Annotated in this window: 57 protein-coding genes (2 of these 57 running past the window's edge); 33 read left to right on the top strand and 24 right to left on the bottom strand. The window is 34.6% G+C overall.

All coding sequences use genetic code 11. The features are described 5' to 3' along the window. Nucleotides 1-554: the 5' portion of a tRNA dihydrouridine synthase DusB gene (gene dusB / locus K8344_RS01060; protein WP_237606418.1), read on the bottom strand. The gene continues 439 nt to the left of window position 1, outside the view; the window shows 554 of its 993 coding nt (coding positions 1-554); it begins with the start codon at nucleotides 552-554; the stop codon falls past the left edge of the window. 332 nt (nucleotides 555-886) lie between these two features. Here dusB and lepA point away from each other — a divergent pair, with 332 nt between their 5' ends. Beyond that, on the top strand, nucleotides 887-2,683 hold the full coding sequence (gene lepA / locus K8344_RS01055) for a translation elongation factor 4 (protein WP_165144745.1): 1,797 nt from the start codon (nucleotides 887-889) through the stop codon (nucleotides 2,681-2,683). A gap of 326 nt (nucleotides 2,684-3,009) precedes the next feature. Here the strand turns inward: lepA and K8344_RS01050 are convergent, their stop codons facing one another. Both K8344_RS01050 and K8344_RS01045 read right to left on the bottom strand, forming a co-directional pair. Continuing rightward, entirely contained in the window at nucleotides 3,010-3,645 is a 636-nt protein-coding gene (locus tag K8344_RS01050) for a hypothetical protein (protein WP_237606415.1), read from the bottom strand. 92 nt (nucleotides 3,646-3,737) lie between these two features. After that, on the bottom strand, nucleotides 3,738-4,928 hold the full coding sequence (locus K8344_RS01045; RefSeq protein ID WP_237606414.1) for a hypothetical protein: 1,191 nt from the start codon (nucleotides 4,926-4,928) through the stop codon (nucleotides 3,738-3,740). 104 nt (nucleotides 4,929-5,032) lie between these two features. Here K8344_RS01045 and K8344_RS01040 point away from each other — a divergent pair, with 104 nt between their 5' ends. After that, nucleotides 5,033-5,374 (top strand): helix-turn-helix domain-containing protein, encoded by a 342-nt coding sequence (locus K8344_RS01040; RefSeq protein ID WP_262913365.1) that lies wholly within the window; start codon nucleotides 5,033-5,035, stop codon nucleotides 5,372-5,374. Nucleotides 5,375-5,402: 28 nt separating this feature from the next. On the opposite strand, the gene K8344_RS01035 is transcribed toward K8344_RS01040, so the two are convergent. Both K8344_RS01035 and K8344_RS01030 read right to left on the bottom strand, forming a co-directional pair. Then, the gene (locus K8344_RS01035) at nucleotides 5,403-5,630 is read right to left on the bottom strand and encodes a hypothetical protein (protein WP_237606411.1); all 228 of its coding nucleotides are present in this window, start codon (nucleotides 5,628-5,630) and stop codon (nucleotides 5,403-5,405) included. A gap of 36 nt (nucleotides 5,631-5,666) precedes the next feature. Next, nucleotides 5,667-7,535 (bottom strand): cation:proton antiporter, encoded by a 1,869-nt coding sequence (locus tag K8344_RS01030; protein WP_237606410.1) that lies wholly within the window; start codon nucleotides 7,533-7,535, stop codon nucleotides 5,667-5,669. 139 nt (nucleotides 7,536-7,674) lie between these two features. Here K8344_RS01030 and K8344_RS01025 point away from each other — a divergent pair, with 139 nt between their 5' ends. Genes K8344_RS01025 through K8344_RS01015 form a run of 3 tightly spaced genes read left to right on the top strand, consistent with a single transcriptional unit; the run spans nucleotide 7,675 to nucleotide 12,121 of the window. Further along, nucleotides 7,675-8,535 carry an MBL fold metallo-hydrolase gene (locus tag K8344_RS01025; protein ID WP_237606409.1) on the top strand — a complete coding sequence of 287 codons (861 nt, stop codon included), beginning with the start codon at nucleotides 7,675-7,677 and terminating at the stop codon, nucleotides 8,533-8,535. Between the two features lie 23 nt (nucleotides 8,536-8,558). Beyond that, nucleotides 8,559-10,226, top strand: coding sequence for a S8 family peptidase (locus tag K8344_RS01020; RefSeq protein WP_237606408.1), 1,668 nt, complete (start codon nucleotides 8,559-8,561; stop codon nucleotides 10,224-10,226). Then, entirely contained in the window at nucleotides 10,226-12,121 is a 1,896-nt protein-coding gene (locus K8344_RS01015; protein ID WP_237606407.1) for a M1 family metallopeptidase, read from the top strand. The genes K8344_RS01020 and K8344_RS01015 overlap by 1 nt, the downstream gene beginning before the upstream one ends. Here the strand turns inward: K8344_RS01015 and K8344_RS01010 are convergent. Next, the gene (locus tag K8344_RS01010) at nucleotides 12,118-13,260 is read right to left on the bottom strand and encodes a methionine aminotransferase (protein WP_237606406.1); all 1,143 of its coding nucleotides are present in this window, start codon (nucleotides 13,258-13,260) and stop codon (nucleotides 12,118-12,120) included. The genes K8344_RS01015 and K8344_RS01010 overlap by 4 nt on opposite strands. A gap of 146 nt (nucleotides 13,261-13,406) precedes the next feature. Beyond that, on the bottom strand, nucleotides 13,407-14,723 hold the full coding sequence (gene ahcY, locus K8344_RS01005; protein ID WP_237606405.1) for an adenosylhomocysteinase: 1,317 nt from the start codon (nucleotides 14,721-14,723) through the stop codon (nucleotides 13,407-13,409). Nucleotides 14,724-14,816: 93 nt separating this feature from the next. Between ahcY and K8344_RS01000 the strand changes: the two genes are divergently transcribed. From K8344_RS01000 to K8344_RS00960, 9 genes are all read left to right on the top strand, one after another. After that, nucleotides 14,817-15,452, top strand: a complete 636-nt coding sequence (locus tag K8344_RS01000; RefSeq protein WP_237606404.1) for a 4'-phosphopantetheinyl transferase family protein — start codon at nucleotides 14,817-14,819, stop codon at nucleotides 15,450-15,452. Between the two features lie 3 nt (nucleotides 15,453-15,455). Further along, nucleotides 15,456-16,169, top strand: coding sequence for a phosphoglycerol geranylgeranyltransferase (locus K8344_RS00995; RefSeq protein ID WP_237606403.1), 714 nt, complete (start codon nucleotides 15,456-15,458; stop codon nucleotides 16,167-16,169). Nucleotides 16,170-16,309: 140 nt separating this feature from the next. Then, complete coding sequence (locus K8344_RS00990; RefSeq protein ID WP_237606401.1) at nucleotides 16,310-16,570, top strand: thiamine-binding protein; 261 nt, start codon at nucleotides 16,310-16,312, stop codon at nucleotides 16,568-16,570. Then, the gene (pnuC, locus tag K8344_RS00985) at nucleotides 16,554-17,192 is read left to right on the top strand and encodes a nicotinamide riboside transporter PnuC (RefSeq protein ID WP_237606399.1); all 639 of its coding nucleotides are present in this window, start codon (nucleotides 16,554-16,556) and stop codon (nucleotides 17,190-17,192) included. The genes K8344_RS00990 and pnuC overlap by 17 nt, the downstream gene beginning before the upstream one ends. Next, complete coding sequence (locus tag K8344_RS00980) at nucleotides 17,189-17,719, top strand: AAA family ATPase (RefSeq protein ID WP_237606397.1); 531 nt, start codon at nucleotides 17,189-17,191, stop codon at nucleotides 17,717-17,719. The genes pnuC and K8344_RS00980 overlap by 4 nt, the downstream gene beginning before the upstream one ends. Before the next feature lie 93 nt (nucleotides 17,720-17,812). Then, entirely contained in the window at nucleotides 17,813-19,339 is a 1,527-nt protein-coding gene (locus K8344_RS00975; protein ID WP_237606395.1) for a DUF4301 family protein, read from the top strand. Nucleotides 19,340-19,341: 2 nt separating this feature from the next. Next, on the top strand, nucleotides 19,342-19,740 hold the full coding sequence (gene arfB / locus K8344_RS00970; protein ID WP_420908344.1) for an alternative ribosome rescue aminoacyl-tRNA hydrolase ArfB: 399 nt from the start codon (nucleotides 19,342-19,344) through the stop codon (nucleotides 19,738-19,740). 204 nt (nucleotides 19,741-19,944) lie between these two features. Further along, nucleotides 19,945-20,325, top strand: coding sequence for a hypothetical protein (locus tag K8344_RS00965; RefSeq protein ID WP_237606393.1), 381 nt, complete (start codon nucleotides 19,945-19,947; stop codon nucleotides 20,323-20,325). A 125-nt stretch (nucleotides 20,326-20,450) separates the two neighbouring features. Beyond that, nucleotides 20,451-21,809: a sigma-54-dependent transcriptional regulator gene (locus K8344_RS00960; protein WP_237606392.1), complete on the top strand. Its 1,359-nt coding sequence runs from the start codon at nucleotides 20,451-20,453 to the stop codon at nucleotides 21,807-21,809. Nucleotides 21,810-21,811: 2 nt separating this feature from the next. Here the strand turns inward: K8344_RS00960 and K8344_RS00955 are convergent, their stop codons facing one another. Next, complete coding sequence (locus tag K8344_RS00955; RefSeq protein ID WP_237606391.1) at nucleotides 21,812-24,313, bottom strand: hybrid sensor histidine kinase/response regulator; 2,502 nt, start codon at nucleotides 24,311-24,313, stop codon at nucleotides 21,812-21,814. A 502-nt stretch (nucleotides 24,314-24,815) separates the two neighbouring features. Between K8344_RS00955 and K8344_RS00950 the strand changes: the two genes are divergently transcribed. Beyond that, nucleotides 24,816-27,203, top strand: coding sequence for a TonB-dependent receptor (locus tag K8344_RS00950; RefSeq protein ID WP_237606390.1), 2,388 nt, complete (start codon nucleotides 24,816-24,818; stop codon nucleotides 27,201-27,203). Between the two features lie 77 nt (nucleotides 27,204-27,280). Here K8344_RS00950 and K8344_RS00945 read toward each other — a convergent pair whose 3' ends face one another. Continuing rightward, on the bottom strand, nucleotides 27,281-27,715 hold the full coding sequence (locus K8344_RS00945; protein ID WP_237606389.1) for a hypothetical protein: 435 nt from the start codon (nucleotides 27,713-27,715) through the stop codon (nucleotides 27,281-27,283). 189 nt (nucleotides 27,716-27,904) lie between these two features. Between K8344_RS00945 and greA the strand changes: the two genes are divergently transcribed. Both greA and K8344_RS00935 read left to right on the top strand, forming a co-directional pair. Continuing rightward, nucleotides 27,905-28,381 carry a transcription elongation factor GreA gene (gene greA / locus K8344_RS00940; protein ID WP_139853914.1) on the top strand — a complete coding sequence of 159 codons (477 nt, stop codon included), beginning with the start codon at nucleotides 27,905-27,907 and terminating at the stop codon, nucleotides 28,379-28,381. 2 nt (nucleotides 28,382-28,383) lie between these two features. After that, a complete protein-coding gene (locus K8344_RS00935) occupies nucleotides 28,384-28,779 on the top strand; it encodes an HIT family protein (protein ID WP_237606388.1) in 396 nt (131 codons plus the stop codon). Here the strand turns inward: K8344_RS00935 and K8344_RS00930 are convergent. Then, nucleotides 28,774-29,121: a hypothetical protein gene (locus tag K8344_RS00930; RefSeq protein ID WP_237606387.1), complete on the bottom strand. Its 348-nt coding sequence runs from the start codon at nucleotides 29,119-29,121 to the stop codon at nucleotides 28,774-28,776. The two genes, K8344_RS00935 and K8344_RS00930, sit on opposite strands and share 6 nt — an antisense overlap. A 2-nt stretch (nucleotides 29,122-29,123) precedes the next feature. Then, nucleotides 29,124-30,275, bottom strand: a complete 1,152-nt coding sequence (locus tag K8344_RS00925) for a sensor histidine kinase (protein WP_237606386.1) — start codon at nucleotides 30,273-30,275, stop codon at nucleotides 29,124-29,126. Nucleotides 30,276-30,372: 97 nt separating this feature from the next. Here K8344_RS00925 and K8344_RS00920 point away from each other — a divergent pair, with 97 nt between their 5' ends. From K8344_RS00920 to K8344_RS00905, 4 genes are all read left to right on the top strand, one after another. Continuing rightward, nucleotides 30,373-31,251 (top strand): flavin reductase family protein, encoded by an 879-nt coding sequence (locus K8344_RS00920; RefSeq protein WP_237606385.1) that lies wholly within the window; start codon nucleotides 30,373-30,375, stop codon nucleotides 31,249-31,251. A 71-nt stretch (nucleotides 31,252-31,322) separates the two neighbouring features. Continuing rightward, the gene (locus tag K8344_RS00915; RefSeq protein WP_237606384.1) at nucleotides 31,323-31,703 is read left to right on the top strand and encodes a DUF3127 domain-containing protein; all 381 of its coding nucleotides are present in this window, start codon (nucleotides 31,323-31,325) and stop codon (nucleotides 31,701-31,703) included. Nucleotides 31,704-31,798: 95 nt separating this feature from the next. Further along, the gene (gene aat / locus K8344_RS00910) at nucleotides 31,799-32,443 is read left to right on the top strand and encodes a leucyl/phenylalanyl-tRNA--protein transferase (protein ID WP_237606383.1); all 645 of its coding nucleotides are present in this window, start codon (nucleotides 31,799-31,801) and stop codon (nucleotides 32,441-32,443) included. A gap of 217 nt (nucleotides 32,444-32,660) precedes the next feature. Continuing rightward, nucleotides 32,661-32,918, top strand: a complete 258-nt coding sequence (locus K8344_RS00905; RefSeq protein ID WP_237606382.1) for a hypothetical protein — start codon at nucleotides 32,661-32,663, stop codon at nucleotides 32,916-32,918. 4 nt (nucleotides 32,919-32,922) lie between these two features. On the opposite strand, the gene K8344_RS00900 is transcribed toward K8344_RS00905, so the two are convergent. From K8344_RS00900 to K8344_RS00875, 6 genes are all read right to left on the bottom strand, one after another. Next, nucleotides 32,923-33,492, bottom strand: a complete 570-nt coding sequence (locus tag K8344_RS00900; protein ID WP_237606381.1) for a DNA-3-methyladenine glycosylase I — start codon at nucleotides 33,490-33,492, stop codon at nucleotides 32,923-32,925. A gap of 53 nt (nucleotides 33,493-33,545) precedes the next feature. Further along, a complete protein-coding gene (locus K8344_RS00895) occupies nucleotides 33,546-34,274 on the bottom strand; it encodes a hypothetical protein (protein ID WP_237606380.1) in 729 nt (242 codons plus the stop codon). Nucleotides 34,275-34,345: 71 nt separating this feature from the next. Beyond that, a complete protein-coding gene (gene truB / locus K8344_RS00890) occupies nucleotides 34,346-35,035 on the bottom strand; it encodes a tRNA pseudouridine(55) synthase TruB (RefSeq protein ID WP_237606378.1) in 690 nt (229 codons plus the stop codon). Then, a complete protein-coding gene (locus tag K8344_RS00885; protein ID WP_237606377.1) occupies nucleotides 35,036-35,830 on the bottom strand; it encodes an undecaprenyl-diphosphate phosphatase in 795 nt (264 codons plus the stop codon). Beyond that, nucleotides 35,830-36,093, bottom strand: coding sequence for a DUF3098 domain-containing protein (locus tag K8344_RS00880; RefSeq protein ID WP_237606375.1), 264 nt, complete (start codon nucleotides 36,091-36,093; stop codon nucleotides 35,830-35,832). The genes K8344_RS00885 and K8344_RS00880 overlap by 1 nt, the downstream gene beginning before the upstream one ends. 61 nt (nucleotides 36,094-36,154) lie before the next feature. After that, a complete protein-coding gene (locus tag K8344_RS00875; RefSeq protein WP_237606854.1) occupies nucleotides 36,155-37,033 on the bottom strand; it encodes a cell division protein FtsX in 879 nt (292 codons plus the stop codon). 153 nt (nucleotides 37,034-37,186) lie between these two features. On the opposite strand from K8344_RS00875, the gene leuS reads away from it, so the two are divergent. Together leuS and K8344_RS00865 are read left to right on the top strand one after the other, a co-directional pair. Further along, nucleotides 37,187-40,066, top strand: coding sequence for a leucine--tRNA ligase (leuS, locus tag K8344_RS00870; RefSeq protein ID WP_237606374.1), 2,880 nt, complete (start codon nucleotides 37,187-37,189; stop codon nucleotides 40,064-40,066). 129 nt (nucleotides 40,067-40,195) lie between these two features. Next, nucleotides 40,196-40,885 (top strand): zinc metallopeptidase, encoded by a 690-nt coding sequence (locus K8344_RS00865; RefSeq protein WP_237606373.1) that lies wholly within the window; start codon nucleotides 40,196-40,198, stop codon nucleotides 40,883-40,885. Nucleotides 40,886-40,959: 74 nt separating this feature from the next. On the opposite strand, the gene K8344_RS00860 is transcribed toward K8344_RS00865, so the two are convergent. Beyond that, a complete protein-coding gene (locus tag K8344_RS00860) occupies nucleotides 40,960-42,333 on the bottom strand; it encodes a saccharopine dehydrogenase family protein (RefSeq protein WP_237606372.1) in 1,374 nt (457 codons plus the stop codon). Nucleotides 42,334-42,403: 70 nt separating this feature from the next. Between K8344_RS00860 and K8344_RS00855 the strand changes: the two genes are divergently transcribed. Beyond that, on the top strand, nucleotides 42,404-42,802 hold the full coding sequence (locus tag K8344_RS00855) for a DUF423 domain-containing protein (RefSeq protein WP_237606371.1): 399 nt from the start codon (nucleotides 42,404-42,406) through the stop codon (nucleotides 42,800-42,802). Nucleotides 42,803-42,872: 70 nt separating this feature from the next. Continuing rightward, nucleotides 42,873-44,474, top strand: a complete 1,602-nt coding sequence (gene pckA / locus K8344_RS00850; protein ID WP_237606370.1) for a phosphoenolpyruvate carboxykinase (ATP) — start codon at nucleotides 42,873-42,875, stop codon at nucleotides 44,472-44,474. A gap of 73 nt (nucleotides 44,475-44,547) precedes the next feature. Here pckA and K8344_RS00845 read toward each other — a convergent pair whose 3' ends face one another. Together K8344_RS00845 and K8344_RS00840 are read right to left on the bottom strand one after the other, a co-directional pair. Beyond that, entirely contained in the window at nucleotides 44,548-45,297 is a 750-nt protein-coding gene (locus K8344_RS00845) for a uroporphyrinogen-III synthase (RefSeq protein ID WP_139853896.1), read from the bottom strand. A 36-nt stretch (nucleotides 45,298-45,333) separates the two neighbouring features. Beyond that, a complete protein-coding gene (locus tag K8344_RS00840; protein ID WP_237606369.1) occupies nucleotides 45,334-45,987 on the bottom strand; it encodes a DUF4271 domain-containing protein in 654 nt (217 codons plus the stop codon). Between the two features lie 115 nt (nucleotides 45,988-46,102). On the opposite strand from K8344_RS00840, the gene K8344_RS00835 reads away from it, so the two are divergent. From K8344_RS00835 to K8344_RS00825, 3 genes are read left to right on the top strand one after another with little or no spacing between them, the layout of a single operon-like run. Next, nucleotides 46,103-46,852, top strand: coding sequence for a polyprenol monophosphomannose synthase (locus tag K8344_RS00835; protein ID WP_237606368.1), 750 nt, complete (start codon nucleotides 46,103-46,105; stop codon nucleotides 46,850-46,852). Beyond that, nucleotides 46,833-48,173 (top strand): dihydroorotase, encoded by a 1,341-nt coding sequence (locus tag K8344_RS00830; protein WP_237606366.1) that lies wholly within the window; start codon nucleotides 46,833-46,835, stop codon nucleotides 48,171-48,173. The genes K8344_RS00835 and K8344_RS00830 overlap by 20 nt, the downstream gene beginning before the upstream one ends. Next, a complete protein-coding gene (locus K8344_RS00825; RefSeq protein WP_237606365.1) occupies nucleotides 48,173-48,589 on the top strand; it encodes a DUF4296 domain-containing protein in 417 nt (138 codons plus the stop codon). Before K8344_RS00830 ends, K8344_RS00825 begins: the two co-directional genes overlap by 1 nt. Here the strand turns inward: K8344_RS00825 and K8344_RS00820 are convergent. Further along, a complete protein-coding gene (locus K8344_RS00820; protein ID WP_237606364.1) occupies nucleotides 48,581-49,591 on the bottom strand; it encodes an NAD-dependent epimerase/dehydratase family protein in 1,011 nt (336 codons plus the stop codon). The genes K8344_RS00825 and K8344_RS00820 overlap by 9 nt on opposite strands. A gap of 264 nt (nucleotides 49,592-49,855) precedes the next feature. Here K8344_RS00820 and tyrS point away from each other — a divergent pair, with 264 nt between their 5' ends. Continuing rightward, nucleotides 49,856-51,154, top strand: coding sequence for a tyrosine--tRNA ligase (gene tyrS, locus K8344_RS00815; RefSeq protein ID WP_237606363.1), 1,299 nt, complete (start codon nucleotides 49,856-49,858; stop codon nucleotides 51,152-51,154). Between the two features lie 179 nt (nucleotides 51,155-51,333). On the opposite strand, the gene K8344_RS00810 is transcribed toward tyrS, so the two are convergent. After that, nucleotides 51,334-52,308, bottom strand: a complete 975-nt coding sequence (locus K8344_RS00810) for a LuxE/PaaK family acyltransferase (RefSeq protein WP_237606362.1) — start codon at nucleotides 52,306-52,308, stop codon at nucleotides 51,334-51,336. Nucleotides 52,309-52,396: 88 nt separating this feature from the next. Then, nucleotides 52,397-53,374: a T9SS type A sorting domain-containing protein gene (locus K8344_RS00805; protein ID WP_237606361.1), complete on the bottom strand. Its 978-nt coding sequence runs from the start codon at nucleotides 53,372-53,374 to the stop codon at nucleotides 52,397-52,399. A 220-nt stretch (nucleotides 53,375-53,594) separates the two neighbouring features. Between K8344_RS00805 and K8344_RS00800 the strand changes: the two genes are divergently transcribed. Both K8344_RS00800 and K8344_RS00795 read left to right on the top strand, forming a co-directional pair. Next, nucleotides 53,595-54,275, top strand: coding sequence for a response regulator transcription factor (locus tag K8344_RS00800; protein ID WP_139853887.1), 681 nt, complete (start codon nucleotides 53,595-53,597; stop codon nucleotides 54,273-54,275). 64 nt (nucleotides 54,276-54,339) lie between these two features. Then, complete coding sequence (locus tag K8344_RS00795) at nucleotides 54,340-55,377, top strand: sensor histidine kinase (protein WP_237606360.1); 1,038 nt, start codon at nucleotides 54,340-54,342, stop codon at nucleotides 55,375-55,377. On the opposite strand, the gene K8344_RS00790 is transcribed toward K8344_RS00795, so the two are convergent. Continuing rightward, nucleotides 55,351-56,418 carry a glycosyltransferase gene (locus K8344_RS00790; protein ID WP_237606359.1) on the bottom strand — a complete coding sequence of 356 codons (1,068 nt, stop codon included), beginning with the start codon at nucleotides 56,416-56,418 and terminating at the stop codon, nucleotides 55,351-55,353. The two genes, K8344_RS00795 and K8344_RS00790, sit on opposite strands and share 27 nt — an antisense overlap. Nucleotides 56,419-56,599: 181 nt before the next feature. Here K8344_RS00790 and trmB point away from each other — a divergent pair, with 181 nt between their 5' ends. Both trmB and K8344_RS00780 read left to right on the top strand, forming a co-directional pair. Beyond that, nucleotides 56,600-57,274, top strand: coding sequence for a tRNA (guanosine(46)-N7)-methyltransferase TrmB (trmB, locus tag K8344_RS00785; RefSeq protein WP_165144605.1), 675 nt, complete (start codon nucleotides 56,600-56,602; stop codon nucleotides 57,272-57,274). Nucleotides 57,275-57,312: 38 nt separating this feature from the next. Beyond that, nucleotides 57,313-57,671, top strand: partial view of a LysE family translocator gene (locus K8344_RS00780; RefSeq protein WP_237606358.1) — the 5' portion only. The gene runs 268 nt beyond the window's last position; only the first 359 of its 627 coding nucleotides appear in the window; the start codon lies at nucleotides 57,313-57,315; its stop codon lies off the right edge, out of view.

Genomic DNA, 57,671 nt, shown 5'->3' with positions numbered 1-57,671 from the left:
CAATCGGCATTACCTTTATACATTTGGGCGCGAGTACGGCCGTGAATAGAAATTGCTTGACAGCCTACATCCTGTAAACGTTCAGCAACTTCCATAATTTTTATACTATCGTGATCCCAGCCTAATCGTGTTTTTACGGTTACAGGCAGTTTTGTGTGCTTTACCATGGCTTCGGTAAGGCTAACCATTAAATCTACGTCCTTTAAAATCCCTGCACCTGCGCCTTTACTTACTACTTTTTTTACGGGACAACCAAAGTTAATGTCGATAATGTCTGGACCGCTGGCTTCTACAATTTCTACACTGCGCAACATAGATTCTAGAACAGCTCCAAAAATCTGAATTCCAACGGGGCGTTCCTTTTCATAAATATCAAGCTTCATCACACTTTTTGCAGCATCCCGAATAAGTCCCTCCGAAGAGATAAATTCAGTAAAAACCACATCGGCGCCTTGTTCCTTACAAAGTGCACGGAAGGGCGGATCGCTTACGTCTTCCATTGGGGCTAGTAATAATGGAAAATCAGGCAGTTGTATGTTTCCTATTTTTGGCAATTTCTTTTTATTTGAGAATGCAAAAGTAGTAAATATCAGTATAATAAATCATTATTGCATTACTAAGACTTAAGGATGCTTCGCTAAAGGACGTAAGACATAAGATTTGACCTGTAAAATACTGGTGTATAGTGTTTTGTTGTTATTTATTTTTAGAATGCACTAATTTTATGTAATATTTTTTAGGTCTTATGTCTCACGCCTAAAAGTCTTATGCTGTTTTATTAAAAATAGTTCTACAAATGAAATTATTATTAACTACTGCATCATAACTAAAATAATCACTCTTTTAATCTATATTTGCAATTCGTAGCACGAAGAAGGATTAATTTATGAAGAACATTAGAAACTTTTGTATTATAGCGCATATTGACCACGGGAAAAGTACTTTGGCCGACCGACTATTGGACGCCACAGGTTCCGTTACTAGTCGTGAGAAACAAGCGCAACTATTAGATAGTATGGACTTGGAGCGCGAGCGTGGAATTACTATTAAAAGTCACGCGATACAGATGGACTATATGTACAAGGGTGAGCAATACGTATTAAACTTAATTGACACTCCTGGGCACGTTGATTTCTCGTACGAAGTTTCTCGATCTATTGCTGCCTGTGAAGGCGCATTACTAATTGTAGATGCAGCACAAAGTATTCAAGCGCAAACGATTTCTAATTTATACTTAGCGCTAGAAAATGATTTGGAGATTATTCCAGTATTAAACAAAGTAGATCTTCCTTCGGCTAATGTTGAGGAGGTTACCGATGATATTGTAGACCTTCTAGGGTGTAAGCCAGAAGAGGTGATTCCAGCTAGTGCAAAAACAGGGCTTGGTATTGAAGAAATACTGAGCGCTATTATCGAGCGAATTCCACCACCAACAGGAGTATTGGATGAGCCCTTACAAGCTTTGATATTCGATTCTGTTTACAATCCATTCCGTGGTGTTGAAACATACTTTAGAGTTTTAAATGGTGAAATAAAAAAAGGGCAGCACATAAAATTTATGGCCACCGGAAAAAGTTATTACGCCGATGAAGTTGGAACTTTAAAATTAAAGCAACTTCCAAAAGATTCGATTAAAGCTGGAGATGTTGGATATTTAATTACAGGAATCAAAGAGGCTAAAGAAGTAAAGGTAGGTGATACCATTACCGATTCAAAAAATCCTACAGTTAATATGATTGAAGGGTTCGAAGATGTAAAACCTATGGTTTTTGCTGGAATTTATCCTGTAGATACTGAGGATTATGAAGAGTTGAGAAACTCTATGGAAAAACTTCAGTTGAATGATGCTTCTTTAATATTTATTCCTGAAAGTTCTGCAGCCCTTGGATTTGGTTTCCGTTGTGGTTTCTTGGGAATGCTCCACTTAGAGATTATTCAAGAAAGATTGGAAAGAGAGTTTGACATGACGGTAATTACTACCGTGCCAAACGTATCATATCATGCATTTACTAATAAAGAGCCGGATACACCAATTTTGGTGAATAACCCTTCCGACTTACCGGAACCTTCAACTTTAAATAGAGTAGAGGAACCATTTATAAAGGCCACAATTATTACAAAGTCAGATTTTGTTGGTTCTGTAATGTCTCTTTGTATTGAAAAGAGAGGTGAAATTACAAATCAGACATATTTAACTACCGAACGTGTAGAGCTAACTTTTGATATGCCTTTGGCAGAGATTGTTTTCGACTTTTACGATCGATTAAAAACAGTTTCTAAAGGGTATGCTTCCTTCGATTATTCTCCAATAGGAATGCGTCAATCTCACTTAGTTAAGGTAGATGTGTTATTAAATGGAAACGTTGTAGATGCACTTTCTGCTTTGCTTCACCGAGATAATGCTTATGATATTGGAAAGAAAATTTGCGAAAAACTTCGCGAACTAATCCCAAGACAACAATTTGATATTCCTATTCAAGCTGCTATTGGAGCAAAAATTATTGCTCGTGAAACGGTGAAAGCACTTAGAAAGGATGTTACCGCAAAATGTTATGGGGGTGATATTTCTAGAAAGCGTAAACTTCTTGAAAAGCAGAAGAAAGGTAAAAAGCGTATGCGTCAAGTAGGGAATGTAGAGATTCCACAAGAAGCGTTTATGGCGGTACTTAAGTTGAATGATTAAACAGTGCTAGATGTCTGATGCTGGGTGACTGATGGCCCTAATTCAATTAAAATATAAAAAGCCACGAATACAAGAATTTATAAGTAATTCGTGTATTGGTGGCTTTTGTTTTAGACCCCAATTTTCCAAACCCCTTTTTCCATAAAACCTTCAATGGTTTGTTGGTTGGCCTTGTTGAGGAGGTTGAAGTGTGAAAATTTTGCTTCCTTATCGTAATCTGAAGATAATATAATTCACGAATAAAAGTTATAATCCGTGAATTGAATTAAAAATACAAAACTCGTTCACGCTCTTTGATGAAAAACTAATTTTATAATAAGTTAGTATCACATTTTACCGATAGTATATGCTAAGTTAAAGTAAGGAATAATAAAATCTTCACCTACGAGATACGGTGTGATCGATGTAGAATATATACCTAATAAAACTTCTACTTTATTTTTCTTAAAACCAAGCCCTGCATTGTAAGGAGAAAAATTAAAGTTTCCCTGACTAGATATTCCTATCGCCAAATTTCCATTATCATCGTATAAAGCTTCATTGGTCGTATAATTTGAATTTCTATTCATCATGGATTTACCTAATCTTATAAATATTTCTGACTCATCAAATATTTTGAAATAATAATTGATGAAAAAATGAAAATCATAAAACAGTTCATTTACTGATGCTTCTCCTCCAAGATCATCTTCACTCCCATCAAAAGATTCAAGATAAAATAATGTATAATGAAAAGAATGATTAAAATTAATGCTTAAATTCTTCCAAGGGAAAAACTCCACTCCATAAAAAATAGCAGCTCCACTGTTCTGACTATCTATGCTTGTTCGAAGAATATCTTCTTTTAATTTAATTCCATCATAAATGGGGGTTATACGATAATCACTACCTGCTTTGAAAAAAAGTTTGCCTTTCCTATCATCTGTAGTATAATTACTTTGTGCAAAGGTTATATTTGTCACAAAAAAAATTGAAAATAACAATAGGTATTTATACATGTTTTTACTTTATAAAACCCGTGTATTAATTTTTAACACACGGGTAATTTTATTAATTAATCTCCCAGATTATATCTAATCGTAGAATTATCTACTGAATAACCATCTATCTTCGAAACACCTTGACTGGCACTTTTGTTTTTTACTAAAACTTTATTATATTCAGAATCCCAACTTCTAAATTGAGCTGTTCTGGTAACTCCATTCGGAAAATCAATACCGACGGTACGTTTACTTGCAGGCCAATTATCTCTTTCAAAAATAACTAAAGCAAAATACATATCAACATTATTAGGGTTCGGATAAGCATCTATTACATGATTTATAGTTTGTTGGTTTTCATTTCTTATCCATTTTCTTTTAAATTCCTGAATATATCTTCCTTCTGGTTCATTCAAACAGTCCGAAGCACCAGTTATACTATAGCCACAAGGACCGTTATCATAAGGTAATCCCAAAGTTTTAAAACCGACTAAGGTTACATCTGATCTCTCTGGCCAAGGTTCTTTATTTTCTCTAACTGTCATATTTCGGATATAATGCCTGTCTAAGCCTTGACCTCCGCCGCCTCCGCCGCCTCCGGAATTACATCCCAGACCTCTTAATTCACCAATAGGATCTGTACCTGTGCACGGTCCAATATTCAGCACAATTATTTCAGACTCCTCTGCTATACTTGGAACTACTGGCTCATTAATCTCCTCTAATTCATTATTTGCGTTTTCTTGATATCCGACCATTATTTCTTTTTCATTTACTTCATCATAATCCTTTATGGCGTAAAGTTGCTTAGAATCATCATAGGGAGATCGATTTTCATCAGTATATTTCGATGTATTTGGAAAGAACACAGTAGGGTATGCGCTATCGTTATCTAAATTTTCGAATGCGGTTAGTGAAAAATTAAGATCAACATTATTCCATATGTTACCAGATTTTCTTAAAACCATTTCTTGTACGATATCACTAACTAGAAATCTCTTACTGTTATTATTTATTTTTAATTCAGTTGAAATTACTTCATAAAGATCAGATTTGTTTTTCATTAGCCAATTAGCTACTTTTTTTAGATGATAACGTTTGTATTCTAATTGTTCACTTAAAGAAGCTTCTTCTATGTAGGCTTTATCGTAATAATCAATATTGTTGACTATTTCAACTTCGGTAGCTAGCTCCTTATCAGAAATGCTGTCTTGCTTAGAGCAAGCAACTAAAGTTATTAAGAGTAAAAGGATAATTTTTTTCATAATATTTGTATTAAATTAGTTTAACAAATATTTCACAAAAAACCTATAAATGTAATTCACATTTTAATTACTTCAATTCTATTCGTACTTAAATAATTTATAATATGAATAACGTAATAGGCAATAAGATCAGAAAAATGAGAGAGAACCTAAGTATATCACAGGATGCAATGGCGTCCGAATTAGAAGTTACTCAATCAAATTATGGAAGATTAGAAAAAGATGATAATCGATTAAATGTGCCTAAGCTTAAAAAAATAGCCGAAGTTATAGTTATATCAGTTTCATTTCTATTTGATGAAAAAAATGCTAGAATCATTAACCAACAACATAATGAAACTGCATCTGCTTATAATGTTGAAACACATGTTCAAGCTGATAAAGAGCATATTAATTCTTTAAAAGAAGAAATTGATTTTTTAAGGACATTCCTTAAAAATGCCTAATTTTTTGAAATTTAGATAAATAATAAGTTTAATTTCCACAACTCGCTCCAGTGGCTTCTAGGTCTGTAATGTATCTAGCATAGCTAGTTCCAGTGTCTTGACCGTTAACGGAGGCATTTCCATTGGCTTCTTCACACACTTCAAAGTCTGAGGTTACGGATGAAGAACAAGTAGTACATGACTTTCCGTCATCTTTTTTACAAGAGAAAACTGAAAGACTGCAAATTAATACCGCAAAAAAGTAGACTCTTCGCATTTTTTTGTGTTTATCTAAAACGTAAGTATTGTAAAATTATTTCTCAGATTTCCCTTCGTTTTCTGAACGCGTAGCATTAACTACATCTTCAAAATCCATAGGTTTTCCTAAGTAAACTAAATTACTTCCTTCTTCAGTTTCTAATTCAGTAGGGGAAGTAATCAGGTCTAAAAACCCATCTGGACGTTTTAAGAATAGCGGGATTGCATTTTTATCTTCACCAACAATATTAAGTACTCTTAAGAACTGATTGTGATTTTCGACAGGAATTTCTTGTATAGACGGGAATTCTTGGGCAACTTGCGCAAAGCGAGAATAATCGTGAGTGTAAGAGAACAATTCTTTAATCGATAAGTTTTTGTTCTTCTTCATTTCGTCTGAGGTAATTAGCCTAAATGTTCCATTTTCACCAAAATATTTTTCAAAGCGGTTAATTGCTTGCTTGTTAATTTCGTCGCTCCCCGTCATGGCTAGTATATATCCTACATCATTTAACTCTATATTGTCTGTTAAATCATCGGTATAGATATTTGCAGTAAAGGCTTCTAGTCCTAATTCTTTAGCTCTATTAATATTTAGCTGGTTAGAATCTACTAACACTACATGTCGTTCGTTTTTATGTAAATAGGTAGCAATTAACCTAGAAGCTTTTGAAGCCCCTACAATTAAAATACCTTCAGATTTTTTAAGGTAAACTCCCATCCATCCAGCAACTAATCTGGCAGTAGTTGCGTTTAAAATTACTGTAATTAAAACCACAGCAAAAACTAATGGAGTGATGTATTCAGCACCCACAACACCTTTTGTAACAAGTTTAGTTCCAAATAATGAAGAAATACCTGCGGCAACAATTCCTCGAGGTCCCACCCAACTTATAAATAGTTTTTCATTTACCTTTAACGAGGATCTAGTTGTACTGGCAAAAACTGATAAAGGACGAAGTAGGAATATGATGATAGCCAATAATATTGCAGTTTTCCAATTGTAAACAAGGAGCAAATCTTCAATACTAATATTTGCGGCAAGTAGAATAAATAAAATCGATACTAACAAGACACTAAGTGATTCTTTAAAATACAGAAGTTCTTTAAGGCTAGGAAGGTCGCTGTTTCCTAAAAACATTCCCATTACTACCACGGCTAATAAACCAGATTCATGTGCAAACAAATCGCTGATTACGAATACTGCCATAACCATAGAGAGCGCAACTACATTAGAGAGATAATGAGGTACAAGTTTCTTTTTAATGGCAAAATAAAGCGCATATCCCGCGGTAATACCAAAAGACATCCCTATTAATACAATTTTTCCGAAGTCGAGTAATGCTTGTTTTGTATAGCCCGAATCGCCTTCTACGCTAATAAATTCATAAACAAGTACAGCTACAAGAGCACCAATAGGGTCAATTAAAATACCTTCCCAACGCAATACGGCAGCAACGTCTTTTTTCAGAGGAATATTTCTTAAAATAGGCGAAATAACCGTAGGGCCTGTAACAATAATTAATGCTGAAAATAGAAACGAAATTCTCCAGTCTAATCCGAAAACATAATGGGCTGCAACTCCTGCTCCAATAAAAGTAATCGCCGCACCAATACTAATAAGCTTACCGATTGCGGGCCCTACTTTAGAAATCTCATCGCGTTTGAGCGTTAATCCTCCTTCAAAAAGTATAATTCCTACCGCTAGTGATACAAAATAGAAGAGATTCTCCCCGGGGAAGAGTCCTTTTTCTCCATTCCAAATAGGCTGAAGCCATTGAGTTCCATCAGCCGAAATAAGTGTAGAAATTGGTCCTACCAAGAGGCCAATCATAATTAAAGGTAAAATGGCAGGTATTTTAAATTTCCAAGCTACCCACTGGGCCAATATTCCTAAAATTATAATTCCTGCAAGTTCTACCATAAAAAAACGGGGTTTTGGCAAATTAAAAAATTTTCTCTTCCACTGAAAAAGAATAATTTGTTAAAAATAGTATAATTATTTTTACTTGGACCTTAGGAGTGTAACGCTTTTGTTATTTTGCAACTCATTTCTTCAAATTATGCAACTATTTCCAATTGAAGCCGGTAATTTTAAATTAGATGGCGGTGCAATGTTCGGCGTTGTACCAAAAACCTTATGGACCAGGACGAATCCTGCGGACCAAAATAATATGATTGATATCGCTGCGCGTTGTCTTCTTATTGAAAATGGCGATCGATTAACGCTTATTGACACCGGAATGGGTGACAAACAGAGCGAAAAATTTTTCGGTTATTACTTTAGATGGGGCGACCACAATCTTGACAGCTCTTTAAAGAAACACGGGTTTCATCGGGATGATATTACCGATGTTTTTATGACGCATCTACACTTCGATCATTGTGGTGGTGGTGTTCAGTGGAATAAAGACCGAACAGGGTATGAAACTGCTTTTAAAAACGCGACATACTGGAGCAATAAAGACCATTGGAAATGGGCTACAGAGCCTAATAGACGTGAGCAAGCTTCATTTCTGAAGGAAAATATTCTGCCAATGCAAGAAAGCGGGCAGCTAAAATTTGTCGAGCAGCCAACGTCAGACTTTTCAGAAGCTAAAGAGCTTGACTTCGGAATTCTTTACGTTGATGGTCATACCGACAAACAAATGATTCCGCATATAAACTACAAAGGAAAAACGTTGGTTTTTATGGCAGATTTGCTTCCTACAGCTGGTCATTTGCCACTTCCGTTTGTAATGGGGTATGATACAAGACCGCTATTAACCCTTCCCGAAAAAGAAAAATTTCTGAGCAAAGCAGCAGAAAATAATTTCTATCTTTTTCTAGAACACGATGCGCATAACCCAATAATTACAGTAAAAAATACCGAAAAAGGAGTTCGACTTAACGAAACTTTTTCCCTAACAGAATTCTTTAACTAACACTTTAATTAAATTACTATAAAATGAATATTTTTAAGATCTCTTTACTTGCAGTTGGATTTTCAACTGTATTGGCTAGCTGCGGTGGTGCCTCAGCAATTATTGCAACTCCAATCGAAAACATAGATGCAAACCCCTTAAAAACAGCTCCACTAACCGATGCCGAATTAAAAAATTGGCCAATGATGGATCTTGTTGCAGATACGATTCCTGGAATGAGTGTAGATAAAGCATACAATGAATTAATTGGAAAAAGAAAAGGAAAAACTGTTATTGTAGGTGTTATTGACAGTGGTGTAGATATCGACCACGAAGACCTTAAAAACGTTCTTTGGACGAATCCTGGTGAAATACCTGGTAACGGAATTGACGATGATAACAATGGCTTTATAGATGATGTTTACGGATGGAACTTCCTAGGAGATATCACTGGTGAGAATATGGAGTTTGTTCGTATTATCAGAAAGCTTAAGCCTAAATATGAGGGGAAAACCGAATCTTCAATTAGTGCAGCGGATAGAGCAGAATTTGCTATCTATCAAAAAGCGTTAGCTGAGTATGAAAAGGAAAAAGGTGAAGTTGATATGAATAAAGCTCGTTACGGGCAAATGCTTTCTCAAATAAAACCAGTGCATCAAGCAATGGCGAAAAAGCTAGGGAAAGAAGATTACACTAAAGAAGATTTAGCTGCTATTAAAAATCCTACAGCTGAAGAGCAACAGCAAATAGGCATGCTAAACCAAATGTTGAGCTTTGGAGATTCTATTCCAGAACTTATCGAAAATATTGAAGGAGGGTTAAAGTACTTCAATTCTAGAGAGCAGAATCATTTTAATATGACCGAAGATTTCCGTGCGGTATTAGGTGACGATCCTTACGATATCACTGATAATATTTACGGTGATGGTAATGTTGCTGGGCCGGATGAATTAAGAGAAGAAGCTAAACACGGAACTCACGTAGCCGGAATTATCGCAGCACAGCGCGACAATGGAATTGGAATGAATGGTGTAGCTAATAACGTTCAAATCATGTCTGTTCGTGCAGTACCAGATGGTGATGAGTACGATAAAGATATTGCATTAGCTATTCGTTATGCAGTAGATAATGGAGCTAAAATCTTGAATACTAGCTTCGGAAAATACTACTCTCCAAATTCAGAGTGGGTTTACGATGCGATTAGGTACGCTGCTTCGAAAGATGTATTAATTGTGAATGCAGCAGGAAACGACGGGTTAGATTTAGATACTGTAAATGTTTATCCAAACGATCAATTAGACAATGGTCCAGAAATGGCAGATACTTTCTTAACCGTTGGTGCGCTTAACTATAAATACGGAAGTGAATTAGTAGCAAACTTCTCTAACTACGGAAAAAACAATGTGGATGTTTTTGCACCGGGTGTAAAAATTTATTCAACAACACCGTTAAGTACTTACGAATATTTACAAGGTACATCTATGGCAGCCCCTGAAGTTGCTGGTGTGGCAGCTGTAATTCGTTCGTACTACCCAGAGCTAACTGCAGTTCAAGTAAAGCAAATTTTAATGGATAGTGGATTAACTTCAACTGCAAATGTTATTTTAGGAGGTGAAAAATCGAACACTAAACCATTCTCAGAAATTTCAAAGTCTGGGAAAATGGTGAATTTGTATAACGCCTTAATTATGGCAGATAAAATGAGTAAATAATGAAAAATATTTTTAGCGTATTATTTATAACCGCTTTAATTTCTGGTCTTTCGGCAACCCTTTATACGGCCACTGCACAAAACAATAAGTGTTATTGGCAACAAAGAGTTGATTATAAAATGAACATCGATGTAGATGTCGAAAAATATCAATATAAAGGAACGCAGGAGTTAAAATACACAAACAACTCTCCTGATACTTTAAATAAGGTTTTTTATCACTTATATTTTAACGCATTTCAACCTGGAAGTGAAATGGATGTACGCTCTCGTACCATTGCCGATCCAGATAGAAGGGTAGGTGATAGAATTTCAAAATTGACATCGGAAGAGATCGGATATATTAAACCAACCTATTTCGCTCAAGATGGTGAAGCAGTTAAATACACTATCAAAGGAACTGTGATGGAAGTGATTTTGAACAAGCCTATTCTTCCAAATGAAACCACAGTATTTAATATGAAGTGGGACGCGCAAGTACCTTTACAGGTACGTCGTTCTGGTAGAACAAGTGCTGAAGGTGTTGCATTAACTATGACACAGTGGTACCCAAAGATAGCTGAATACGATTTTGAAGGCTGGCATCCACATCCATATATTGGACGCGAATTTTACAGTGTTTGGGGAGATTATGACGTAACTATTACAATTGATGAAAATTATACAATTGGAGGTACGGGATATTTACAAAATCCAGCCGAAGTTGGTCATGGATATACACTACCAGGTCAAAAGCCAATGCATCCTAAAAATGGAAAGTACACATGGCACTTTTTAGCGCCAGACGTTCACGATTTTGCTTGGGCGGCAGACGATAACTACATCCACGATACTTATGAAGGTCCAAATGGGGTTACACTTCACTTTCTTTATAAAGACAATCCTGAAATTGCAGAAAACTGGAAAAATCTTCAGAAAAAGACTGCAGAATTAATGGAGTTTTTCAATGAACATATAGGGCCTTATCCTTATGAGCAATATTCAGTTATTCAAGGAGGAGATGGCGGAATGGAATATGCCATGAGTACGATGATTACTGGAGAACGTGACTTTGGAAGTTTAGTAGGTGTTACGGCTCACGAACTTGCACATATTTGGTTTCAATTTGTGTTAGCAACAAACGAAAGTAAACACGAGTGGATGGATGAAGGATTTACAGTTTACATTTCCGACGAAGCCATGAATTATGTAATGGAAGAAAACAAAGCAAATCCACACGCAGGTTCATATAGAAGTTACTTTTTTAACGCAACTAGTGGTCAAGAACAACCACAAACTACTCACGCAGATAGATATGCTACAAACCGAGCTTATAGTATAAATGCATATAGTAAAGGTTCTGTTTTCTTAGCACAACTTGGCTATGTAATTGGTCCTGATAACCTTTCCAAAACGTTGAAGCGTTATTACACCGATTTCAAATTTAAGCATCCAACTCCAAACGATTTTATTCGTACTGCTGAAAAAGTTTCAGGATTTGAATTGGATTGGTATTTAACAGACTGGACCCAAACTACTAATACGATAGATTATGGGGTTAAAGCGGTTGAAGCTGAAGGTAAAAACACTCAGGTTACTTTAGAAAGAATTGGTTTAATGCCAATGCCTATAGATCTATATGTAACTTATGAAGATGGATCGCAAGAGTTATTTTACATTCCACTAAGAATGATGTGGGGAGAAAAACCAAACCCTTTTGCTGAGTTAAAGCGAACTGTTTTAGACGACTGGGCTTGGGCATATCCTACCTATACCTTCGAAATTAAGAATGGGAAAAAAGTTAAAAATATGATGATAGATGCCACCCAAAGAATGGCAGATATCAACCCAGAAAATAACTTTTGGGAGAAAACAAAAAACAAGAGCTTAATAGAAGTAAATAAGAAAAAGCCTTAAAACTCATTAAGGATTTTTGCGGCCTCCGCCAACGTATCATCGGTTTTTGCAAAGCAGATTCGGATTTGTTTAAAATCTTTTTCAGCCTTGTTAAAAACCGATGTTGGTATGGTCGCAATTCTATGTTGTTTAGTAAGTCTTTCTGCAAAGACAATATCACTCTCATTTGAAATTTCAGAAAAATCTAACATCTGAAAATAAGTTCCCTTGGAAGGAATAATTTTAAAACTAGATTCTTTCATTAAGTTGAGAAAGAAATCACGCTTTTGCTGGTAGAAATCCGAAAGTTTTAAATAGTGGCTATCGTCTTTTAAGTAAGTTGCAAATGCTTTTTGAAAAGGGTGATTAACGCTAAAAACTAGAAATTGATGTACTTTTTGAAATTCTTTCATTAGAGGTGCAGGTGCTACACAATATCCAATCTTCCATCCAGTATTGTGAAATGTCTTCCCAAATGAGGCGGTAACAAAACTGCGGTTTGCTAAATTTTCAAATTTTGAAGCACTTTGATGTATGTTTCCATCAAAAATAATGTGTTCGTATACCTCATCACTTAAAACGAATAAATCATTTACTTCAGCTAAATGCTGTAACTGAAGCATATCGTCCTCCGAAAAAAGCATCCCACTTGGGTTATGCGGACTGTTGATGACAATCATTTTAGTAGCTGAAGTAACTTTATCTGCAACTTCTTGCCAATCTACTTTATAATAAGGTGGTTTTAATTGAATTGGAACAACTTTCCCACCAAACAACGCTATTGTTGGTGCATAACAATCATAGGCAGGGGTGAATATTATAACTTCATCTCCTTTTGAAATCGTTGCCGCAATTACGGTAAATATTGCTTGAGTCGCCCCAGCAGTTATTGTGATTTCTGTTTCTGGATTATAGAAATGTTTGTGAAGTTTTTCAATCTTTTTTGAAATCTCCATTCTAAGTTCAAAATCTCCAGCCATTGGGGCGTATTGATTGAAACCCTCTTCCATAGCCTGATCTACAAGTGCACCTAAAGCGGGATCGGTTGGAAAGTTTGGAAATCCCTGCGAAAGATTAATGGCATCGTAATCTGCCGCCATTTTACTCATTACTGAGAAAATGGAGGTGGGGATATTTGGAAGTTTTGAGTTTCTAACCATATTGATCGAAATTTTATCCTTACTTGTATTTGTCTAAGTTACTATTTATTTCAACCAATAAAAAAACCCTCGCTCCCAATTATTGTCAGGACTGCAAGGGTTCTAATGTTAAAATTGTAAATTTAAAATCTACAATCGAAAATCAATTAATATCTGTAGTACTCAGGTTTGTAAGGTCCTTCAACAGTTACACCGATATACTCAGCTTGATCCTGGCGAAGCTCTGTAAGTTCAACTCCAATCTTTTCTAAGTGAAGTTTAGCAACTTTCTCATCTAAATGCTTTGGAAGCATATAAACCTCGTTCTTATAGTTTTCACCATTTTTCCAAAGTTCGATTTGAGCTAATGTTTGGTTTGTAAAACTGTTACTCATTACAAAACTTGGGTGACCAGTAGCACAACCTAAGTTTACTAAACGTCCTTCAGCTAAAAGAATAACATCTTTTCCATTGATAGTGTATTTATCAACTTGTGGTTTAATTTCAACGTGAGTGTCTCCATGGTTTTCCTTTAACCAAGCAACAGCAATCTCGTTGTCGAAGTGACCGATGTTACACACAATAGTTTTATCTTTCATCGCTTCAAAATGCTCGCCGCGAACGATACCTTTATTCCCTGTAGTTGTAATTACAATATCTGCATTGCCAACAACAGTTTCTAATCTTTTTACTTCAAAACCGTCCATTGCAGCTTGTAAAGCACAAATAGGGTCAATTTCAGTTACAGTAACGATACTCCCGGCACCTTTAAACGAAGCTGCAGTTCCTTTTCCAACATCACCATATCCACAAACCACTACGCGCTTTCCAGCAAGCATAACATCAGTTGCACGGCGAATTGCATCTACAGCACTTTCACGGCATCCGTATTTGTTATCGAACTTACTTTTTGTAACACTATCGTTAATATTAATAGCTGGCATTGGTAAAGTTCCATTTTTCACACGCTCGTAAAGACGGTGAACACCAGTTGTAGTTTCTTCAGAAATTCCTTTTATAGCATCAGCAAGTTCTGGATACTTATCCAATACCATATTAGTAAGGTCACCTCCATCATCGAGAATCATATTTAAAGGCTTGCGTTCTTCCCCGAAGAAAAGCGTTTGCTCGATACACCAATTAAATTCTTCCTCTGTCATTCCTTTCCATGCATAAACTGGAATTCCAGCAGCAGCTATTGCAGCGGCAGCGTGATCTTGAGTTGAGAAAATATTACAAGAGCTCCAAGTAACTTCGGCTCCCAGGGCAACTAATGTTTCAATAAGTACGGCAGTTTGGATGGTCATATGTAAACATCCAGCAATGCGAGCACCTTTTAACGGCTGTTCCTTTCCGTATTCTTCACGAAGAGACATAAGGCCCGGCATCTCAGCTTCTGCAAGCTCAATTTCTTTTCTTCCCCAGTCTGCCAGAGAAATATCTTTTACTTTATAGGCCGTATAAGGCACAGTTTTAGTTGACATATTTATTATATTTATACCCTTTAATGCGGATATCTGTTAATATTTAATTTTGATTTTTAGACCGCAAAAATACATAATATCCCTCAAAAGTCTATGCCACTTTACAAAACTATAACAGTTAATTCCAGTACTAAAGTCTTCATTTGGAAGATTGAAGAGTCTCTTGAGGCTCTTTCCGATGGAATCGAATTGACAGAGAATTGCGCCAATCGTGTAAATAATATGAAAAGCGAATTGCACCGCCGTGGTTTTATGAGTATTAGACACTTAATGGCTTTGGAAGGTTATACCGATTTTGATTTGTATTACGACGAAAATGGAAAACCCCATTTAAAAGATGATAAACACATCTCAATTACTCATTCATTCAATTTCGCTGCCATAATTATCAGCGATAATGAAGTGGGAATAGACATTGAAAAACAACGAAACAAAATTCTGAGAATCGCTCATAAATTTACACCAATTGAAGAGTATAGAACAATTGCAAATGAAGATGCAATGATGCGAAAGCTAACCATTGTTTGGTGTGCTAAAGAATCGCTTTATAAAAGTTATGCAGAAAGAGGAGTAAGCTTTTTGGAAAATATTTATGTTGATGAATTTACTTTAGATGAAAATCAAACAACTGCAAATGTAAATTACGAGGGTAAAGAGCAACGATATATTGTAGATTTCTTCGAGTTCGAAGGTTTTACTTGTGCTTATGCTCTTCAAGCTGAAGCGTAATACATGGGGAGTTTTTTCTACAAATATTTTCAGAAAAACATTATTGCAGGTAAAAAACAACTTGCAATTTTAATCGATCCAGACAAGTTTGATATTTCTGAAACTGAATCATTTCTTCATAAAATCCCTAACGATACTACACATCTTTTTGTTGGGGGTAGTACAGTTGAAAATGGGCAAACTGAAATAACAGTAAAAGCTATAAAAGCTAAAACTAAACTTCCAATATTTTTATTTCCAGGTGATTTTTCACAAATAACTAATGAAGCCGATGCCCTTTTATTTTTAAGCCTTCTTTCAGGAAGAAACGCAGAATATTTAATTGGGCAACAAGTAAAATCAATTTCAAAATTAAAAAGTTCGAACTTGGAGATTATTCCTACAGGGTATATTCTAATCGATGGAGGGAATAATTCGGCAGTATCAAGGGTAACGAATACTCAACCGCTATATCAGGAAAATATTGAGATGATTGTTGATACTGCCCTTGCAGGACAGTATATGGGCGCCAAATTCATCTACCTGGAAGCAGGTAGTGGAGCTAAGAATGTTGTAAATTCAAAGATTATTTCAGAAGTGAGAAAAAACATAGGTATCCCATTAATTGTTGGTGGCGGTATACGAAGTGAAACACAAAAACAAGATGCTTATAACGCCGGAGCCGACCTGGTTGTAATGGGAACAGCGTTTGAAGAAATTCCCAAACTCAAACACTAAATTTCCAAAAAGTTAAAAATCAAATTCTCTGTTTCTTTGTGATATAGTGGCGAAAATAATGATGAAACTCTAAATTGATACCGCCTGTGTAACTAGAAAGGAAATACTATTTATAATTGTAACTTTGGAAAAAAAGAATAATGAAAATCTCAGTTGAACTAACCTTAAGCCCGCTGCAAGACGATTACGAACCAGCGATAATTAATTTCATTAAAAATCTACGAAACTCTGGACTTACAGTTCTGGAAAACCCTTTAAGCACTCAAGTTTATGGAGAGTATGATGAGGTAATGAACTTACTTCAAAAAGAAATGAAAATTGCTTTGGAGGCCGTTGATAGAGGCTTGCTATACATAAAAATTGTAAAATCTGATCGCAACGAGTATGAGCCCCATTTTTGATTGGTTTTTTGCGCAGTATCATGAAGTTCCTACGCATTTAGTAGTACTTGAGATTATTGCCGTTATTTTTGGTTTTCTAAGTGTTTGGTACGCAAAGCAGGATAACATTTTAGTGTATCCTACAGGAATAATCAGTACTGCAATATTTGTTTATATACTTGCGGTTTACTCACTTTTAGGCGATATGATGATAAATGCCTATTACTTTGCCATGAGTATTTACGGTTGGTATATATGGACAAGAAAAGTAGATAATACTCACTATACACCAATTACCAAAGCCACTAAAAAAGAACATAAAACGTCATTATTTATATTTATTGCAACCATAATTTTCGTGTTTGCCGTTTATCAAATTTCAGATAATTGGAATAGTTGGACAGCATATGTTGACATAGGCACCACAGCAATTTTCTTTGTTGGAATGTGGCTAATGGCAAAAAAGAAACTTGAAAATTGGATTTATTGGATTATCGGAGACTTAATTTCTGTTCCGCTATATCTTTATAAAGGGTTAGTATTTAGCTCGTTTCAATACCTTTTGTTTACTGTAGTAGCAATTTATGGATACCGCGCTTGGCAGAAAAGTTTAAACAAACCTGAAAAAAGTCTTCTCAATTGATAAAAGTAGTTTTATTTGGTCCCGAATCTACGGGTAAAACCACCTTGGCAAAACAATTGGCTGCGCATTATAAAACGCATTGGGTGCCTGAATATATGCGGGTATATCTTGAGGAAAAATGGAAAAATAAAGGTGAACTAGTTACAAAAGAGGATTTAATTCCGATAGCCAAAGGGCAATTAAGTCTAGAAAATGAAATTGCCGAAAAAGCTGATAAATTGCTTTTTTTGGATACGAATTTGTTAGAATTAAAAGTGTATTCAGAATATTATTACGATGGATATTGTCCAGAGGAAATAACTTCTGAAGCAACCAAAAACAATTATAGTATCTACCTACTAACTTATATAGACATTCCTTGGGAAGCAGATGTTTTAAGAGATAGGCCCAATAATCGCGAGGAAATGTTCAGTATTTTCGAAGCTGAATTAAAAACGCAAGGTTTCCCTTATAAAGTATTAAGAGGAAATAAAGGAGAACGATTTAATAAAGCTGTTGAAATTATTGACAAATTATTGCAGAAATAGATACGCTTTGCAAAATTGTCATCGTGGTGGTAGAAATGTTACACGGCTAAGACAAAGTATACGAAGCGGAATAATTAAATTTGAAAGCATACCATGTTTACTGAAAAAAATATACAACAAATAAAAGCTCACGGCCTTTCAGAAGGTATTGTAAAGGAACAACTTCAAATATTTAAAAATGGAATTCCATTTGCCAATGTAGTAGAACCTGCTTCAGCAAATAAGGGTATAAAAGTTTTTTCGTATGAAGAACAGCAGCAATTTGTACAGTTATTTGAAGCAAATAAGGCTAAACTAGAATTAATGAAATTTGTTCCTGCCTCTGGAGCAGCGACAAGAATGTTTAAGTTTTTGCACCAATTTTTAGAAAACTTCAATCCAGAGGAGGATGATATTGAAACATTTATTCAAAAAGAAGAAAATAAAGACTTAAAAACATTTTTTGCTTCTACTGATAAATTCGCTTTTTCACACCTTGTAAAAGCTAATTTAAACGAAAAATATCCGGATTTTAAAGGTTTTAGCTTAGGGAAAAGATATTATTTGTTTGTTCGAGAAGTACTTGGAGAATCTGGATTAAACTTCAGTAATACACCTAAAGGGCTTGTTCCTTTTCATAAAGTTGGGAAAGATTTTATCACTGCTTTTGGCGAACAATTGTATGAGGCTGCCTACTATGCAACATCTAATAATGTTGCTAATTTACACTTTACGGTTTCAGAAGAGCACCAAGAGAAGTTTAAAGCTCGTTATAATGAAATTCAGGATTCAATAGAAGCAAAGACTGGAGTAAAATTTAATATTTCTTATTCTTTTCAAAAGAACGAAACCGATACAGTGGCTGTAACTCCCGAGAACGAATTGTTTTTAGATGAAAATGGAAATATTGTTTTTCGTCCTTCAGGGCACGGAGCGCTTCTAGAAAACTTGAACGATATTGATGCTGATATAATTTTCATCAAGAATATCGACAATGTAGTTTCTGAAAATTATGTTGAAACGATAGCTTTTCAAAAGAAAGTTTTAGCCGGAAAATTAATTTCACTTCAGCATAAAATTTATGATTATGTTGAAAAACTTCATTCTGAAACTATTTTAGATGAAACACTTAAGGAAATTTCGCAATTCATTTCTGATGAACTAAAAATTCCAAATATTTCAGCTAATAAAAAAACACTTTTAACAATTCTTGAACGTCCACTTCGTGTATGTGGTGTGGTTGAAAATACAGGTGCTCCAGGTGGGGGTCCTTTTCTTATAAAAGATAAACATGGAAACCAATCATATCAAATTGTAGAAATGTCTCAAATTGATATCAATAACCCACAACAAAAAGCTCTGGTGGATAAAGCAACACATTTTAATCCAGTCGATTTGGTTTGTGGGGTTCGAGACTATAAAGGCAAGAAGTTTGACTTGTTAAAATATTCAGACCCTGACACTTGTTTTATTTCATCTAAATCCCATCAAGGGAAGCCTATAAAAGCCTTGGAGCTTCCAGGTCTATGGAATGGGGCAATGGCAAATTGGAATACCGTTTTTGTTGAGGTACCACTTGTTACTTTTAATCCGGTGAAAACAGTAAACGATCTTTTAAACAAAGCCCACCAACCAAAGTGATAATAGACACGCTAATATCGGAACTTGTCTTTAAAGCTATTCGTAGTAGTGGTCCGGGAGGACAACACGTAAATAAAACAGCTTCAAAGGTTGAGGTTACTTTCGATTTAGAAAACTCTCAAGCGCTTTCGGAAACTGAAAAAGAACGACTTCGATTAAAACTCTCTTCAAAAATTACTACTGAAGGTTTAATCGTATTACAATGTGGTGAAACACGAAGCCAACATAAAAATAAAGCCATTGTAATAGAAAGGTTAATAGCCTTACTGAAAACAAATTTAAAGGTTGCAAAAAAACGTAAAAAAACGAAACCTTCTAAAAGTGCCATTGAGCGCCGTTTAAAAAGTAAAAAAGTAACCGCATTAAAAAAACAAAATCGAAAACCTCCCAAGATTGATTAGAGATTACACATTGAGTGTGTAATTTTTACACGGCTGTATCGCCTATTACACAATTTTCTTTTATTTAAATATTTCCTAATCACTTGTTTTGTTGGTGTTTGTGGGCTTTGCCTAGCGTGTCCTTTTTGTGGCATTAATTTTTCTATATACAAGTCAACAAACAAACTTAGTAAACGATATATATAATATTAAAAAACAAAAGCTATGAAAAGATTAATTTTAAGTACAGCGATAGTGTTAGGAGGTTTGACTGCAGTAACTGCGCAATCTGATAAAGAGGTAACTGCTAAGAATGAGCAAAAGACTGCAACTTTAACTCAGGTTGAAGAAAAAGTTGAAGCTACTCAAGAATTAAAACTTTCTGCGAACGCTGTTCAAGATTTCAAGGAAGTAAAAGCTTCTGAATTACCTGAAGCCGTACAAAATGCTGTAGCTAATGATTTTGACGGCGCAACTATATCTAAGGCTTATGTGAATGCCAAGGGAGATTATAAGATCGAACTTACTACTGCAGATGCCAAAAAGGCAACTGTATATGCAAACGCTAAAGGTGAGTGGATTAAAAATGAATTAACGAAGCAGTAAGCTGCAGGAATTTTAGATTCAATACTTCTTTAAAAAGACGCTCTTAAAAGAGTGTCTTTTTTTTATGATAATTTTAGAGATTACCCTCCTATATAGTCGCTATTTTTACCTTTTGAGATAATACGATGGCGCAGAAAATACATATAGTTGAAGACGACTTGGCATTTGGAAAAATGCTTGGTTCCTTTTTGGAGCGTAAGGGCTTTCAAATTTCAATTTCGTCAACAGGAGAAAGGGCTCGAAAAGCAATAACTGAAGGCGATTTTAACCTGCTTATTACTGATTTAAAACTTCCAGACGACTCTGGTTTAGACCTACTAGAATTTTCTCAAAAAACTTCTCCAAACACCAAAGTAATTCTAATGACCGGTTATGCTGAAGTTGACACTGCAGTAAAAGCAATTAAAAAAGGAGCAATAGATTACATTTCAAAGCCATTCCGGCCTGAAGAATTATTAATGATAATTGAAGAGGATGCTTTAAATTCAAAGGCAGAAAATACAGATAAATCTGATACTGCAAACGAGTTTAAAAAAGCAGAAACTCCTCAAGTAAAACCAAACTTTGTTGTTGGGATAAGTGATTCATCCAAAAAATTTAATGAATACATAAAACTTGTTGGCCCTACGGATATGTGTGTGTTAATTCAGGGAGAAAGTGGAACAGGAAAAGAGGTTGCCGCCAAAGCTATTCACGATTTTAGTTCAAGAAATAACAAAACCTTTGTAGCAGTAGATTGTGGAGCAATTCCTAATGAAATTGCTGCAAGCGAGTTTTTTGGTCATTTAAAAGGAAGTTTTACTGGCGCTGTTAACGATAAAAAAGGTCATTTTGAAGCCGCAGATGGCGGAACACTTTTCTTAGATGAAGTGGGAAACCTTTCTTATGAAAACCAGATTCAGTTATTGCGTGCTTTACAGGAAAGAAGAATAAAACCAGTTGGTAGTAACACAGAAATAGAAGTAGATGTTCGAATTCTTTCAGCTACTAATGAAGATCTATTAAAAGCTGTTCAAGAAGGGAAATTTAGAGAAGATTTATATCATAGATTAAACGAATTTTCAATTCATATTCCTTCATTACACGAGCGTAAGGAAGATTTATTTTTGTTTATTGAATACTTCTTGGCCGAAGCAAACGCATCTTTAGGGAAAGAGGTGCTCGGGCTGTCAAAAGAAGTAGAGGAGGCCTTTAAAGCCTATTCTTGGCCAGGTAATTTAAGAGAGTTGAAAAATGTAATTAAACGCTCGGTATTGTTAACCAATTCAAGTTTAATTCCGCTAGAGGTAATACCACGCGAGGTAATTTTTTCTGTAAATAAAAAGAGTGAAAAAGTTGATTTTTCAAAAGAAACCAACGAAAAGCAATTAATTCTTAATGCGTTAAAGGAAGCTGATTTCAATAAAACTAAGGCTGCAAAATTGCTTAATATTACTCGAAAAACACTTTACAATAAATTAGAATTGTATAATATCGAACTTTAATCTTATCGATTATTAAGTGCTTGTTGCAAAACATTAAATTTTTCCACTAGCTTATTAAAATCGCTCCTCATTTCTAACTGTAGTTCATTTGATATTTTGGCAGTTACTTCTGGGTATTCTTCCATTTTTTCTAATATAGCAACCACATCTTTCGCTTGAAGTTGCCTTGTCATCGTAAGCATTCTATGTGTAGTTTCTTTAACTTTTTCGACGTCCTTATCTTCAATTGCTTCATCAATAAGCTGCAAATCGGTTTTAGTTTGCTGATTGAAAATATTTAAAACTTCTTCTAAGGCTTCAGGTGTACTCAAAAATGAATTTAAAAGCGATAAATTAAAAATATCACCACTCTTTGAACTTTCGTTTGTGGGGTTACTTTCATTAGACCTTTCTGATGCTTCCCATTGGTTAGGAAATAAATGTTTTAGAATACTAATTAAGTCTTCTTTTGAAAAGGGTTTCGCAAGCATTTCAGCAAAACCTTCTTTTAAATAATATTCGCGATTTCGCTCTCTACTGCCTGTCATTGCTATGATTGGCTGATTATTGTAAGCTTTAATTTCTCCTTTCTTTAAATTTTTTAATAGCGTAAAACCATCGGTGGTTGGCATTTGAATATCGGTTAGAACAAAATTGGCGTTTGGATCCACACTATTTTCAGAATCGGCGTACTTGAGTTGTTCATAGCTACTAAACGTTTCTGAGTCTATCTTCAATTGCTCCAAAATCTCTTTCAAAAGTGCTCGCATTGTTTGATCATCGTCAATTATAATGGCTTTTAAGCCATTAAAACTGCTTATAACGTTTTTAGTTTTTGTAGGTAAAATTCTATTGCTATGCTGCAATGGAAGCGTTAAAATGAATGTACTTCCCTCGCCTAAAACACTTTTTACTTTTAAGGTTCCACCTAAAAGTTCAGTCAGCTTTTTAGAAATTGCTAATCCCAATCCATTTCCACCAAATTTATGAGCTATTTCGGTTTCAGCTTGGGTAAATTCATTAAATATAAGCTCTTGTTTTTCTTTTGAGATTCCAATTCCAGTATCAATGACTGAAATTTGGATATTGGAAATTTTCTTTTTCTTACTAACTCCAGTTCTCGTGTCTGACAGTTCATCAACTCGAATTTCAACACTTCCTTTTTCAGTAAATTTAAAGGCGTTACCTAATAGATTATTTACCACCTGCCTAATGCGAAGTGGATCACTCTTATAAAACTTATTCTTGATAGCTTCTGCAATTGAAATCTTAAGTGCTACCGGTTTTTCAATGTACTGTTGATGAACAGCATTTGCGGCATTTTCAATTATATTTTCTAATGAAAAAGCCACTTTCTCAAGTGGTAGTTTTCCAGCTTCTAACTTTGAGAAATCCAATAAATCATCAACTAATTGAGAGATAAATTGTGAGCTAGATGTAATTTGAGATAGGTAGAATTTTTGTTTTTCAGAAAGTGAGGAGTTTTCAATTAATTCAGAATAACCACTGATGGTATTTAATGGTGTTTTTAAATCGTGACTAACCGTAGAAATAAGTTGTTCACGACTTTTTAGTAAAGTTTCAGCATAATTTTTAGAAGCTTCTAAATTCTTTTTGTATCGATCGGCTTTAAAAAAGTCTGAAAGAATAAAATAAGAAAAAAGCAACACTACAATACCACCTAGTAGCCCAGCAAATTTCAATATGTCGCCAGTTCGTTTTATCGAAGCTTCGCGCTTTTGTTTTTCAATGAGGTTGTTTTTAGAAATTTCACGATCGAAACTGGCTATAATCTCCCTAAGCTGTTCTGAAATATTAAGGTCATTTCTGATGAGTTCATTTTCTTGTTGATTTAAAGAATTTCGAATTCGAGAATTTAATTTTTTAGCTTCAGCCACTATATAGCGAGAAGCTATAAGCATAGAATCTACAGTTTTAGATCTTACTTTGGCGGTGTCTCGAGTGGAATCTCTATTGAGGTAATCGGCATAATTCTGCCAAATACGACGTTCATTTCTGCTTAGTTGTGAAGGATCTTTAATTAATGATTCTACCGAATTTAATCCAACAGAGGCTTCGAGCTTTCTTACTTCACGCATAATATCATCCAGCGAAGTATCTTTTTGATTTGTAAGCCTAAGGATTCGAAGTTGTTCAATATTTCTGTTTTTCTCTTCAATTAGAGATTTTACACTGTCTAACTGTTTAATCTGAAAATCATTAACAGTAAGAGATTTTATTTCTTTAATCTTTTTAAATAGTGAGTCTGTTTTAACTACGTATTTTTCATAGTCTTCTTCACTTTCAGAAAGAAGCGCAAGTCTCGAAAATCCATCCGTTTCATAAACTAGATTGATTAGTGTTCCTGTTTCAATAAATTTTTTCTCACCCTTTTTTTCAATATTTTCGGCAGTGTAATTTTGAAATTCAGAATATAAAAAGAATCCAACAAGCACTGCTAAAGCAATCAAAACCAAGTAACTTAGTATGATTTTAAGGGTGAATTTATTTCTTGAATTAGCCATCGTGTAAATGTAATTACAATGCGATTGTATATGTATTAAGGAATTGATAAATTCAGCTGTAATAACTTAGCTAAAAATAAGGATGAAACTCCTATTTGTTATCAATAATTTGTTATTCAAACATTACAAAAGACATTCCAATTAAGTAAATGGGCAGTCTTTATTTATAGTTGAGAAGGACTATCTTAAAGGTTTTGAAATATTATGTTTATGTCTAAAAGTAATGTACTTTTGCCGAACATCTCAAAGGGGTGCAGATTTTTAGTTAAGAGTTATTAGAATTGAGTGGTAGGTTGAAAAACTTTAAACTCAAAATTTTTAACTCTATACTTGAAGAAGCTGAGATTATACCCAAAGAACCTGAGCAGGTAATGCTGCTAAGGGAAAATTATTAAGACCCCTGTGATATTGCGCGACGCAATATTTTCAGGGATTTTATTTAAAACCATTTAATAAACCAAGAATAACGCCCCTTTTATTCGTAAACTTTAAACTATTACGAATGAAAAAGTTATTGATTTTTTCAGTATTTGCCTTTTTTAGCTTCATCACATTTGCCCAGGAATATACTGTTTCTGGAATTGTAACTAATTCTGATGGAGAGCCCTTGGTTGGAGCTAATATAATTTTAAAAAGTAACAGGGGAACAATTACCAATTTTGATGGAAACTATAGTGTAACCATAAATCAAGGAGTTCAATCAATTGTTTTTAGTCACTTAGGCTATAATGCCGAAACTAGATCTATTGTTGTAAATGGTGATATGGAGTTGAATATTTCTCTTTCAAAAACCTCAGAGACCTTAGATGAAGTTTTAGTGCAAGCTATTCGCGTCGATGCCGATTCGCCAATTACCCACTCAAATCTTGAAAAAGAAGAACTGGAAAAAAGAAATCTAGGACAAGACATCCCTTATATGTTAAGTTATATGCCGTCTGTAGTTACAACTAGTGACGCTGGAGCAGGAGTGGGATATACTTACATCCGAGTTCGAGGTAGTGATGCTTCTCGTGTAAATGTTACGCTAAACGGAATTCCTTATAACGATTCTGAAAGCCAAGGTACTTTCTGGGTTAATTTACCAGATTTCACGTCTTCAGTACAAAGCTTACAACTTCAAAGGGGGGTTGGAACTTCTACAAATGGTTCTGGAGCTTTTGGTGCCAGTTTAAACTTACTTAGCGATGCAGTATCAAATGATGCATATGGCGAAATTTCTAATTCTTTTGGAAGTTATAATACACATAAACACAACGTTAAATTTAGTACTGGCTTACTTTCTAACCATTTTGAAGTATCGGGTAGATTGTCAACAATTAAATCTGATGGTTATATCGATAGAGCGAGCTCAGACTTAAAATCGTACTTTCTTCAGGGCGCATTTGTGGATGACAATACTTTAATTAAAGCCTTAACTTTTGGAGGGAAAAATATTACTTATCAGTCTTGGAATGGTCTAGAAGATCCTGAGAAACTTGAAAATGATAGAACCTTTAACACAGCAGGTATGTATACCGATGAAAATGGAAACATACAGTTTTATGATAATGAAATAGACGATTACGCTCAAGATCATTATCAGTTATTATGGAATCAGCGCTATGATAATAATTGGAGTACAAACTTATCTTTTAACTACACTAGAGGAAAAGGGTATTTTGAACAATATAAAGAAGATCAAAAGTTTAAAACTTATGGATTTGAACCTATATATATAGGTGGTGATACAATTAATAGAACCGACGTAATCCGTCGTCGTTGGCTAGATAATCACTATTATGCAGCCAATGCCACCGTTAACTACAAAAACAATAGTATAGATTTTACGGGTGGTGCTTTTTATAGCTATTATACTGGAGATCATTACGGTGAGGTAATTTGGGCGAGATATGCTAGCGCTTCCGAAATTAGAGATCGCTATTACGATAGTAATGGTGAGAAGAGTGAGTTTACTGTTTTCTCAAAAGCAACCTATAGATTAAACGAAAGATTAAGTGTTTTTGGAGACTTACAGGGAAGATTTCTAAATTACAATACTACAGGAATCACTTCAGATTTGGTTTTAATGGAGATTGATGAAGATTATGCTTTTTTTAATCCAAAAGCTGGTTTGACTTACAAATTAAACCCAACAAATCAATTTTACTTCTCTTACGGTAAAGCGCATCGTGAACCATCAAGAAACGATTACGAACAAGGAATTACTACGCCAGAAAAATTAGATGATTTTGAGTTAGGGTGGAGATTTGGTACTGCCAAAACAAAAGTTAATACAAACATTTACTATATGCACTATAAGGACCAATTGGTGCTTTCTGGTGAATTGAATGATGTAGGCGCTGCTTTAAGAACAAGTAGTGGAAAAAGTTATCGTTTAGGTCTTGAAGTAGATGCGCAAATTCAGCTTTTGAAAAATCTAAGAACTCTTCCTAATATTGCATTAAGTACAAACAAAAATGTAGATTTTGTCACTTCTCGTGATGGGGAGCTTGTTAATCTTGGAAAAACAAATATTTCATTTTCTCCATCCGTAGTAGCTGGAAATATGCTTGAATATTCACCAATAAAAAACCTACAATTAGGCTTGCTTTCAAAATTTGTAGGGGAGCAGTACATGGGAAATATCGATAGTGAAGCTTCAAAGTTGGATAGTTTCTTTATTAACGACCTTAATATTGTTTATATTTTAGACAACCTACCTTGGGTTAAAGAAATTGTTTTCTCTGGATTAGTGAATAACATTTTCAATGTAAAATATGTGTCTAACGGTTACTTCTACACTTGGGACGATGATTTTAGTAATCCAGGAACGGTTACTACAATTGAAGGTGCGGGTTATTATCCGCAGGCAACTACTAACTTTCTTTTAGGTGCTACAATAAAGTTCTAAATAAAAAAAGACTCCGCTAAATTAGCGGAGTCTTTTTTTATATAAATTCGGTGCGTTAATTGATTTTAATTGAAATGTTAGTTATTTATAATAACATTGTTTCCATTTCTTTCAGCGCTATATTGTTGCATAGGATATTTTAAATCAGGTTCTGAAATATGTCTCCCTGATGTAATATAGTATGAGTTTTCATCGTTAGGACAAGGACAAGATGCTGTAATACCATCTATATCCATACGCGAACAGTTGCTAGGAACATGGTTTGGATCGGTAAGGTCGAAAGCCAAATACAATTGTTCGCTAACACAATACACCACTATGCCTTTTATTCCTTGGTTAACAATTACATAATTTCCAGGAAAACGCAACGGGTTGTATTCTGGGAGATTTAAATTTAGATTTAAGCTTACTAACGGATCGGTTAAGTAAGGATTGCGTTCACGTTTATCGTCGCTTTTTGAACAAGAAGCAATTACTATCGTGATTATCAGTAAATAAAGTGTTTTTTTCATTAAAATGAATTAAATTTAAAGTTCGAAATTACAACAATTTACATAAGATGTAAATTTTTAGTATATTTGTTTGATATAATCCCATCATCGCATGGGATTTTTTCAGTTTATTAAGGTTAGTCCCGCACGTGTCGGGATTTTATTATATATATAGAATATGTATGTTTTACATACACAAACGATGAAGTTATGAGTAAAGTATCTTATTACACAGCCGAAGGGTTAAAAAAATTAAGAGATGAAATAGATCACTTACGTGATGTAGAGCGTCCAAGAGCTTCTAATGCTATTGCTGAAGCCCGTGATAAAGGTGATTTAAGTGAGAATGCCGAATATGATGCTGCCAAAGAGGCACAAGCTATGTTGGAGATGAAAATCTCTAAACTTGAAGCTGTCCTTGCTAATGCCCGTTTGATAGATGAATCTCAATTAGATACTAGTAAAATACTGGTGCACTCTACAGTTAAGTTAAAAAACCAAACCAATGGTATGGAAATGACTTATAAATTGGTAGCTCAAAGCGAAGCAGATTTAAAAGCTGGAAAAATTTCAGTAGATTCACCTATCGGAAAAGGTCTTTTAGGTAAGAAGCAAGGCGAAGTGGCTGAAATTCAAGTTCCTAATGGAATTCTTAAATTTGATATATTAGAAATTTCAAGAGATTAAATATGGCGTCAATTTTCACAAAAATCATTGAAGGAGAAATCCCAGCGTATAAAGTAGCAGAGGACGATAAGTTTATTGCTTTTTTGGATATAAACCCCAACTCCAAAGGGCATACCCTTTGTGTACCAAAAGAAGAAATTGACAAGATATTCGACATGGGCGAACATATGTATCTACAACTGATGCAATTTTCTCGTAAAGTTGCTCATGCTATAGAAAAATCTGTTTCTTGTAATCGCGTGGGCATGGCAGTTGTTGGCCTTGAAGTACCACATGTTCACGTACATCTTATCCCTTTAAATGAAATGGATGACATGCGTTTTACCAAAAAAATAGATATGAAGGATGAGGAGTTTAAAGCATTAGCAGCTAAAATTGCTGAAAATTTAAATTCATAAAGCGTTCATCAAAAAGTAAATACTCAGGGCAATTAAGATAATTGCTGCAATTAGTACAATATAGAATAGCGGTTTTACCTGTAAATTATGTTTATTGGTTTCCGCTATTTTTTTATTGTATTCATAAACCCGTTCAATGTCTTCAGTCCAATTAACTGGATAAATTATGGTTGTACATGTATGGCAATAGAGTTTTTCCTCAATTTGTTTTACGGGCTTTTTATAAAACAGCGTTTCTATTTCATCTTGAAAAAATGTAAATTCAAGACCATCTGTCCCAAAACAATTTGGACAATTATTTTTAGAACGTGCAGTATGCAGCGTATAGGTTTTTGTCGACATTTTTAAACGTTAGTTTTAAGAGCAATTTCCATAGTAGTTCCTTCATTAGGAACACTTTTCGACACACGAATTTTTCCTTTGTGGTATTCCTCAATTATACGTTTTGCAAGTGATAATCCCAAGCCCCAACCGCGTTTTTTTGTAGTATGTCCAGGTGTGAATATTCTTCTGAACTCACTTTTGGTAAGTCCTTTTCCTGTATCAGAAATATGTACATAAGCAAATCTGGAGTTTTGCGCTATAGAAATGCTAATCTTGCCTTTTCCACGCATTGCATCTATCCCATTTTTAACTAAATTTTCAATAGTCCAGCTGTATAGTTGGGGATTCATTTGAACGTATATTGGTGTTTCAGGAATATCCAATTGAAATTCTATAAGCTTTGAAGAACGCTTTTGTAAATATTCAAACGTTGTTTTTGTTTCTTCAACTAAATCGTGTTTTTCCAATTTTGGAACGGACCCAATTTTTGAAAATCTATCTGTTATCTTTTCAAGCCTTGAAATATCTTTTTCCATTTCAGTAATATACTCTGGATTTACATTTTCAGTTTTAAGAATTTCAGTCCACCCTACCAAAGATGAAAGCGGGGTGCCAATTTGGTGTGCCGTTTCCTTTGCCATTCCGGCCCAGAGCCTGTTCTGTTCGGCAGATTTTGAGGTTTTGTAAAAAAGATAAACGGCTAAAATGAAAAGAAAGATAATTAAAATTAAAAAAGCTGGATAATACTTTAATTTATTAATAACTGGTGAGTTGCCGTAATAAATTGTGGCAAGTAGATTGTTTTCATTTCGAATCTCTATTGGAGTGTATTCCGAAGAAAATTGCTTGATTAACTTTTCCTTTTTATCTCGCGTATTTATATCGTTTGGATCAATATTTCTATCGGAATATATATCTTCTTTATGAGTATATAATATCATTGGAGTAGTAACATTTCCTTGGATAATCGTAAGGATTACATCTCCAACAGGAGTATCAAGACTGTTTTTTTGAAGAAAATCATTATATGCAGCAGCCCATATTTCCATTTTAGCGCGCTCATTTTCTTTAAGTTGATTAAAGAAAATATAGGTGTTCCATAAAATAAGCCCCACTATAAACACTGAAGCAATAATAAAAGCCCAACGTGAAAACGTTTTTTTCTGAAGCATAAAGTAAATTTTACCTGAATAAATATAAAGCAAATATGTTGATATTATTGTACAATCAAGTTTTTACAAGCTATAATCTTTGATACCTTTGCATTCTATGATTTCTATAGAACCACACGAATTATCAACAGCAAAATTACACGGTTACCTTTTAGGGGCTGTGTCTCCAAGGCCAATATGCTTTGCAAGTACAATCGATAGCGAAGGAAATGTAAATCTTTCGCCATTTAGTTTTTTTAATGTTTTTAGTGCCAAACCCCCTATATTAGTGTTTTCACCGGCAAGAAGAGGGCGTGATAACACTACTAAACACACTTACGAAAATGTTTTAGAAATTCCAGAAGTGGTCATAAACATTGTAAGTTATGATATGGTGCAGCAAGTGTCACTTTCTTCTACAGAGTACGACAAGGGTGTTAACGAATTTATTAAAGCCGGATTTACCGAAGAGGCTTCAGATTTAATTACACCTCCTCGTGTTGCTGAGGCACCAGTGCAATTAGAGTGTAAAGTAAACGACGTAATTTCACTCGGAAAAGAGGGTGGAGCTGGTAACTTGGTTATATGTGAAGTTGTAAAACTTCATATTAAAGAAAACATTCTTGACAACAACGGAGCTATCGATCCATTTAAGATTGATGCAGTTTCTCGACTTGGAGGAAATTGGTATAGTCGCGCTAAAAACGGACTCTTTGAAGTGCCAAAACCATTGAGAACCCTAGGAATAGGAGTAGATAAGCTACCTGAAGCTATAAGAAACAGCAAAGTATTGACTGGTAATGACTTAGGGATGCTTGGTAACGTTGAAAGTTTTCCAAATACAGAAGAAATTCGTACTTTTATAGATTCTTCAGCAGAACTAAAAGATTTAATATCTTCAAACCAAATTGAAGCAATTCATAAAAGAGCTCACGAGTTCTTAAGTGAAGGGAATGTTAGCGAAGCTTGGAAACTTTTGCTAGGAAATCAGCCATAAAAGTAGCCTTTTTGTAAAGGAGAATAGCATTAAAAATTAAAAATACCAATAACACAGTAACATAATTACGGATGGAATTACAAGGAAAGATAAAATTAATAGACGAAACTAAAACCTTTGGAAACAATGGGTTTAGAAAGCGCGAAATGGTGATAACTACTGAAGAGCAGTACCCACAGACTATAATGATAGAGTTTGTTCAAGACAAAACTGATTTGCTAAATGCATACAAAGTTGGACAAAATGTTAAAGTTAGCATCAATATTCGTGGTCGTGAATGGGTAAATCCTCAAGGAGAAACTAAGTATTTCAATAGTATTCAAGGCTGGCGAATTGAGAATTTATCACAAGCTGCACCTGATGCCCCAGGAATGCCTCCAATGCCACCTGCAGATGCTTTTGAGCCTGCAAATAATTTTAAAGAAGAAGATCACGACGATCTTCCTTTTTAAAATACTTTTTTAAAAAACAGTATAAAACATATTAACCTCGATGCGTATTAAACGTTTCGAGGTTTTTTATGAAACATATTTAGCAATTTTGAACAATGCATTTCTTAACTGAAAAACTTTGGTTTCCAAATATAGAAGAAGCAACGTTGGATGGGCTACTCGCTATTGGTGGTGATCTTTCTACCGAACGATTATTACTAGCATATAATTCTGGTATTTTCCCTTGGTATGAAGATGGTCAACCAGTGCTTTGGTGGAGTCCAAATCCAAGAATGGTTCTAAAGCCAAATAAGTTTAAAATGTCTAAAAGCCTGAGAAAAACCATTAGAGACAAAAAATTTACAATTACTTTCAATAAAGATTTTAAATCTGTTATTTCATACTGCGCTTCTGTTCCAAGAAAGGGTCAAAATGGCACTTGGATAACCAAAGAGATGCAACAAGCATATATAGCATTGCACAATACAGGTAACGCTGTTTCTGTTGAGGTTTGGAAAGACAATAAGTTAGTGGGTGGTCTATACGGAATAGACCTTCCAAATAAGAAAGTATTTTGTGGTGAAAGCATGTTTAGCCTGGTGAGTGATGCTTCTAAAGTTGCTTTTTATCACCTTACTGAATTTGTAAAAGCAAAAGATTATAAATTAATCGACTGTCAGATCTATAATGAACACTTAGAAAGTTTAGGCGCAGAAGAGATGGAAAGAGCCGATTTTTTAAGGATCCTTGACTCTAAGTAGATGATTTTTGTGTTAAATAAACCAATGACGTCGGTTAATTGCTTTATTTTCAGTTTTTTTGTGGGAGAATAATCCGAACTATTACTATTTAATATAAGATTATTTGTTATAAACCATATTCCCCACATCTTCAATGATTTTAAAGCAAATATTTTTTACTGTTCTTTTTATTTCCTGTGTCTCAACCATTTCCTATTCTCAAACTAACACTAAGGTTATGGATGTAAATAAGGACATTGATGTAGTTCGAGTTTATGAGCAAGTAGTGCGCGAAGGGTACGGAACACCGTTTATTTATAGGCATTTAGCAGTAGCTTATTACTATAATAGCGAATATTCCAAAGCAATTACTTGGTTTCAAAAACTATTTTCTGTTGAGAAAAACACAGATCCTGAATTAGATTTACAGTATCGTCAAGCTCTGAAAGCAGTTGCAGCAGCAGATTTATTGAAGTCTAAGAAGAATATTTATTAGAAAATTAAACTTGTTGATACCGGAAGCAATCAGTTATATGATCGTTTACCATCCCTACCGCTTGCATATATGCATAAACTACAGTACTTCCCATAAATTTAAAACCTCTTTTCTTTAAATCTTTACTTATAGCATCACTTATTGAGGTGGTTGGAGGAACATCTTTGTGGTTTTTCCAACTGTTTTTAATCGGTGTATTGTCAGTAAACCTCCAAATATAATTACTGAAGCTTCCAAATTCATTTTGAATTTTCATAAAAGCCTTGGCGTTGGACACAGCAGAATTTACCTTCAATTTATTTCGAATTATCCCACGGTTTTGAAGTAATTCGTCAATTTTATTCTGATCGTATTTGGCTATTTTCTTGTAATTGAAATTATCAAAAGCCATCCTGAAATTTTCTCTTTTTCGAAGAACAGTAATCCAACTTAATCCCGCTTGAAAGCTTTCGAGGATAAGAAATTCAAACAGTATTTTGTCATCCTTAACTGGCACTCCCCATTCTTCGTCGTGATACTTTATATACAACGGATCGGTGCCACACCAAGCACAGCGTTTTTTATTATTATCCATAAGTTGATTTTTTAGATAAAAACTACCAATTAAAACTTCGTTAAGGGGACAATTTATTGTTGTCCAGGAAAATTGAAAGTTATTGTACCCAATTGCTTTTCTTTTGAAGCGTCGGTTGTAAAACGAGCTTGCTTTGAATAATCAAGAGCGGCATCTATCAAACATTGATTGGAAGTTGTTGATGCTGATTTGTTGTAGGAGTTTTTTACAACTTTCCCGAGATTATTTACCTCAATATTTATCACCACCTTTCCATAACCATAGCAAGTATAAACAGGGTTAGGTAAATCTATTTCTTGGCGGTTTACCAATCGGTAACTAATGGTGGTGTTTCTATTGCCACCTTTTACAACAGCCTCACCTTTATCATTACTGTCGCTATTTGAAAACTTTGTTTTTTTCTCTGTTTCAGGTTTAGAAACTTTAGTTGCTATATTCCCGTTCAAGCTGTTTTTAGAATTCTCTAAAGCTTCTTGCATTTCCTGAAGTTTGCCTTCGGTTGTTTCAGTTAATTCTCGATCTTCACTTTCAAAAGGAGATTTATATTTTTCTGCCTCATTAAAAGCTTTGTTTGTTTCAATTCTACTAACCTCTGGAGTCAACTGTGCGATTTCTTCTTCTTTTTCTTCAGGCAATACCTCCTCTGCCATTTCAACCTCATAGGTATCATAATTGAGTTCTTCCTTCTGCTTTGAAAGTTTTATACTAAATAAAAATAGCACTAGACTTCCTGTAAGAAGTGAAGTTATTAAGAAAGCTTTATATGAATAATTTAAATTCATTTATGCAAGTACTGAAATTTTATACAAAATTCCACAAAACACTTGAAAATTAGGGTACTATTAGAGATATTTTAACTAGGAAGCGAAGTTTCGAAGTCTGAGATGCTTATAGCATTGGCTACAGAAAAATCACCAATCTTCGTTCTGCGCAATGCAGATAGATGAGCACCATTGTTAAGAGCCTTGCCAAAATCGTTAGCTAGAGACCGGATGTAAGTGCCTTTACTGCAAACCACTCTAAAGTCTATATTCGGGAGGTCTATTCTTGTTATTTCAAACTCTGAAATTGTTATTTTTCTAAAAGGAATTTCAACTTCCTCGCCATTTCTAGCAAATTCATAAAGACGTTTTCCGTCTTTCTTCAAGGCTGAAAATACTGGAGGTTGCTGCTTAATTTCACCTATAAATTGCTTAGTTGCCTCGTGTATTTGTTCTGAAGTGATTCCGGAAATATCGAAATTCTTGTTTATTTCAGTTTCTAAGTCGTAGCTGGGTGTAGTAGCTCCTAGAGTGAAAGTCCCTGTGTACTCTTTTTCTTGAGCTTGAAAAGTGTCAATTTTCTTTGTAAATTTCCCCGAACAAATTATTAACAGCCCAGTTGCTAACGGGTCTAAAGTACCGGCATGACCGACTTTAATTTTCTTAAATCCGAAAGATTTTTTAATTAACCAACGCACTTTGTTTACCGCTTGAAATGATGTCCATTCCAGTGGCTTGTCAATTAATATCACTTGGCCTTCTTTATAATCTTCTCCTGTCATTTATAAATATAAGCTGGTTACTATTGCAATAATACCAACTATCACACAGTAGATTGAAAAATAACGTAGTTTACTCTTTTTAACTAAGGATATCATCCAAGTACAAGCTATAAGCCCGCAGATAAACGCTGCAATAAATCCGACACTTAAAGTTCCGAAATTAGTGCTTTGCGTTGTAATATCGCCGCTTAATAGATCCTTTGCAATTTTCCCAAAAATTAATGGAACAACCATTAAAAATGAAAATCTAGCGGCTTTAGACTTGTCGTTTCCTAATAAAACTGAAGTAGAGATTGTAGCCCCACTACGAGATATACCGGGTAGCATAGCAATTGCTTGAGCAACTCCAATAATAATTGAGTCTTTGAATGTTACAGGTTTTCCAGTGTTTTTAGCAAGATCGGCGAACCATAAAAGTACTGCTGTAACAATTAGCATAGCCCCTACAAAAGCAATACTTCCGCCAAAAAATGATTCTAATTCTTTTTCAAAAAGTAAGCCGATTACAACAGCTGGAATCATTGAAAGAACAATTTTTGTTATGAATTGAGTTTCTTCGTTCCATTGAAATTTAAATAGCCCTGAAACAATTTCAATGATATCTTTTCTAAACACCACAATAGTGCTTAAAGCCGTAGCGAAGTGAAGAATAACAGTAAAAAGTAAACTTTCTTCAGGAACTGATGTATCCCCTAATATTGCTTTTCCTAATTCAAGATGTCCACTTGAAGAAACAGGTAAAAATTCAGTAAATCCTTGGATTGCTCCAAGAATAATTGCGTCTAGATAATCCACTAATTCTGGTCTTTGGTATCAGGTTTTAATAATATGGCGTAAACTTCTATTGCAAATCCTATTAGGACTAAGGCAGGAGCTAAACGGATTCTTCTCCAACTATAAATTTCGGGATTAAAAACATTTGGGTCATCACTTCCACCGCCAGTCATTAAAATAAATCCCAATGCGATAAATGCAATGCCAATAAGCATAAACATGTAATTTTTACGTTCAAACACAAAGTCTGGCTTAAACCCTTCTTTATTCTTTTTCTCTCCCATTTTTAAAAATTTTTAATTTTCACTCTCACTCTCACTCTCACTCATCACTCATCACTCATCGCTAATAATACAAATCGTCAGTTCTTAAGTTTAAGAATCGTTGCGTAGCAATAAAAGTGCTTATCCAAGTAATTAAGACTCCCATCAAAAAGATGAAGACGAATAAACTTGCTAGCATAATTTTATCGCCTAATAGTTGAAGTTGTGGGAAGCTTTCGTTTAAGTAATACAGCACCAATCCCATTCCAATCATAGCTACAATGGCACCAATAACTCCTAAACGTACACTTTTCCATACAAATGGCTTCCGAATAAACTTTTTGGTAGCACCTACCATTTGCATTGTTTTAATTGTAAACCTCTTTGCGTAAATACTTAGACGAATGCTGCTATTTATTAGTAAAACTGCTATAAATGTAAAAATACCGCTAATCACTAAAATCCAAAAGCTGATGCGCTTTACGTTGTCGGTAAGTTGTGCGATTAAGGGTTTGTCGTATATAACATCGTCTACAAAACCTTTTTCTTTCAGCTCTGTAGTGATTTCTTCCATTTTTTGTGGCGTCACGTAATCGGCTAAAATGTAAACGTCAATACTATTTTGAAGTGGGTTTTCGCCCAAATATTCTATAAAATTCTCACCTAAAGTCTCTTGGTGTTCCTTGGCAGCGTCTTCTTTTGAAACAAATTCAGCGCTTTTGGTATACTCTGCCAAAGCCAAACTTTGTTTGAGCTGAGTAATTTCAACTTCTTTGGCGCTGTCTTTAAGGAAGACAGTAATTGCAATCTGTTCTTTAAAGTAGTCTGCTACTTTTTTAGAATTTAAAACTAACAATCCCAGTAATCCCAATAGAAATAGCACTAGTGATATACTAATTACTACTGAAAAGTAGGAAGAAATCAATCTGCGTTTTTGATATTTTTCAAAAGAAGCACTCATAGGGTTTGTAGAATTTTGCCGTAAAAATACAAGTAATTTTGCATCTTGCACTAAACAACGTTTAAAGTTTTGACTTTCGTACAATAGCAGTAAATTTGTGCCCAATCTCCTGAACATAAACAAGGGGCTATTTTTTTACTTGAAACTAATAGAATGAGCAAATATCACTTCAACGAAATAGAAACAAAGTGGCAAGAATATTGGGCCAAAAACCAAACTTTTAAAGCTGAAAATAGCAGTGGAAAGCCAAAATACTATGTTTTGGATATGTTTCCTTATCCTTCTGGAGCTGGACTTCACGTAGGACATCCGCTTGGTTATATTGCTAGTGATGTTTACTCGAGATTTAAGCGTCATCAAGGTTTTAACGTCTTGCACCCGATGGGGTATGATTCTTTCGGACTTCCGGCAGAACAGTATGCAATTCAAACAGGACAACATCCAGCGGAAACAACAAAGGTGAATATTGAAGGAGGAGTTGATAAAAATGGAAATGAAATTGAAGGCTACCGAAAACAATTAGATAGAATTGGCTTTTCATTCGATTGGAGTCGTGAAGTTCGTACTTCCAACCCTGAATATTACAAATGGACACAATGGATTTTCTTACAACTTTTTGAAAGCTGGTATGATAACGATGTGGACAAAGCCCGTTCTATCGAAGCATTACAAGATGTGTTTTCTGCTGAAGGAAACAAGAATGTAAATGCAGTTTGTGACGAAGATGTTGAGATTTTCACTTCAGAACAATGGAAAGAGTTTTCTGAAACTAAGAAACAAGAAATCCTTTTAAAATACAGGCTTACATATTTAGCTGAAACAGAAGTAAATTGGTGTCCTGAGTTAGGGACTGTTTTGGCGAATGACGAAATTGTAAATGGTGTTTCTGAACGCGGAGGGTATCCAGTAGTTCGAAAAAAGATGAAGCAGTGGAGTATGCGAATTACTGCATATGCACAACGCTTGTTAGACGGTCTTAAGGATATCGATTGGCCACAGCCTTTAAAAGATTCTCAAACCAATTGGATTGGGAGAAGTAAAGGAGCTTCTGTTAAGTTTAAGGTTATGAGTTCAGGGTCAGGAGAAAACTCACAATTTGAAATCCCAGTGTTTACAACTCGTCCCGATACAATTTTCGGTGTGAGTTTTATGGTATTGGCGCCTGAACACGAATTAGTTTCAAAAATTACGACTGCTAAACAAAAAGAAGCAGTTGAAAATTACATAGCTGTTACAGCAAAACGCAGTGAACGTGAGCGTATGGCAGATGTAAAAACCATCACAGGAGTTTTTACAGGAGCTTATGCAAAACATCCATTTTCAGAGGAGGCAATTCCTATTTGGATTGGGGATTATGTATTGGCTGGATACGGTACTGGCGCTGTAATGAGTGTCCCATGTGGAGACCAACGTGATTACGATTTCGCGAAACACTTCAACTTACCGATTCCGAATATTTTTAAAGGGGTAGATATTTCAGAGGAAGCGTATTCCGATAAAGAAAATACAGTTATCACAAATAGTGATTTCTTAAACGACTTAAATTATAAACAAGCAACAGAAAAAATCATCGCCGCTTTAGAAGATAAAGGAGTAGGTGAAGGTAAAATTAACTACCGTTTACGCGATGCAGTTTTTAGCCGACAAAGATATTGGGGAGAGCCATTCCCTATTTACTACAAAGATGGAATGCCGCAAGCAGTACCAACTGAATGCTTACCGCTGCACCTTCCTGAAGTTGAAAAATATCTGCCAACCGAAGAAGGCGAGCCGCCTTTAGGACGAGCTGAGAATTGGGCTTGGGATACAGAAAGATCTGCTGTGGTTAGTATTAAACTTGTAGATAATAAAACTATTTTCCCTCTTGAGTTGAATACTATGCCTGGGTGGGCCGGGAGTAGCTGGTACTTTTTCCGTTATATGGAAGATGCCAAACGCAACGAGGTTTTCGCATCTAAAGAAGCTATGGATTACTGGCAAAATGTAGACTTGTATATAGGGGGTAGCGAACACGCAACAGGACATTTATTATACAGTCGCTTTTGGGTGAAGTTTATGAAGGATCGCGGATTGGTGCCTGTAGAAGAACCATTTAAAAAGCTTATTAACCAAGGAATGATTTTGGGTGAAAGTGCTTTTGTTCATAGAATCGAAGGGGAAAACAGATTTGTTACTGCTTCCTTGGCAAAGGATTATCAAACACAGTCAATTCACGCAGATGTTTCACTAGTAAACATTCAAAACGAATTGAATATCAATGCTTTTAAAAATTGGCGTGAAGAGTTCAAAAATGCAGAATTTATAACTGAGGAAGATGGGACTTTCAAAGTTTCTCGAGAGGTAGAGAAAATGTCTAAGTCTAAATACAATGTAGTTAATCCCGATGATATTTGCGAGCAGTACGGAGCTGATACATTAAGGATGTACGAAATGTTTCTCGGACCTCTAGAACAAGCAAAACCTTGGAATACTGCAGGAATTACAGGAGTACACGGTTTCCTTAAAAAATTGTGGAAACTGTATCACTCTGGTGCAGATGAGAGTTTTAATGTTTCTGAAGATGCAGCGTCAAAAGACAGTATGAAAACCCTGCATAAAACAATAAAGAAAGTAGAAGAAGACATTGAAAGCTTTAGTTTTAATACTTCAGTTTCATCTTTTATGATTGCGGTGAATGAGCTTTCAGCCCAAAAATGTAATTCTAGAGAAGTATTAGAACCTTTAGCTGTTCTAATTTCACCTTATGCCCCACATATTGCAGAAGAGCTTTGGAGTAAATTAGGTCATTCTGAAAGTATTGCTACAGTATCCTTTCCAAAATTTGATGAAAAACATTTGGTTGAAAGCAGTAAAGAGTATCCTATATCATTTAATGGTAAAATGCGCTTTACCTTAGAGCTTTCTTTAGATTTAACGAAAGACGAAATAGAATCTGCCGTAATGTCACACGAGAAAACAGCTCAATATTTAGAGGGTCGTACGCCTAAAAAGGTGATAATTGTACCTGGAAAAATTGTAAATATTGTAGGATAATTTTTTGCACGTTTTTTGATATATTGTTTTTGAAAACTTTGTGTCTTGTAGAATTACGAAGTAGATTTACAAAGCACAAGTAATAAAAGTTATAGAAAAAGAAATAAACAAACCTAAAACATTAAAGTTATGATGGGATATTATGTAATTGCTGGCCTTATCTTTTTGGTAAGCTGGTATGTTAGCAATAAACTAAAAAGTAAGTTTAAAAAATATAGCAAGATTCATCTTCAAAATGGGATGAGCGGTAAAGAAATCGCTGAAAAAATGCTTGCCGATAATGGAATTACAGATGTAAGAGTTATCTCGGTTGCGGGACAGTTAACAGATCACTACAATCCGGCAGATAAAACAATTAATCTAAGTGAACCAGTTTATATGCAACGGAATGCGGCGGCTGCGGCTGTAGCTGCTCATGAATGCGGTCACGCGGTACAACATGCTACAGCATATAGTTGGTTGCAACTACGTTCTAAAATTGTTCCCGCTGTAAGTGTTTCTAGTAAATTATCCAATTTTGTGATTATGGCTGGGCTAATTTTATTTGCCACTGGTTCTGCTTTAGGAACTTGGGTGTTTGGGATTGGTATAGCCTTATTTGCAGTGACTACTGCCTTTGCATTTATTACACTTCCGGTGGAATTTGACGCTAGTAAAAGAGCTTTAGTTTGGTTGGAAACTAATAATATGGTCACGCCACAAGAACACGAAGGTGCAAAAGATGCTTTAAAATGGGCGGCTAGAACTTATGTAGTAGCTGCAATTGGGTCTTTAGCAACCTTGTTATATTTTATCTCAATATTTCTTAATAGAGATTAATATCAAACTATATATAAATAATAAAAGCCTGCAGAAATGCAGGCTTTTATGCTTTATAGCTTTAGATTAAGTGATTATCCTAAATGAAGGTTTTCTGGGTTATAACCTAAATATTTCACTTCTTCCTCCTTAAAAATTACACCGTGATCCTCAAGTTCTTTTAAGATTGGTTCATAAACCTCTTTAGCAATAGGGCGCTGAACTCCAGGTGTAGTAATTTCACCGTTAAGAATTTTTATGGCGGCGATGGCAACAGGTAATCCTACTGTCTTTGCCATGGCGGTATGAGTTTGATCTTCACCAATTAAAGTCATATGACTGTCAATTTGATGCTTTTCCCCATTTAGTTCATAACCAAACTTGTGGTACATTACAATCATATCTTTATCTTCTTCAGATAAAGTCCATTTTTCCTCCAATATTTTTTGAAGAGCCATGGCAGGGGTAGCATTCTTAATACCAATAGTTTTCTTATCGTTGAAAATGTCTAATTCCTCAAGTTTTTCCCACATTAAATCGTCTTGATCGATTTTTAATGCATAGCGAAGCTTAAGTTCAACTGAATCTGTTGGAGAATAAGCTAAGAATAAATTCACGAAATCACGATACGTTAAGTTTTCAGAGTCTGGGATGGTGTAAGTGTCATCTGTCATTCCAAGTTGAACAAACATATTCCAAGCTTTGCTAAATCCAACTCTTCTTATAGTTCCGCGATATAAAGTAAGAATATCTTCAAGTCCATAAACAGATTGATATTGCAGTGAGTTTCTGTTTGCCAACACCTCAAATTTTCCATAGCCTTCAATATTGATAAATTCGGTTCTACGGAAAAGTCTGTGATAAGGAATGTATTTATACTTTCCTTCCTGAATAAATTCAGCCGCGCCACCTTGACCAGCTAAAACTACATTTCTCGGATTCCAAGTAAATTTATAATTCCACAGGTTATCATCACTTTCTGGAGCAATTAATCCACCGCAAAACGATTCAAAAAGAAGCATTTTACCACCTTTTGCTCTAATTCTGTCTATTATTTGCATCGCACTCATATGGTCAACACCAGGGTCAAGACCTATTTCATTCATAAAAATTAGACCTTTTGCCTCAGCTTTAGGGTTAAGAGCTTGCATTTCTTTGCTCACATATGAAGCAGTAACCATATTTTTTCCAAGCGCTAAACAGTCTTTAGCTACTTCTATATGATAGCGAGCTGGTAACATTGAGATTACTATATCACTGTTTTTTACAGCTTCTTTTCGTTGTGCGTCATTAAAAACATCTAGTAATATCCCTTTTGCATTTGGGTGATTTTGAATTAACTTCTTTGCAGATTGTACTGAAATGTCACCAATGGTTATAAAAAGATTTTCTTCTTCACTTTTGTCTAGCAAATACCGAATTAAACTTGTTGCTGATCTTCCTGCACCTATTATTAATATGTTTCTCATTGGGAGAGTTTTTTTGTTAACTTTGAAGTTTATTTAAGAAGGACGAAATTACTAATTCCAAATTTTAAAAATGACAGTTTTTGATAAAAATGTAGCTGCAACAGCCTCGATCATTTTAGCGATTACCATTGGTATTGGAGCATTCGGAGCGCATAGTTTAAAGGAAGTGTTAAATTCATCATCTCTCATAACTTTTGAAGTTGGAGTGCGTTATCAAATGTATCATGGCCTTGCAATTTTATTTTTAGGACTAGTTCCTTTAATACCGCAGCAGCTAAAAAAGAAAATATTTTGGTTATTTATTACGGGCATTATATTTTTCTCAGGGTCTATATATTTATTGTCTATGAATGAAATTCTATCATTTGATACATCGGTTATAGGTTTTATTACTCCTATTGGTGGTTTAATGTTTATGGTAGGCTGGATTTTGTTAGCATTTGGAATTTTAACGTTAAAGAAGCGATAAATTTATTTTAAATTCAGAAGTCTGTATAAGAATTGTTATTTTTGTACACTTCAAAAAACTAAAACAAGTTATGGTGGGTAATAACCAAACTAAAAAAACGATTTCCATAGATGAATATGGAATCAAAAACGCAAATGTTAAGTATCAACTTTCATCTCAAGAACTTCACGAGGAAACTTTACAAAAGGGCCAGGGGAAGGAATCTAGCACGGGTGCCCTAGCTGTTAATACTGGGGAATTCACAGGGAGATCTCCAAAAGACAGGTTTATTGTAAAAGACGATGTAACTCGTGATAAAGTATGGTGGGGAAATATAAATATTCCATTTCCACCAAGTATGTTTGACGCGCTTTACGACAAGGTTACAGATTACCTTTCTGGTAAAGATGTATATGTTCGCGATAGCTATGCTTGTGCAGAAGAAGATTACAAACTTAACATCCGTGTAATTACTGAGACTCCATGGTCTAATATGTTTGCTCACAATATGTTTCTTCGTCCTACAGATGAAGAACTTGCTAGCTTTGATCCAGAGTGGTTAATTGTAAATGCACCAGGATTTATGGCAGACCCTGAAGTTGATGGAACACGTCAGCACAATTTTGCTATCTTAAACTTTACAAAAAAGATTGCACTTATTGGTGGTACTGGGTACACAGGTGAAATTAAGAAGGGGATTTTCTCTGCTCTTAACTTTATACTTCCTGTTTACAAAAATACCATGCCAATGCACTGTTCTGCCAATGTAGGAGAAGATGGTGAAACAGCTATTTTCTTTGGTCTTTCAGGAACAGGAAAAACTACACTTTCTGCAGATCCAGAGCGCAGATTGATTGGTGATGATGAGCACGGTTGGACAGCAGATAACAAGATCTTCAACTTTGAAGGTGGATGTTACGCAAAGGTTATTAACCTTTCTCAAGAAAACGAACCAGATATTTACAACGCAATTAAGCCTGGGGCTATTCTAGAAAACGTTGTGATGAATGATAAAGGCGAAGTAGATTTTGCCGATACAACTATCACACAAAACACGCGTGTAAGTTATCCTATTTACCATATTAATAATATTCAGAAGCCTTCTATGGGTGAAAACCCGAAGAATATTTTCTTCTTAACGGCTGATGCTTTTGGTGTTTTACCTCCAATTTCAAAATTAACTCCAGGACAAGCTGCTTACCACTTTATTAGTGGATACACTGCAAAGGTTGCTGGTACTGAAGAAGGGATTAACGAGCCAACACCGAGCTTCTCAGCTTGTTTTGGTGCGCCTTTTATGCCACTTCACCCTACAGAATATGCAGAAATGTTAAGTAAGAAGATGAAGGATTCTGGTGTGAATGTTTGGTTGATAAACACTGGATGGACTGGTGGTCCTTACGGAGTTGGAAACAGAATGAAATTAAAGTACACTCGTGCAATGATTGCTGCAGCACTAGAAGGTGAATTAAAAGGTGTTGAGTTTGAAAAACATCCAATCTTCAACTTAATGATGCCTAAATCTTGCCCTAATGTGCCTTCTGAAATCTTAAATCCGAAAGATACTTGGAAGAACAAAAAAGCTTATGATATTCAGGCTAAAGAACTTTCAAATTCATTTAAAGAGAACTTCTCAAAGTTCGAAGCCTATGCTAATGATGAGATTTTATCAGGTGCTCCAGCTTCAGAATAACTATTGAAATATACAGATACAAAAAAGGCTTACCATTTGGTAAGCCTTTTTTTTGCAATTAATCGAAGTAATACTATTTCTTATTATTAACTTCTTTTATATATTTCTCCAATGCCATAGTCATAGATGGTGTTTCAGGTGTTGGAGCTTGTATGTCTACGCGTAAGCCTAACTCAGTAGCCGCTTTTACTGTAGTATTCCCGAAAACAGCAATACGAGTGTTGTTTTGCTTAAAATCTGGGAAGTTTTCGAATAATGATTCTATTCCGCTAGGGCTAAAGAATACCAAGATATCGTAATAAACATCGCGAAGATTAGATAAATCGCTAATTACTGTTTTGTAAAAAGTTGCTTCTTTCCAATCTACTTTAAGTTCATTTAGAACCGCTGGCACTTCAGGTTTTAATTTGTCTGATGTAGGTAATAAGAATTTTTCATTCTTATACTTCTTAATAAGAGGAGCTAGTTCTTGAAAAGTTCTTTGACCAACATATATTTTTCTCTTTCTATAAACCACATATTTTTGTAGGTAGTAGGCTACCGCCTCACTCTGACAAAAATATTTCATAGAATCTGGAACTTTGAATCTAAGCTCTTCTGCAATACGAAAAAAATGATCTACAGAATTTCGACTTGTAAGAATTAAAGCCGTGTATTTTGTAAGATCAACCTTTTGAGTGCGGACTTCTTTACTAGAAACGCCTTCAACGTGAATGAAAGGAACGAAATCTATTTTTACCTTTTGCCTCTCAATAAGGTCAAAATAAGGCGAGTTTTCAATTTTAGGCTCAGGCTGGGAAACCAAAATAGTTTTCACTTTCATAAGGAATTACGATTTTTTAATGAGACAAAATCCGATTTAAATAAACAATTTATAAAGGATTATATATGGTGCTATTTCAAGTGCGCAAAGATACAAAATAAAATATAAGAAATTACCTAATATTAAATCTCCATTTTTTTTATAACTGTATAACAGTACAATAGCGTTTAACACTAGTAGAATAAAGGTAAAGATGAGTATTGAAGTAGCTGTTGGTGGGTAAATATAAAGGAAGAATAAATTGCCAATAAAGAATAAAATACCCAGATAGTTGCGATAACTAAGTTTTTGATACAAATAATTGTTGATAATCACGTCTAATGAAAAGATGTTCGCTATAATTTTTTCTAATGAAAATTTAATTAAAACAAACAAACTATAAGCAGTGCAAATTTGCACAAAAAGCCACTTATTGTTCTGAGCCTCAGAAGGATTGAATACGGTGTACAATATGTAAGCGAAAATAGAAACACTTATTATTTGCGTTACAAATAACAGCATGTTGAAAGGATGTTTTAACTCATCACTTTTTCCGTGTACAAAGAAATATTGATTGGTAATCGGGAGTAAAGAGAACTCTTGAAATCTACGTGGATAAAAATATTTTGCAACGGCAAATAGAGCGAAGCAGCCAACAAGCAAAAATGTAGCCCAATCTGAAGAGATTATTATTCTTTCGCTAATTTCCACGCAATAAATTTTTAGCAAAGGTACGGTAAATTATAGTTTCAGATTAAAGCGTCAAATAGAATTATCTTCACAATTATTTGAACAAAAAAGGGTACATTTGCGCTAAAATTGCAGTATGTCTAAGGCGTTAGTGGTGGTGCCAACCTACAATGAAATTGAAAATATAGAGCGACTTTTACGCACTATATTTTCGTTACAGCGCGAATTTCACGTTTTGGTTGTGGATGACAACTCCCCTGACGGTACAGGACAAGTGGTAGAAGCAAATTTTGATACTTACCCCGAAAAACTCTTTATTTTAAAACGTACAAAGAAAAAAGGTTTAGGTTCGGCATATATTGCAGGGTTTAAATGGGGATTAGCTAATAATTACGATTATATCTTTGAGATGGATGCCGATTTTTCGCATAATCCAAACGATTTAATTCGCTTGTACAATGCTTGCCATAAAGACGGTAACGATATGGCTATCGGTTCGAGGTATGTTACTGGTGTAAACGTGGTAAATTGGCCAATGAGCAGAGTTTTGCTTTCTTGGTTAGCTTCAAAATATGTACGTCTTATCATGGGAGTAGATATTTATGATACTACGGCTGGTTTTATTTGTTATAAAAGAGAAGTACTGCAAAAAATAAATCTGAACAACATACGTTTTGTGGGATACGCATTTCAAATTGAAATGAAGTTTAAGGTCCACCTAAGTAATTTTAAAATAACAGAAGTACCGGTAATTTTTACCGATAGAACAAAAGGCGAATCAAAAATGAGTTCAGGAATAATTTCTGAAGCTATTTTTGGTGTAATTGCAATGAAACTCAAAAGTGTATTTAATAGAAAAAAATTCAATGAAAGCAGTTTTAATTAAGAATGCGAATATTGTAAATGAAGGGAAAATCTTTAAAGGCGATGTGCTTATAAATGATGGACGAATTACGGAGGTGTCGGAAACAATTAGTATGAAAACTGCCGACACTAAAATTATTGATGCTGACGGGAGCTATTTATTGCCAGGGATGATTGATGACCAAGTACATTTTAGAGAACCAGGGTTAACACATAAAGCAAATATTGAAACTGAGTCTAAAGCCGCAGTTGCTGGAGGTATTACTTCATTTATCGAAATGCCAAACACAGTGCCTCAAGCTACAACGATCGATTTGCTGGAAGAAAAGTTTGAGATAGCTTCTAAAACTTCTTGGGCTAATTATTCGTTTATGTTTGGTGGAACAAACAATAACTTGGAAGAAATTCTAAAAGTAGACCCTAAAAAAGTTGCAGGGTTAAAACTGTTTCTTGGTTCTTCAACAGGAAATATGTTGGTAGACGATCCAAAAATATTAGAAGAAATTTTCAGCAAAACAAACTTGCTAATTTCTGCACATTGTGAGGATGAAGAAACTATCAAACAAAATTTAGAAAAATATAAAGCCGAATACGGTGAGGATATTTCAATTGAAATGCATCCAAAAATTAGAAGTGAGGAGGCTTGTTATATTTCATCATCTAGAGCAATAAAACTCGCCCAAAAAACTGGAGCAAGACTTCATGTATTTCACGTTTCAACAGAAAAAGAAACCCATCTCTTTAGCAATAAAAAGCCATTGGCAGAAAAGAAAATTACAGCCGAAGTTTGTGTGCATCACTTATGGTTTACAGATGAGGATTATAAAAGCAAAGGCACAAAAATTAAATGGAATCCTGCTGTAAAAACTCAAAAGGATAAGGATGGATTGCTAAAAGCACTTTTGGATGATCGCATAGATGTAATCGCAACAGACCATGCGCCACATACCTTAGAAGAGAAAAACAACAACTATTTAAACGCGCCTTCAGGGGGACCATTAGTGCAACACGCATTAGTAGCTTTGTTGGAGCTATATCACCAAGGAAAAATATCTCTTGAGAAAATTGTTGAGAAGACAGCTCATAATCCGGCGATATTGTTTCAAATAAAAGAACGTGGTTTTATTCGCGAAGGTTACAAAGCCGATTTAGTTCTTGTTGATTTGAATTCACCTTGGAATGTAAAAAAAGAAAATATTCTTTATAAATGTGGTTGGTCACCTTTTGATGGGAAAATCTTTAAATCACGGGTTACTCATACCTTAGTGAATGGTATTGTAGTTTACGAAAACTCAAAATTTCCAAACAAAAGCAACCCAGAAAGACTTACTTTTAATAGATAATGAAACAATCACTCATTTTAATATTTGTCGTTATAAGTGCTTTGGGCTGTCAGGATGTTAATATACCTGAAAAGCCTGAAAACCTCATTGCTAAAGATAAAATGATTGATATTCTTAAGGAAACTTATCTAATTAATGCGGCTAGAAGTGTAAATAACAAGGCGATTATTTCAAAAGGTATAAAAATAGATTCTATGATTTATGCTAAGTATCAAATTGATAGTTTGCAGTTTGCAAAAAGTAATGCGTATTATGCTTCCGATATAAATAGTTATATGATAATGATTCAAAAAGTAGAAAGTGATTTATTATCTATGCGGGAAGAAATGGATAGCATTATTAAGTTAGATAGGGCGAGAAGAGATAGTATTAGTGAAAGATTAAAATCGGCTAATAAAGTCGACAGTTTAAATTGATGCTTGCTTAATTTCAGTTACAATTCTTTTTAGTGTTTCATCGGTTGGAGTGTACTTAAAATCGAATTGATCTCTTAGTTTATCTGTATTGTAGGCAGTATTGGTAAACATAGACAAGACATTAGCTTTTACAACTTTTCTCTTGGTGTTAAAAAGCTTATTCAGTAGCCAGTCTATTCCGCTAATAAATAACATAATTCCTTTAGAAAGTTTCTTTGTTGGTGGTTTTTTTTCAAATAGTACAGCTAATTTGGATAACAATTCTTTAAAAGTAATGTTTTTACCTACTACAATATACTGTTCATTCTTAACCGCAGAATTCATCAAGAAAATCATTGCGCGCACTACGTCTTTTATGTCTACAATCCCCATCGATCCACTAGGGTAAAAAGGAATTCCTTTTGCGCCTAAACCTACTATAACTCCGCTACCATCATTATTTGGGGAAGTACCGAGGATTACTCCGGGATTAACTATTACGGCATCCAAGCCTTCCTGAGTACCACGCCATACTTCCATTTCGGCACCGTATTTGGTAATAGCGTAAACGCTGTTTTTCTCATCAGAATTCCATGGAGTTTCTTCAGAGATAAAACTATCAATTATATTGCTAACTAAGGTAGAAACTGAACTCACATAACATAACTTCTTTACATCGTTTGCAAGAGAAAGATTTACAATATTGGCTGTGCCTTCAATATTTACTTTTTTGAGAAGTTTGTATTCTGAAGAGTCGAAGCTGATTATTGCGGCACAATGATAAACACGTGTGATATTTTTAAAAGCTTCTGTTAGTGCAGGAATATCGTTTACATTTGCTTCTACCCACTCGATTTTATTGTAAAGTGAATCAGCTTCAGATGTGTATAAGGAAAAGATTTTTTTTACAGAGTTTAAATCGCTTTTCGCTCTGTGAATTGCTCGCACTTTTTCATTTTCCTGTAAAAGAAAATATAAAAGATGTGAGCCTACTAAACCTGTACCACCAGTAACTAAAATCATAAAGCTAAAATAGTCAAAAGGAATTCGAATTCGAAATTCAATTTCATTTATGTTTATAGTACAATTGAAACAACCTTTTAAAAGGAAAACAGCTTCTTGTATAATAAATATTTGCTGTTAGTTTTCGAAGTGAATAGCTTTCTACATGCTTATTGTAACATAACTAATTCAAATTATAAATCTTGAACATTGAATCTTTAAATGATAAACGTATCTTTGCACCCTTAAATTCCGCAACAAAGCACTGTACAAAAAAAATACAAAATGAAGCTAAAAAATTTCGTTGAAGAACTACAATGGCGAGGCATGATACACGATGTAATGCCAGAAACTGAAGAGCACCTTATGGAAACCATGCGTTCTGCGTATGTTGGATTTGACCCAACTGCAGATTCGTTACACATTGGGAATCTTGTTCCTATTATGCTTTTGTCTTTTTATCAACGTTGCGGACATAGACCTGTTGCTCTAGTTGGTGGGGCTACAGGAATGATTGGGGATCCTTCAATGAAGAGTAGCGAACGAAATTTGCTAGATGAAGAAACCTTAAAAAGGAATCAAGAAGGTGTTAGAAATCAACTATCACAATTCCTAGATTTTACTTCTGGAGCTGAAAATCAAGCTGTGCTTGTTAACAATTACGATTGGATAAAAGAATTTTCTTTCCTAGATTTTATTCGTAACGTAGGTAAGCATATCACCGTAAATTATATGATGGCTAAAGATTCTGTAAAAACTAGATTGAGCGGTGAGAGTGCCGATGGTCTATCGTTTACAGAATTTACTTACCAATTGATTCAGGGATATGATTTTGTTCATTTGAACAGAAATTTAGACTGTACCTTACAAATGGGAGGTAGCGATCAATGGGGAAATATTACAACTGGAACCGAGCTTTTAAGAAGGATGGACAATACAAAAGGCTTCGCTCTTACGTGTCCGTTGATAACAAAGAGCGATGGAACTAAATTTGGAAAAAGTGAAGGCGGCAATGTTTGGCTTGACGCTAATAAAACGTCACCTTACAAATTTTACCAATATTGGTTAAATACTAGTGATGAAGATGCTGAAAAATACATTAAGGTTTTCACGTTCTTAGATAAAAAGACTATTGAGGCTATAATTGCTGAACATAGAGAAGCACCACATATGCGTTTGCTTCAGAAAAGATTGGCTCAAGAAGTTACAACTACAGTGCACAGTGAAGAAGAGTTTGAAAATGCAGTAAAAGCTTCAGAAATTTTGTTTGGTAAATCTACTTCAGAAGATCTAAAACAATTAAATGAGCAAACATTTCTTGATGTTTTCGACGGAGTGCCTCAAGCTGAAATCTCTAAGGAAGACATTAAAAATGGAGTAGACATTATCGGCGCATTAGCTGAAAAAACAGGGTTTTTAAAATCCAATGGTGAAGCTCGTCGCGCTTTAAAAGAAAATTCAATTTCAGTTAACAAAGAAAAAGTTTCAGACAACTTTACTGTTACTGAAAACGATTTAATTAACAATCAATTTGTTCTTTTACAAAGAGGTAAGAAAAATTACTTTATTATAAAAGTGGTATAAACTCTAAACGGTTTGAGTTAATTCTACAAAATTAAAAATCCCCTGCATTGAATGCACGGGGATTTTCAGATTAACTAACCAACCAAATTATGAAAAATCATCACTTTTTCATAGAGGATATGTCGTAACGTTTTAGAGTTACTTACGTTTGCATATAATAAAATAATGTTAAAAAATAATTAAAAAACCATCAGGTTACAACCACGCACATCGCTGTTGTCGAAACGTCCTATAACTTCGAAGGTATCGTCATGAAAAGTCTTCCCTAAGTCTTGTGTGGCAATAAAGGAACAGGAGTAAAGATTGGCAAGATCGATTACATTTATACCTCCGGTTTTTTCAATGGTATAGGTAAGCGCATCTTCAGTGTCGCGAGTTAAAATTTTCATCCAAGGCGGACAAGAAAAAACACCATCCCCTACAGAATACGCCTGTGAAAGTAATTCAGTCATCCCGTATTCACTGTGAATTTTTTCTACTCCAAAGCCATTTTTTAAGATTTGGTGTAACTCCTCTTTTATCATTTCTTTCCTTCTGCCTTTCATGCCTCCTGTTTCCATAACAATAGTATTCTTTAATTGAAATTTTCTTTTTTCAATTAAATCCAACAAAGCGTAAGACACACCTATAAGAATTGTTTTTTGCTCTCTTTGTTCTAGAAACTCAAGCTTCTCAATTAGTTTATCAGTTTCATAAAGGTAGAAACCGCTTTTAGGATTGTTACTCTTGTTAATTAAATCTTCTACCATATAAATAAGGGAAGATCCTTCTCGCTCCAAATATGAGGGAAGAAGGGCCAATATGGTATAATCTTCTGGATTTCCGTATTGATTTTTAAAAGCCTTTAAGAAACTTGTTTCGTACAATTTTAAACTTCCAACATAATGCTTACTCGTGATACTTCCAGTAGTTCCACTACTTGTAAATACTGTTTCTTCAATTGAGTTTGTAGCAATTATCTTGTGGCTTTTGAAAAACTGAATAGGAAGAAACGGAATTTCTTTTAAAGATTTTACTTCTGAAGAGTTTATATTTAGGTATTTACAAAACTTTTGATATACCTCTATATTTTCATATTGAAAGCGGAAGACATCCAATGCAATTTTCTCAAATTCTTTGGGAGAAGTGATATTGAAAATTTCCTTTTCGAGCATATTATTAAGAGAGTAAATTTTTTCAAAAATAGATAAATAAAAAAGCCCTTGCCATAACAAGAGCTTTAAAAGTTCAATTCCCGTAGCTTTATCTAACGATAAGCTTTTTAGTAGTGGAGTTCTTTCCTTGTTCAATATTCAAAATATAAACACCGCTGTTTAAATTAGATATATCAAGCCTATCGCCTTTTATTGTTGTTGATAGTATTTCTTTACCTAATATATCATAGATGGTGATTTTTTTATTTTCATTCACATTCGATGTTATGTAGATATATCCTTTCTCTGCAGGATTCGGGTAAATGTTGGCTTTATACTTTGAAAAATCTTTTACACCTATCGCGCCATCAAAAACAATATTATCAAACCAAAACGATTCTGAGGTAGCATTATTTCTTCCTTCAATAACCAATTGTACAATAGTATCCGGAGATAATTGCGCTTCTACGGTTTGCCATTGAAGTAAATATTCGCCAATGGAAGAGTCGAAGGGAACGAAGTCGTCAAGATTGCTTCCTGTTGAATTGAATAAATCAATTTCAACTTGATTGGTTAAATCCTTCACAAAGATTCTAAGTCTATCGTGACCAGATTCGTTAATAGTTCCGTCACCTTCATAATTCCCTTTGGTAGGATTACTATTAATAGATAAAAGAAAATCAACAAAAACCACAGGTGCAGCTACACCCGATAAATCAACTTCGTCAAACTTTAAAATAAAGTTCCCATCGGTATCACTCATTCTATACCCGTTAGCACCATCTGTAAAAGTTACGGTTGATGAAGGTTTAGTTTTGGTTACACCAACGTAATCTCCATCGGTAGAACCAACTCCTGGAGTTTCATATGGAATATATGAGGCTTTAAAACCAAGCTCAATCCCGGTACTTGTAAAGTTGACAAGAGGTTCATTGGCATTGTTAATCAAGTCGTGTGCAACATTGGGGTCGCCTGTATCTGTGTACTTCCCAGCAAATACCTCTGGCTCTTCAAAGCTAGTACTTGCTATTTGAGAAAAAGTTACAACACTAACGAGGAGTGCGGCAAATAAAGTAATTTTTTTCATGGCAAGAGATTTTATGTTGATTAGTAAATATACAAAATAATCTAATTAAATAACTGAAAATCAGTAAGTTGAGGTTATTTTTAAAATTATTTTGATTTATGTCGCTACTTAAGCAATATGTTATCTTAAGGTTATCTTATAGTTAACAATAAACGTGCTAAAGTTATCTTGCGATTAATAATAGTATCTTTACAGCATCAAAAAACAACTGGTTTTAAGTATGAAAAAAAAGGATATAACAATTTTATTAGTAGATGACGAACCAGATATTCTTGAAATAGTGCGATACAATTTAGCCCTAGAAGGATATAAAATTGAAACAGCAGAAAATGGTGTTGAGGCAATCGATAAGGCTAAAAAAGTAAAGCCTCAGCTTATCATTATGGATGTTATGATGCCTAAAATGGATGGCATTGAGGCGTGCGAAAAAATAAGATCTATTCCTGATTTATCAGAAACAGTGATTACGTTTTTAAGCGCTCGCGGTGAAGATTTTTCTCAAGTTGCTGGTTTAGACGCTGGAGCAGACGATTATATTACAAAACCTATAAAGCCAAAGGTTCTTGTAAGTAAGGTAAAAGCTTTGCTACGCAGGTTTAAGGATGAGGAAGAAAGCGATAAAATGAAATTAGGTGACCTTGTTATCAATCGCGAAGAGTATAAGATCTTGCTAGGAAAAGAAGAGATAATGCTACCGAAGAAAGAATTTGAACTCCTGGCACTACTTGCATCAAAACCAGGTAAAGTGTTTAAGCGTGAGAATATTTTAGATAGTATTTGGGGAAATGACGTTATAGTAGGAGGTCGAACTATTGATGTACACATTCGTAAACTTCGCGAGAAAATAGGCGACGAAAGGTTTAAAACAGTTAAAGGTGTTGGTTATAAATTCGTTATTTAAAACACCTTTTGTTATCTTCTTTTCTTTAATTTAATAGTTTGAAAAGATAACCGAACTCCTATAGATGAAAATTTCAAAAAAATATAGATTTGCTGCGTCCACAGCATTTTTGATAGCGCTATTCTCAGTTTTGGGATTGGTTGCGTTTCATTATGTTTTAAAGGAAAGCATTTCGGGTTGGTTACTGCTTTATTTTGTAATTCTATTTTTCATTTCGTATATAATTCTTCAGTATCGTGTTGAAAAATTTATTTATCTGCGAATAAAGAAAATTTACAAGGATGTAAGTGTTTTATACGAAAAGGACTTTCCACAACCTTCTGTGACTACAGATTTGGAAGGCTTAACTAAGGAAGTTGAACGCTATGTAAACGATAAAAAAACCGAAATAGAATCCTTAAATATTCGTGAGAATTACCGAAAAGAATTTATGGGTAATGTTTCTCACGAACTAAAAACCCCATTGTTTACAGTTCAAAGTTATATTCTAACGCTGTTAGATGGAGCGTTAGACGATAAAAAAGTGCGTAAAGAATATCTTAAAAGGGCTAGTAAAGGAGTAGAAAGACTTGCTTATATTGTAAATGAGCTCGATTTGATAGCTAAGTTGGAAATAGGGGGGCTTGTTCTTAAAAAAGAGAATTTCAATATAATCGAGTTAGTTCAAAGTATATTCGACTTATTAGAAATGAAAGCCGCGAAGAAGAATATTTCTCTGGTTTTTGATAAGGAATACAAAGAGCCTATAATTGTAAATGCCGATAAGGAAAGGATTGAACAAGTGCTAACAAACTTAATTGTCAATTCAATTAAATATGGTAGGAAGGAAGGTACTACCGAAGTAGGCTTTGATAATATCGGTAAAAATAAAATTCTATTAAGGATTACCGATAATGGAGAAGGGATTTTACAAGAAAACCTAAAGCGAATCTTTGAACGTTTTTACAGAGTAGATAAAAGTGGTTCTAGAAAAGAGGGTGGAAGTGGACTAGGACTTTCTATTGTAAAACACATCGTTGAGGCTCATAAAGAAAAGATTTATGTAGAAAGCCAATACGGAATAGGATCGGAGTTTTCATTTACGCTCGAAAAGGGAAAATAATTCTGAATAATTAATAGGCTGTTGGACTATTTGCTCCAAGCCTTTATAGTTTTCTACTGCATCAAGTTTATCCAAAGAAAAATTTTTCTGCTTACAGGAAGGGGCGATCCCGAGATTCTTTAACCGATTTGCTAAATATTTCTGTTCGTATTGTCCAGGTGTCGGAATAAAATATGCTTTTTTTTCTAATACCGTTAAGTCCATTAATGTAGTGTAGCCAGATCGCGAGATAACTAATTTGCTTGAGTTAATAGCATCTTCAAGTTCATAACTCATCATAAAATTCACTGTTTTTATATTTTCGAAATCTTGCCATACCTGTTCATTTTCTATAACACCTCGCACCATTAAAACATTCTTTTCGGTTTTTTTAAATGTCTGTTTTAATTTCTCTTCAAAAATTGAGCGTTGCGGTTCTGGACCAGATATAAGGACTAAAACATCGGTGGTTTTAGGTAGCTCGTTTTTCATCATTCTGCTAGAGATGCCAATGTATTTTATAGGAAAAGGGTGGTGTTTTAAATGTCCTAATTTCCCGCTGAGGTTCATAATTAAATCATCTACATCTGGTACCCAGCAAACATCAAATTTCTTGATGATTTTTTGGTGGATTTTACTGCTTAAATAAGAAGTGCCTCCCGACAATACGTTTAATTGGTGTGTTATAAATACGGAAGGAATCCCTGCGTTTCTTACACCGAATCTATTATCGCTTATAATTCCATTGATTTTTCCAGAATCGACTAAATTTTTTACAATTCGCTTTTCCGCTGCAATAGCTTTTTGAATTCGAGGAAGTTTTAGAAACATCTTCCATTTAAAATGACTCCCTTTTTTGGGGTAAGTGATGTTGTATGAAGGTAGGTTTAACGATTCAAGAAGAGGGAATTCTTTTTGGAGAATTTTTAGAGCTTCTCCATCCGAAGCAATTAACACATTGTAATTGTAATCTAGCAGTGCGCGAATAATGGGGATACACCGTGTAGCGTGCCCAAGTCCCCAATTTAATGGAGCCACTAATATTGTGTTGTTTTTCCGCATAAAACAAAGGTAGCAATAATTGCCGCGAAGTTATATTTCATTAATTTTGTCAATCTGCAAGGGAACAGCTTATGGTTTACACGTTTGTGTTTATCAAAGTTGCAGTTCGGGCAGGAAATAATCGGGTAAATCCAATAAAGGCTAGAAACCCAATATTCAATAACTCATAACTTTATATACATTGGGAAGTAAAAATAAACTGAAGCGCTTTAGAGAAAATGAAACTTTTGATAATGTGGTGCAACCCTCACGAGAAGAGGTAATAGGCGATTTACTTAAGCTTAAAGGTAACTGGCGTAAAAATTTCTTTAAAAACGATAACCCTTTGGTTTTAGAACTCGGTTGTGGGAAAGGAGAGTATTCGGTAAGTCTTGCAAAACTAAATCCTAAAACTAACTTCTTAGGAATAGATATTAAAGGAGCCCGTTTTTGGCGCGGTGCAAAAAGTGCCTTGGAAGAAAACCTAGACAACGTTGGTTTCCTACGCACCCAAATTGAACTTGTTGATCATATTTTTGAGGAAAATGAAGTAGATGAAATTTGGATTACGTTTCCAGATCCGCAAATAAAATACAAGCGTACTAAGCACAGATTAACCAACGAAGATTTTTTAAATAAATATAAAAAGATATTAAAGCCAGGGGGAGTAGTACACTTAAAAACCGACAGTGAATTTATGCACGGTTACACTCTTGGTTTGCTTCACGGGCTACGAGAAACTATTGAATATGCACATCACGATGTATATGGAAGTGATGGCGCACCAGAAGCAGTTACTAATATTCAAACTTTTTACGAAAATCAATATTTAGAGAAAGGAAAGAAGATAACCTACATTAGATTCAAATTTCGTTAGAAATAAAATTAGTATATTCACAAAAAGAACACCCCTGAATGACATTAGTTTACAATTTTTTAATAGGATTTCTAGGGTCGTTTTTAGGTGTTTTGCCTCCTGGGTTAATAAATATGTATGCTGCTAAAATTAGCATGAAGGAAGGCAGAAAACGAGCTTTTCTTTTTTCTTTAGGTGTATGTATTACTGTAATGACTCAAACGTATATAGCGCTTATCTTAGCGCGCTATATAGAGCAACACCCCGAAGTGGTAAGCATGCTTCAGAAAGTGGCTTTAGGTATTTTTATTAGCCTTACCATTTACTTCTTTTTTATTGCGAAAGATACTCGCCGGGAGATTCGCGACCGCGAACACAATTCCAAAAAGAATAGATTTTTCTTAGGAATTTTTATTGC

This window comes from Aequorivita xiaoshiensis, assembly GCF_022008395.1.
In the GTDB taxonomy this organism is placed as follows: Bacteria; Bacteroidota; Bacteroidia; order Flavobacteriales; family Flavobacteriaceae; genus Aequorivita; species Aequorivita xiaoshiensis.
Note: the sequence above shows the minus strand (reverse complement) of the source record. Positions and strands in the feature narration are given on the sequence as shown.

What these genes read in the sequence shown, in the direction of transcription:
- lepA (WP_165144745.1), top strand. Translation starts at nt 887, where the DNA reads ATGAAGAACATTAGAAACTTTTGTATTATAGCGCATATTGACCACGGG.
- K8344_RS01045 (WP_237606414.1), bottom strand. Translation starts at nt 4,928, where the DNA reads ATGAAAAAAATTATCCTTTTACTCTTAATAACTTTAGTTGCTTGCTCT.
- K8344_RS01040 (WP_262913365.1), top strand. Translation starts at nt 5,033, where the DNA reads ATGAATAACGTAATAGGCAATAAGATCAGAAAAATGAGAGAGAACCTA.
- K8344_RS01035 (WP_237606411.1), bottom strand. Translation starts at nt 5,630, where the DNA reads ATGCGAAGAGTCTACTTTTTTGCGGTATTAATTTGCAGTCTTTCAGTT.
- K8344_RS01030 (WP_237606410.1), bottom strand. Translation starts at nt 7,535, where the DNA reads ATGGTAGAACTTGCAGGAATTATAATTTTAGGAATATTGGCCCAGTGG.
- K8344_RS01025 (WP_237606409.1), top strand. Translation starts at nt 7,675, where the DNA reads ATGCAACTATTTCCAATTGAAGCCGGTAATTTTAAATTAGATGGCGGT.
- K8344_RS01020 (WP_237606408.1), top strand. Translation starts at nt 8,559, where the DNA reads ATGAATATTTTTAAGATCTCTTTACTTGCAGTTGGATTTTCAACTGTA.
- K8344_RS01015 (WP_237606407.1), top strand. Translation starts at nt 10,226, where the DNA reads ATGAAAAATATTTTTAGCGTATTATTTATAACCGCTTTAATTTCTGGT.
- K8344_RS01010 (WP_237606406.1), bottom strand. Translation starts at nt 13,260, where the DNA reads ATGGTTAGAAACTCAAAACTTCCAAATATCCCCACCTCCATTTTCTCA.
- ahcY (WP_237606405.1), bottom strand. Translation starts at nt 14,723, where the DNA reads ATGTCAACTAAAACTGTGCCTTATACGGCCTATAAAGTAAAAGATATT.
- K8344_RS01000 (WP_237606404.1), top strand. Translation starts at nt 14,817, where the DNA reads ATGCCACTTTACAAAACTATAACAGTTAATTCCAGTACTAAAGTCTTC.
- K8344_RS00995 (WP_237606403.1), top strand. Translation starts at nt 15,456, where the DNA reads ATGGGGAGTTTTTTCTACAAATATTTTCAGAAAAACATTATTGCAGGT.
- K8344_RS00990 (WP_237606401.1), top strand. Translation starts at nt 16,310, where the DNA reads ATGAAAATCTCAGTTGAACTAACCTTAAGCCCGCTGCAAGACGATTAC.
- pnuC (WP_237606399.1), top strand. Translation starts at nt 16,554, where the DNA reads ATGAGCCCCATTTTTGATTGGTTTTTTGCGCAGTATCATGAAGTTCCT.
- K8344_RS00975 (WP_237606395.1), top strand. Translation starts at nt 17,813, where the DNA reads ATGTTTACTGAAAAAAATATACAACAAATAAAAGCTCACGGCCTTTCA.
- K8344_RS00965 (WP_237606393.1), top strand. Translation starts at nt 19,945, where the DNA reads ATGAAAAGATTAATTTTAAGTACAGCGATAGTGTTAGGAGGTTTGACT.
- K8344_RS00960 (WP_237606392.1), top strand. Translation starts at nt 20,451, where the DNA reads ATGGCGCAGAAAATACATATAGTTGAAGACGACTTGGCATTTGGAAAA.
- K8344_RS00955 (WP_237606391.1), bottom strand. Translation starts at nt 24,313, where the DNA reads ATGGCTAATTCAAGAAATAAATTCACCCTTAAAATCATACTAAGTTAC.
- K8344_RS00950 (WP_237606390.1), top strand. Translation starts at nt 24,816, where the DNA reads ATGAAAAAGTTATTGATTTTTTCAGTATTTGCCTTTTTTAGCTTCATC.
- K8344_RS00945 (WP_237606389.1), bottom strand. Translation starts at nt 27,715, where the DNA reads ATGAAAAAAACACTTTATTTACTGATAATCACGATAGTAATTGCTTCT.
- greA (WP_139853914.1), top strand. Translation starts at nt 27,905, where the DNA reads ATGAGTAAAGTATCTTATTACACAGCCGAAGGGTTAAAAAAATTAAGA.
- K8344_RS00935 (WP_237606388.1), top strand. Translation starts at nt 28,384, where the DNA reads ATGGCGTCAATTTTCACAAAAATCATTGAAGGAGAAATCCCAGCGTAT.
- K8344_RS00930 (WP_237606387.1), bottom strand. Translation starts at nt 29,121, where the DNA reads ATGTCGACAAAAACCTATACGCTGCATACTGCACGTTCTAAAAATAAT.
- K8344_RS00925 (WP_237606386.1), bottom strand. Translation starts at nt 30,275, where the DNA reads ATGCTTCAGAAAAAAACGTTTTCACGTTGGGCTTTTATTATTGCTTCA.
- K8344_RS00920 (WP_237606385.1), top strand. Translation starts at nt 30,373, where the DNA reads ATGATTTCTATAGAACCACACGAATTATCAACAGCAAAATTACACGGT.
- K8344_RS00915 (WP_237606384.1), top strand. Translation starts at nt 31,323, where the DNA reads ATGGAATTACAAGGAAAGATAAAATTAATAGACGAAACTAAAACCTTT.
- aat (WP_237606383.1), top strand. Translation starts at nt 31,799, where the DNA reads ATGCATTTCTTAACTGAAAAACTTTGGTTTCCAAATATAGAAGAAGCA.
- K8344_RS00905 (WP_237606382.1), top strand. Translation starts at nt 32,661, where the DNA reads ATGGATGTAAATAAGGACATTGATGTAGTTCGAGTTTATGAGCAAGTA.
- K8344_RS00900 (WP_237606381.1), bottom strand. Translation starts at nt 33,492, where the DNA reads ATGGATAATAATAAAAAACGCTGTGCTTGGTGTGGCACCGATCCGTTG.
- K8344_RS00895 (WP_237606380.1), bottom strand. Translation starts at nt 34,274, where the DNA reads ATGAATTTAAATTATTCATATAAAGCTTTCTTAATAACTTCACTTCTT.
- truB (WP_237606378.1), bottom strand. Translation starts at nt 35,035, where the DNA reads ATGACAGGAGAAGATTATAAAGAAGGCCAAGTGATATTAATTGACAAG.
- K8344_RS00880 (WP_237606375.1), bottom strand. Translation starts at nt 36,093, where the DNA reads ATGGGAGAGAAAAAGAATAAAGAAGGGTTTAAGCCAGACTTTGTGTTT.
- K8344_RS00875 (WP_237606854.1), bottom strand. Translation starts at nt 37,033, where the DNA reads ATGAGTGCTTCTTTTGAAAAATATCAAAAACGCAGATTGATTTCTTCC.
- leuS (WP_237606374.1), top strand. Translation starts at nt 37,187, where the DNA reads ATGAGCAAATATCACTTCAACGAAATAGAAACAAAGTGGCAAGAATAT.
- K8344_RS00865 (WP_237606373.1), top strand. Translation starts at nt 40,196, where the DNA reads ATGATGGGATATTATGTAATTGCTGGCCTTATCTTTTTGGTAAGCTGG.
- K8344_RS00860 (WP_237606372.1), bottom strand. Translation starts at nt 42,333, where the DNA reads ATGAGAAACATATTAATAATAGGTGCAGGAAGATCAGCAACAAGTTTA.
- K8344_RS00855 (WP_237606371.1), top strand. Translation starts at nt 42,404, where the DNA reads ATGACAGTTTTTGATAAAAATGTAGCTGCAACAGCCTCGATCATTTTA.
- pckA (WP_237606370.1), top strand. Translation starts at nt 42,873, where the DNA reads ATGGTGGGTAATAACCAAACTAAAAAAACGATTTCCATAGATGAATAT.
- K8344_RS00845 (WP_139853896.1), bottom strand. Translation starts at nt 45,297, where the DNA reads ATGAAAGTGAAAACTATTTTGGTTTCCCAGCCTGAGCCTAAAATTGAA.
- K8344_RS00835 (WP_237606368.1), top strand. Translation starts at nt 46,103, where the DNA reads ATGTCTAAGGCGTTAGTGGTGGTGCCAACCTACAATGAAATTGAAAAT.
- K8344_RS00830 (WP_237606366.1), top strand. Translation starts at nt 46,833, where the DNA reads ATGAAAGCAGTTTTAATTAAGAATGCGAATATTGTAAATGAAGGGAAA.
- K8344_RS00825 (WP_237606365.1), top strand. Translation starts at nt 48,173, where the DNA reads ATGAAACAATCACTCATTTTAATATTTGTCGTTATAAGTGCTTTGGGC.
- K8344_RS00820 (WP_237606364.1), bottom strand. Translation starts at nt 49,591, where the DNA reads ATGATTTTAGTTACTGGTGGTACAGGTTTAGTAGGCTCACATCTTTTA.
- tyrS (WP_237606363.1), top strand. Translation starts at nt 49,856, where the DNA reads ATGAAGCTAAAAAATTTCGTTGAAGAACTACAATGGCGAGGCATGATA.
- K8344_RS00810 (WP_237606362.1), bottom strand. Translation starts at nt 52,308, where the DNA reads ATGCTCGAAAAGGAAATTTTCAATATCACTTCTCCCAAAGAATTTGAG.
- K8344_RS00805 (WP_237606361.1), bottom strand. Translation starts at nt 53,374, where the DNA reads ATGAAAAAAATTACTTTATTTGCCGCACTCCTCGTTAGTGTTGTAACT.
- K8344_RS00800 (WP_139853887.1), top strand. Translation starts at nt 53,595, where the DNA reads ATGAAAAAAAAGGATATAACAATTTTATTAGTAGATGACGAACCAGAT.
- K8344_RS00795 (WP_237606360.1), top strand. Translation starts at nt 54,340, where the DNA reads ATGAAAATTTCAAAAAAATATAGATTTGCTGCGTCCACAGCATTTTTG.
- K8344_RS00790 (WP_237606359.1), bottom strand. Translation starts at nt 56,418, where the DNA reads ATGCGGAAAAACAACACAATATTAGTGGCTCCATTAAATTGGGGACTT.